The 57671-nt window shown below is 45.8% G+C and carries 58 protein-coding genes (2 of these 58 cut by a window edge); 36 read left to right on the top strand and 22 right to left on the bottom strand.

The genetic code is table 11. From position 1 onward, the window contains the following. Positions 1 to 1602: the 3' portion of a TonB-dependent receptor gene (locus H6629_00715; protein ID MCB9066317.1), read on the top strand. 189 nt of this gene lie to the left of the window's left edge; only the last 1602 of its 1791 coding nucleotides appear in the window; the start codon falls outside the window, past its left edge; the stop codon is at positions 1600 to 1602. Between the two features lie 8 nt (positions 1603 to 1610). Here the strand turns inward: H6629_00715 and H6629_00710 are convergent, their stop codons facing one another. Beyond that, on the bottom strand, positions 1611 to 2162 hold the full coding sequence (locus tag H6629_00710; protein MCB9066316.1) for an NUDIX hydrolase: 552 nt from the start codon (positions 2160 to 2162) through the stop codon (positions 1611 to 1613). A gap of 33 nt (positions 2163 to 2195) precedes the next feature. Then, entirely contained in the window at positions 2196 to 3086 is an 891-nt protein-coding gene (locus H6629_00705; GenBank protein MCB9066315.1) for a cation transporter, read from the bottom strand. A 441-nt stretch (positions 3087 to 3527) separates the two neighbouring features. Between H6629_00705 and H6629_00700 the strand changes: the two genes are divergently transcribed. The 3 genes from H6629_00700 to H6629_00690 all read left to right on the top strand — a co-directional run bounded on the left by H6629_00700 (position 3528) and on the right by H6629_00690 (position 7540). After that, positions 3528 to 4724, top strand: coding sequence for a carbohydrate porin (locus tag H6629_00700; protein ID MCB9066314.1), 1197 nt, complete (start codon positions 3528 to 3530; stop codon positions 4722 to 4724). 28 nt (positions 4725 to 4752) lie between these two features. Beyond that, on the top strand, positions 4753 to 6654 hold the full coding sequence (locus H6629_00695) for a methyl-accepting chemotaxis protein (GenBank protein MCB9066313.1): 1902 nt from the start codon (positions 4753 to 4755) through the stop codon (positions 6652 to 6654). A 283-nt stretch (positions 6655 to 6937) separates the two neighbouring features. Further along, positions 6938 to 7540: a DUF1566 domain-containing protein gene (locus H6629_00690; protein ID MCB9066312.1), complete on the top strand. Its 603-nt coding sequence runs from the start codon at positions 6938 to 6940 to the stop codon at positions 7538 to 7540. A 33-nt stretch (positions 7541 to 7573) separates the two neighbouring features. Here the strand turns inward: H6629_00690 and H6629_00685 are convergent, their stop codons facing one another. Further along, positions 7574 to 7858, bottom strand: coding sequence for a helix-turn-helix transcriptional regulator (locus tag H6629_00685; GenBank protein MCB9066311.1), 285 nt, complete (start codon positions 7856 to 7858; stop codon positions 7574 to 7576). Between the two features lie 83 nt (positions 7859 to 7941). Then, positions 7942 to 9054: a 1-acyl-sn-glycerol-3-phosphate acyltransferase gene (locus H6629_00680; GenBank protein ID MCB9066310.1), complete on the bottom strand. Its 1113-nt coding sequence runs from the start codon at positions 9052 to 9054 to the stop codon at positions 7942 to 7944. Between the two features lie 253 nt (positions 9055 to 9307). Between H6629_00680 and H6629_00675 the strand changes: the two genes are divergently transcribed. After that, positions 9308 to 10477 (top strand): ArsA family ATPase, encoded by a 1170-nt coding sequence (locus tag H6629_00675; GenBank protein ID MCB9066309.1) that lies wholly within the window; start codon positions 9308 to 9310, stop codon positions 10475 to 10477. A gap of 72 nt (positions 10478 to 10549) precedes the next feature. Here H6629_00675 and H6629_00670 read toward each other — a convergent pair whose 3' ends face one another. Continuing rightward, the gene (locus H6629_00670) at positions 10550 to 10768 is read right to left on the bottom strand and encodes a DUF2892 domain-containing protein (protein ID MCB9066308.1); all 219 of its coding nucleotides are present in this window, start codon (positions 10766 to 10768) and stop codon (positions 10550 to 10552) included. Between the two features lie 229 nt (positions 10769 to 10997). Here H6629_00670 and H6629_00665 point away from each other — a divergent pair, with 229 nt between their 5' ends. The 3 genes from H6629_00665 (at position 10998) to H6629_00655 (ending at position 14028) form a co-directional block, all read left to right on the top strand. Then, complete coding sequence (locus H6629_00665) at positions 10998 to 11756, top strand: hypothetical protein (GenBank protein MCB9066307.1); 759 nt, start codon at positions 10998 to 11000, stop codon at positions 11754 to 11756. 24 nt (positions 11757 to 11780) lie between these two features. Then, entirely contained in the window at positions 11781 to 12947 is a 1167-nt protein-coding gene (locus H6629_00660) for a C40 family peptidase (GenBank protein MCB9066306.1), read from the top strand. Positions 12948 to 13011: 64 nt separating this feature from the next. Further along, positions 13012 to 14028 (top strand): dipeptide epimerase, encoded by a 1017-nt coding sequence (locus tag H6629_00655; GenBank protein MCB9066305.1) that lies wholly within the window; start codon positions 13012 to 13014, stop codon positions 14026 to 14028. A 52-nt stretch (positions 14029 to 14080) separates the two neighbouring features. On the opposite strand, the gene H6629_00650 is transcribed toward H6629_00655, so the two are convergent. Further along, positions 14081 to 14869: a DUF3667 domain-containing protein gene (locus H6629_00650; protein ID MCB9066304.1), complete on the bottom strand. Its 789-nt coding sequence runs from the start codon at positions 14867 to 14869 to the stop codon at positions 14081 to 14083. A gap of 311 nt (positions 14870 to 15180) precedes the next feature. Between H6629_00650 and H6629_00645 the strand changes: the two genes are divergently transcribed. Further along, entirely contained in the window at positions 15181 to 16008 is an 828-nt protein-coding gene (locus tag H6629_00645; GenBank protein MCB9066303.1) for a T9SS type A sorting domain-containing protein, read from the top strand. 417 nt (positions 16009 to 16425) lie between these two features. On the opposite strand, the gene H6629_00640 is transcribed toward H6629_00645, so the two are convergent. The 3 genes from H6629_00640 to H6629_00630 all read right to left on the bottom strand — a co-directional run bounded on the left by H6629_00640 (position 16426) and on the right by H6629_00630 (position 18390). Then, positions 16426 to 17304 (bottom strand): aldo/keto reductase, encoded by an 879-nt coding sequence (locus H6629_00640; protein MCB9066302.1) that lies wholly within the window; start codon positions 17302 to 17304, stop codon positions 16426 to 16428. 93 nt (positions 17305 to 17397) lie between these two features. Beyond that, positions 17398 to 17769, bottom strand: a complete 372-nt coding sequence (locus H6629_00635) for an RNA-binding protein (GenBank protein ID MCB9066301.1) — start codon at positions 17767 to 17769, stop codon at positions 17398 to 17400. 192 nt (positions 17770 to 17961) lie between these two features. After that, positions 17962 to 18390, bottom strand: coding sequence for a peptidylprolyl isomerase (locus H6629_00630; GenBank protein MCB9066300.1), 429 nt, complete (start codon positions 18388 to 18390; stop codon positions 17962 to 17964). 423 nt (positions 18391 to 18813) lie between these two features. On the opposite strand from H6629_00630, the gene H6629_00625 reads away from it, so the two are divergent. The 15 genes from H6629_00625 to H6629_00555 all read left to right on the top strand — a co-directional run bounded on the left by H6629_00625 (position 18814) and on the right by H6629_00555 (position 36975). After that, positions 18814 to 20274 (top strand): MFS transporter, encoded by a 1461-nt coding sequence (locus tag H6629_00625; protein MCB9066299.1) that lies wholly within the window; start codon positions 18814 to 18816, stop codon positions 20272 to 20274. Positions 20275 to 20352: 78 nt separating this feature from the next. Continuing rightward, positions 20353 to 20700 (top strand): carboxymuconolactone decarboxylase family protein, encoded by a 348-nt coding sequence (locus tag H6629_00620; protein MCB9066298.1) that lies wholly within the window; start codon positions 20353 to 20355, stop codon positions 20698 to 20700. A gap of 190 nt (positions 20701 to 20890) precedes the next feature. Next, a complete protein-coding gene (locus H6629_00615; protein ID MCB9066297.1) occupies positions 20891 to 23911 on the top strand; it encodes a PAS domain-containing protein in 3021 nt (1006 codons plus the stop codon). A gap of 42 nt (positions 23912 to 23953) precedes the next feature. Continuing rightward, the gene (locus H6629_00610) at positions 23954 to 24733 is read left to right on the top strand and encodes a hypothetical protein (protein ID MCB9066296.1); all 780 of its coding nucleotides are present in this window, start codon (positions 23954 to 23956) and stop codon (positions 24731 to 24733) included. Between the two features lie 210 nt (positions 24734 to 24943). Then, positions 24944 to 25714, top strand: coding sequence for a glycosyltransferase family 2 protein (locus tag H6629_00605; GenBank protein ID MCB9066295.1), 771 nt, complete (start codon positions 24944 to 24946; stop codon positions 25712 to 25714). Positions 25715 to 25895: 181 nt separating this feature from the next. After that, a complete protein-coding gene (locus H6629_00600; GenBank protein MCB9066294.1) occupies positions 25896 to 26477 on the top strand; it encodes a thioredoxin family protein in 582 nt (193 codons plus the stop codon). Positions 26478 to 26625: 148 nt separating this feature from the next. After that, complete coding sequence (locus H6629_00595; protein MCB9066293.1) at positions 26626 to 27144, top strand: TRAP transporter small permease subunit; 519 nt, start codon at positions 26626 to 26628, stop codon at positions 27142 to 27144. Continuing rightward, on the top strand, positions 27144 to 28469 hold the full coding sequence (locus H6629_00590) for a TRAP transporter large permease subunit (GenBank protein ID MCB9066292.1): 1326 nt from the start codon (positions 27144 to 27146) through the stop codon (positions 28467 to 28469). Before H6629_00595 ends, H6629_00590 begins: the two co-directional genes overlap by 1 nt. Positions 28470 to 28537: 68 nt before the next feature. After that, the gene (locus tag H6629_00585; protein MCB9066291.1) at positions 28538 to 29428 is read left to right on the top strand and encodes a hypothetical protein; all 891 of its coding nucleotides are present in this window, start codon (positions 28538 to 28540) and stop codon (positions 29426 to 29428) included. A 13-nt stretch (positions 29429 to 29441) separates the two neighbouring features. Next, complete coding sequence (trpD, locus tag H6629_00580; protein MCB9066290.1) at positions 29442 to 30458, top strand: anthranilate phosphoribosyltransferase; 1017 nt, start codon at positions 29442 to 29444, stop codon at positions 30456 to 30458. Positions 30459 to 30508: 50 nt separating this feature from the next. After that, positions 30509 to 31651, top strand: a complete 1143-nt coding sequence (mltG, locus tag H6629_00575) for an endolytic transglycosylase MltG (protein MCB9066289.1) — start codon at positions 30509 to 30511, stop codon at positions 31649 to 31651. A 94-nt stretch (positions 31652 to 31745) separates the two neighbouring features. Further along, complete coding sequence (locus tag H6629_00570) at positions 31746 to 33140, top strand: isochorismate synthase (protein ID MCB9066288.1); 1395 nt, start codon at positions 31746 to 31748, stop codon at positions 33138 to 33140. A 125-nt stretch (positions 33141 to 33265) separates the two neighbouring features. After that, positions 33266 to 34027 carry an NTP transferase domain-containing protein gene (locus H6629_00565; GenBank protein MCB9066287.1) on the top strand — a complete coding sequence of 254 codons (762 nt, stop codon included), beginning with the start codon at positions 33266 to 33268 and terminating at the stop codon, positions 34025 to 34027. 90 nt (positions 34028 to 34117) lie between these two features. Continuing rightward, a complete protein-coding gene (locus tag H6629_00560; GenBank protein ID MCB9066286.1) occupies positions 34118 to 36160 on the top strand; it encodes a hypothetical protein in 2043 nt (680 codons plus the stop codon). 161 nt (positions 36161 to 36321) lie between these two features. Continuing rightward, positions 36322 to 36975 carry a hypothetical protein gene (locus H6629_00555; protein MCB9066285.1) on the top strand — a complete coding sequence of 218 codons (654 nt, stop codon included), beginning with the start codon at positions 36322 to 36324 and terminating at the stop codon, positions 36973 to 36975. 5 nt (positions 36976 to 36980) lie between these two features. Here H6629_00555 and H6629_00550 read toward each other — a convergent pair whose 3' ends face one another. Together H6629_00550 and H6629_00545 are read right to left on the bottom strand one after the other, a co-directional pair. Continuing rightward, a complete protein-coding gene (locus H6629_00550; GenBank protein ID MCB9066284.1) occupies positions 36981 to 37685 on the bottom strand; it encodes an SDR family oxidoreductase in 705 nt (234 codons plus the stop codon). After that, positions 37682 to 38176, bottom strand: coding sequence for a 6-carboxytetrahydropterin synthase (locus H6629_00545; protein ID MCB9066283.1), 495 nt, complete (start codon positions 38174 to 38176; stop codon positions 37682 to 37684). Before H6629_00545 ends, H6629_00550 begins: the two co-directional genes overlap by 4 nt. A 156-nt stretch (positions 38177 to 38332) precedes the next feature. Between H6629_00545 and H6629_00540 the strand changes: the two genes are divergently transcribed. The 3 genes from H6629_00540 (at position 38333) to H6629_00530 (ending at position 40909) form a co-directional block, all read left to right on the top strand. Next, a complete protein-coding gene (locus H6629_00540) occupies positions 38333 to 39016 on the top strand; it encodes a queuosine precursor transporter (GenBank protein MCB9066282.1) in 684 nt (227 codons plus the stop codon). A 110-nt stretch (positions 39017 to 39126) separates the two neighbouring features. Then, a complete protein-coding gene (locus H6629_00535; GenBank protein MCB9066281.1) occupies positions 39127 to 39726 on the top strand; it encodes a thioredoxin family protein in 600 nt (199 codons plus the stop codon). A 199-nt stretch (positions 39727 to 39925) separates the two neighbouring features. Next, positions 39926 to 40909 (top strand): hypothetical protein, encoded by a 984-nt coding sequence (locus H6629_00530; GenBank protein ID MCB9066280.1) that lies wholly within the window; start codon positions 39926 to 39928, stop codon positions 40907 to 40909. Here the strand turns inward: H6629_00530 and H6629_00525 are convergent. After that, positions 40851 to 41819 carry an alpha/beta hydrolase gene (locus H6629_00525; protein ID MCB9066279.1) on the bottom strand — a complete coding sequence of 323 codons (969 nt, stop codon included), beginning with the start codon at positions 41817 to 41819 and terminating at the stop codon, positions 40851 to 40853. The genes H6629_00530 and H6629_00525 overlap by 59 nt on opposite strands. A 38-nt stretch (positions 41820 to 41857) precedes the next feature. Continuing rightward, complete coding sequence (locus H6629_00520; GenBank protein ID MCB9066278.1) at positions 41858 to 42316, bottom strand: GTP pyrophosphokinase; 459 nt, start codon at positions 42314 to 42316, stop codon at positions 41858 to 41860. A 296-nt stretch (positions 42317 to 42612) separates the two neighbouring features. Here H6629_00520 and H6629_00515 point away from each other — a divergent pair, with 296 nt between their 5' ends. The 8 genes from H6629_00515 (at position 42613) to H6629_00480 (ending at position 49992) form a co-directional block, all read left to right on the top strand. Next, on the top strand, positions 42613 to 43758 hold the full coding sequence (locus H6629_00515; protein ID MCB9066277.1) for a hypothetical protein: 1146 nt from the start codon (positions 42613 to 42615) through the stop codon (positions 43756 to 43758). A 21-nt stretch (positions 43759 to 43779) separates the two neighbouring features. Then, the gene (locus H6629_00510) at positions 43780 to 44421 is read left to right on the top strand and encodes a dephospho-CoA kinase (GenBank protein MCB9066276.1); all 642 of its coding nucleotides are present in this window, start codon (positions 43780 to 43782) and stop codon (positions 44419 to 44421) included. A 424-nt stretch (positions 44422 to 44845) separates the two neighbouring features. After that, positions 44846 to 45916, top strand: coding sequence for a glycine cleavage system aminomethyltransferase GcvT (gcvT, locus tag H6629_00505; protein ID MCB9066275.1), 1071 nt, complete (start codon positions 44846 to 44848; stop codon positions 45914 to 45916). 11 nt (positions 45917 to 45927) lie between these two features. Further along, a complete protein-coding gene (locus H6629_00500) occupies positions 45928 to 46191 on the top strand; it encodes a hypothetical protein (protein ID MCB9066274.1) in 264 nt (87 codons plus the stop codon). A gap of 49 nt (positions 46192 to 46240) precedes the next feature. Further along, positions 46241 to 47254 carry a hypothetical protein gene (locus H6629_00495; protein MCB9066273.1) on the top strand — a complete coding sequence of 338 codons (1014 nt, stop codon included), beginning with the start codon at positions 46241 to 46243 and terminating at the stop codon, positions 47252 to 47254. A 34-nt stretch (positions 47255 to 47288) separates the two neighbouring features. Beyond that, on the top strand, positions 47289 to 48221 hold the full coding sequence (locus H6629_00490) for a methyltransferase domain-containing protein (protein MCB9066272.1): 933 nt from the start codon (positions 47289 to 47291) through the stop codon (positions 48219 to 48221). A gap of 29 nt (positions 48222 to 48250) precedes the next feature. After that, positions 48251 to 49099, top strand: a complete 849-nt coding sequence (locus tag H6629_00485) for a class I SAM-dependent methyltransferase (GenBank protein ID MCB9066271.1) — start codon at positions 48251 to 48253, stop codon at positions 49097 to 49099. After that, on the top strand, positions 49060 to 49992 hold the full coding sequence (locus tag H6629_00480) for a homogentisate phytyltransferase (protein ID MCB9066270.1): 933 nt from the start codon (positions 49060 to 49062) through the stop codon (positions 49990 to 49992). Before H6629_00485 ends, H6629_00480 begins: the two co-directional genes overlap by 40 nt. An 8-nt stretch (positions 49993 to 50000) precedes the next feature. Here the strand turns inward: H6629_00480 and H6629_00475 are convergent, their stop codons facing one another. The 4 genes from H6629_00475 to tgt form a co-directional block, all read right to left on the bottom strand. Beyond that, complete coding sequence (locus H6629_00475; GenBank protein ID MCB9066269.1) at positions 50001 to 50918, bottom strand: methionyl-tRNA formyltransferase; 918 nt, start codon at positions 50916 to 50918, stop codon at positions 50001 to 50003. A gap of 20 nt (positions 50919 to 50938) precedes the next feature. After that, positions 50939 to 51460: a peptide deformylase gene (gene def, locus H6629_00470; GenBank protein ID MCB9066268.1), complete on the bottom strand. Its 522-nt coding sequence runs from the start codon at positions 51458 to 51460 to the stop codon at positions 50939 to 50941. A gap of 42 nt (positions 51461 to 51502) precedes the next feature. Further along, complete coding sequence (yajC, locus tag H6629_00465; GenBank protein MCB9066267.1) at positions 51503 to 51778, bottom strand: preprotein translocase subunit YajC; 276 nt, start codon at positions 51776 to 51778, stop codon at positions 51503 to 51505. An 83-nt stretch (positions 51779 to 51861) separates the two neighbouring features. Continuing rightward, positions 51862 to 53001 carry a tRNA guanosine(34) transglycosylase Tgt gene (gene tgt / locus H6629_00460; protein ID MCB9066266.1) on the bottom strand — a complete coding sequence of 380 codons (1140 nt, stop codon included), beginning with the start codon at positions 52999 to 53001 and terminating at the stop codon, positions 51862 to 51864. Between the two features lie 372 nt (positions 53002 to 53373). Here tgt and H6629_00455 point away from each other — a divergent pair, with 372 nt between their 5' ends. Further along, the gene (locus H6629_00455) at positions 53374 to 53973 is read left to right on the top strand and encodes a hypothetical protein (GenBank protein MCB9066265.1); all 600 of its coding nucleotides are present in this window, start codon (positions 53374 to 53376) and stop codon (positions 53971 to 53973) included. 82 nt (positions 53974 to 54055) lie between these two features. On the opposite strand, the gene H6629_00450 is transcribed toward H6629_00455, so the two are convergent. The 5 genes from H6629_00450 to H6629_00430 all read right to left on the bottom strand — a co-directional run. Further along, on the bottom strand, positions 54056 to 54730 hold the full coding sequence (locus H6629_00450; GenBank protein MCB9066264.1) for an MBL fold metallo-hydrolase: 675 nt from the start codon (positions 54728 to 54730) through the stop codon (positions 54056 to 54058). 267 nt (positions 54731 to 54997) lie between these two features. Then, on the bottom strand, positions 54998 to 55567 hold the full coding sequence (locus tag H6629_00445) for a GNAT family N-acetyltransferase (GenBank protein ID MCB9066263.1): 570 nt from the start codon (positions 55565 to 55567) through the stop codon (positions 54998 to 55000). A 1-nt stretch (position 55568) separates the two neighbouring features. After that, a complete protein-coding gene (locus tag H6629_00440) occupies positions 55569 to 56918 on the bottom strand; it encodes an AMP-binding protein (GenBank protein MCB9066262.1) in 1350 nt (449 codons plus the stop codon). A 19-nt stretch (positions 56919 to 56937) separates the two neighbouring features. Continuing rightward, positions 56938 to 57153: an acyl carrier protein gene (locus H6629_00435; GenBank protein ID MCB9066261.1), complete on the bottom strand. Its 216-nt coding sequence runs from the start codon at positions 57151 to 57153 to the stop codon at positions 56938 to 56940. Between the two features lie 40 nt (positions 57154 to 57193). Continuing rightward, positions 57194 to 57671, bottom strand: partial view of an HAD-IIIC family phosphatase gene (locus H6629_00430; protein MCB9066260.1) — the 3' end only. 1358 nt of this gene lie beyond the right edge of the window; the window shows 478 of its 1836 coding nt (coding positions 1359-1836); its start codon lies off the right edge, out of view — the gene reads right to left on this strand; it ends in the stop codon at positions 57194 to 57196.

The following is a 57671-nucleotide window of genomic DNA, read 5'->3' as shown; positions in this document are numbered from 1 at the left end:
CTGGAAGTGTATTGGCAACTGCCGCTTTCCGGGCGATTTTCAACGCGATCGATTATCGAATCGCGCATTTTTTCGGATGACAACTCCGGTCGAAAATTCAACAAACATTTGCTGGCGCAGGAATTGAGCTGGCAGGTGAACCCGAATATCGCGCTGAAACCGGCTGCCGGCATGGCGCTGGAGGAATCTTTTGATACGGCTGATCAGGGTTGGTATGGCAAAATGGGGCTGGAAGTTTTTCGTTTAAATATGGGTGAATATTTAAATTACACCGACGCCAGTAGCGTGATCCGGGCGTTTCCGGGACGGAAAAATCAGGAGCACACTTTTTTTACGGGATGGACGCGCCAGTTTTCCGATCGCGCCAGCGACTCGTTGCGATTGGGTTACCAATATTCGGAAAACCGCTATTTTATCCAATCGCCCGCCGGCAGCGAACCGCCGCAGGAAACGGTGTATATGAACACCCGATTTTTGTTCAATCAGTTGCAGTATAATTTATCTGACCACTCGTTTTTTGCATTTTTGACCAATTTTAAAAATCGTGATATCGACCAGTCCATATCGCCCGTTAGTCCCACGGCGCAAACCCGCCGCCGGGAGGAACTGGCATTGGAAAATCAGTTGCAGCACCTGATGTTTTGGGGCGGCTGGCAACTGCAAAACAGCATTTTTTTCTCGCAGTCGCAAAATGATAATCCCAATGTGGATACGGATATCAACACGCTGCAAACCGCATTTACCACTGCGTTGCGCCACCGCTCAACCCGCGGAAATATGCTGTGGGGCAAATTTTCGTTCACCAAATTGGAATACAACACGCCAACGCCGGACGACAACACCGCCAGCGCGGAACTACGCAACCGGCAGGATCGCGATGAGCAGCGGTTTATCATCGATGCCGGTTACCGGAAACGGTTTAGTGAATATTTTTCCGCAGGATTGCAGGGCAATGTGTATCTGTTTCACCAGATTTATTTGCGATCCGGGCGCAGCCAGAACAACAATTGGAACCGTGTTTACCAGCTTGCTGCAACATTCGATCACAACATCAGTCCGGCTGTGCGGCACAATCAGCAAATCAAAATTTTAGCGAATTATACGGTGTTCGATTTTGAAGAATTGCTGCCAACGGTGCGTAGCTACGTTTTCCGCAAATTGGTGTACAGCGATTCGCTGAGCATTGATCTGACGGAAGATCTGGCGTTCACCAATATTTATCAACTGGAAAAAGAGGACAACGGCTCCTTTTTTAAGGATAATTTTGCCCAGCTAATTAACCGGGAACTGACCGCCCATTTTTTGAACACCGGACTGCGTCACAACGATGTTTTTGGATTGCAGGTAACCGCTGGTGTTACCCTGTTTTTGCGGGATGAGTGGGGATTTACGCCACAGCGTGAACGGCGTAAAGTGAGGAAATTCAAAAGCTTCTCGCCGCGATTGACGGTTGTTTATCCAGCGAGTAAACGGCTGCTGGTTTTCCTGAATTACGCACCGAATAAATCCGAAAATTTTACGCGCTCTGTTACGGATGAGCTGTTTCAGGAAAACATCCAGTATTTCACCAGCGGAAATGTGAATCTGCGATACACGTTTTAATTGACGCATCAGCGCAAATGCGGTTGTGCCAACGCCCAGGCGGCCAACGTCATGCCATCCCAAATTTCACCGGCGCGAATCAGCGCATCCAATTCTGCGGGCAAAAGCCACAGTCGCTCAAATTCTTCCGTTGCATCCGGTTTCGATTCCGTTTGGATCAAATTTGTTGCCAAATATACGTTGCACATTTCTGTGGTAACGCCGTTGTATGGATTGTATTCGCCGATCAATTGCATATTTCCGGCTTGTACACCGGCTTCTTCGGCAAGTTCCGCGTGCGCAGTTTCGAGATGATTGCTATTGGGTTTCACGCTTCCGCAGGGAAATTCGATACAATCGCGGTCGCATAAATAACGATATTGCTTCACCAGCCCAACTTTTCCGTCTTCCGTTACCGGAATAACCATGCTGGAGCCGTTGGTAGTAACAAAATAATATTCGCCGCGCATTTTACCGGGGATCTCAAATCGATCCATTTTATATGTCCAAAACGGATTTTTGTGTAAAATACGGCTGTCCAGCGTTTTCCAGCGTGCGAGTTCGGTGAGTTTCTCTTCCATAAGATTCCTGTCAGTTTATCCGTTTGAATTTTCTCAAGTTTCCCTCATTTGACAATCTTCGTCTTCGAACTCTATTTCTACAGTTATGTGTTCAATATTCATCGGTTTGATGATTTTTTTACTGCGCGATTTGATATCCATAATTTCAGTTTTCGAAGCATTGTTTTCAATTACCAAATGTGTGGACAGCACATGATGTTCGCCGTCCAGCGTCCAAACATGGGTGTGATGAACAGATTTGACCCGTTCAATTTGCAGAAATTGTTTTTCGATTTCATCAATATTAATATCGGGGGGAGAAGCTTGCAGAAATAGATCCAAGGTTTTCCGGAGATTCCCGATGACGTTATAAAGAACATAAAGTGTTATTAATACTGATAATATGGGATCGAGAATATGAATATCCTTGAATAACAGAGTTATCCCCACAATTAAAACGGCGACCCAACTCAACACATCTTCCACCAAATGCCACGCGACCACCTGTGCGTTCATGGAGTGATCATCCTTCATCCGAAACGCCGCAAAGCCGTTCACCAAAACCCCGATTATTGCGAATATAATCATGCCCTGCGCATTCGAATGTTCCGGCGAAATGATGCGCGGCACCGCTTCTGACAATATGAACAGCGACCCGAGAATGAGCACAACCGCGTTTATCAGCGCGCCCAATAACGAAAATCGCCAGTAACCGTAGGAAAATTTTTTGTTACTCTTTTTTTTGGAAAAATTATCCAGATACCACGCCAAACCCAGCGAGAGGCTATCGCCCAAATCGTGAAGCGCATCCGACAAAATGGCTACGCTGTTGGTCAATAACCCACCGACAATCTCCAAAATTGTAAATCCCAAATTGATAAAAAATGCCAGTCGGATGTTGTTTGACTTTGGGTGATTATGTGTATGATGTTGATGACTTGACAATTTGATTTCCCCGCTCAATTGTTTTTTTCAAGCTATCATTGCAATAAAAAATAGCAATTGCAGATTTGCACATCAACTAAATTTCGTTAAATAACCGCGATTATCCGTAATAAAGTTGATACAACCCATTATTTGTTGAACTGGTACAACAATTTTTTGTCAAGTTTTGTTAACCTGATCTCGAAGATTATGTTTATCAAAACGGATTTTAAACATTTTCCAAAAAGGAGTTTGGTAATGAAAATTATATCGAACAGTGCAAAAATTTATCTCTTGTCGATATTTTTATGTCTTTTACTGGCAACAAATAATTCATTTTCTCAACAAAATAATAGCTCACAGAATCAACAAGAACAAAAAGATGCGAAGAAAAAAGAGTCAAATAAACCTATTGCAGAAAAAACGGAGAAAGACAACTCAGAATCTGAAGAATCTATCGAAGTGCCATTGCTGATTCAATCAGACGAGAATGCCGGTTGGACATCAGCAACAAATGGCTGGATTGGTTTGCGCAGTAAACTCGCAGAAAAAGGAATTGAATTGGAAACCGCAATAACCGGTGACATGATTTCCAACGTTTCCGGTGGCATTTCTTCCGGTAACGCGTTTTTGAACAACGTTGATGTTGCGATATCGTTTGACGGCGAAACGCTGATGGGATGGCAAGGTGCAACATTATTAACCTATATTTTGGGAAATTATGGTGGCAGCCCCGGCGATTATGTCGGCGATTTTCAAGGGGTAAGTAATATTGATGCGTTCAATACATGGAAAGTTTACGAACTATGGCTGGAGCAAAATTTTGCGCAAGATTCCTGGTCTTTTAAAGCAGGCTTAATTGATTTAAATTCAGAGTTTTACGTAACCGAAACAGCAGGATTTTTTATCAACAGTTCCTTTGGGATTGGTGCGGAGTTTGCCCAAACCGGGCAAAATGGTCCATCCATTTTCCCGGCAACGTCGTTGGCATTACGGGTGCGATATTCGCCAATGGAATCGGTTTATGGTCAGTTTGCGGCGTTCGATGCGGTTTCCGGCAATCCGGATAATCCGCGCGGTACCCAAATTCATCGCTTCAACAGCACCGACGGGCTGTTGCTCACCGGTGAGATCGGCAGTATTAATAGTGGTGAAGCTTTTGGTGAATCGTATCAAAAAATAGCTATCGGTGGTTGGCGTTATACGGCAGATTTTGCTTCAATCGACGAAACATCGTCCAGCAATAACAATATGGGTGTTTACCTGCTTGGTGAGCGGCAATTGTTCCGGGAATATTCTGATCCGGCACAGGGCTTGTCCTGCTTTGCAAATGTGGGATTTGCAAACAGCACATACAATCAAATCGGTTTGTTTTACAGCGCCGGCGCTGTTTACAGCGGTGTTTTTCCGGGGCGTGATGCGGATGCTGTGGGCATTGCCGTTGCTACGGTGCGGAGCGGTACGCCGTTCCGGCAATGGATGATTCAAACCGGTCAACCGGTTGAAAATGCGGAAACCGCAATCGAACTCAGCTATCGCGCTCAACTGTTTCCGTGGTTTGCATTTCAGCCGGATTTGCAATATATCGTTAATCCTGGAATGGATTCACAACTTCAAAACTCAATCGCTGTAGGGGCGAGATTTGAAATTAGCCTATAAGTAAGATTTATTATCGGAGGGATAAAAGATGTTACAAAACGCAAGCATTCGACAAAAGCTGTATATCGGATTTGGTGCGCTTATTTTATTGCTGATCGGAAGCGGAATTATGGGAATTACCGAGTTACGATCGTTATTCAATAGCGCCAACATGCTTGTTGATGAAGACCTGCCATTATTGTCCACGGTGAAAGAAATAAAATACCTCACCACAAAAGGCCATTTATGGTTTGAGGAAATTCTCTCCGGTGATGAAGGTGAATCTGTTCAAAAAGTGTTCGGTTATTGGAAACAATCTGCGGATTATTGCGACAAAATGATTAAGGGCGGAACAATCGAAGGCTTGATAATTCATCCTGTTGCGGATGCCCAAATGATTCAGGATTTGCAACAACTAAAAATTACACTTAACGACCTACTGAAGGTCGGTGAAAAGCGATACAATTCCAATAAAGAAGGGATAAACGTGGTGGGCAGCGATTCGGATGTGCTTTTTGATGCTGCCTACGAAAAGGTGATGAGTCAATCTCAGGTTGTCGAAAAATCCATTCTGAAAGAGGTTGCTCTAAACCATGAAGGGATGGAAGTATCCTATAATTTTGGGAATCTATCCATTATTGCGCTTTCGTTGCTGGGTATCGTTTTTACAATTGTATTTGTGGTGCAGTTGAGTAACCATATTATTACACCCGTCAAAGATTTGGCAACGGCAGCAGAACAGCTCGCCAAAGGCGAAAATGGTGTGCGGGTTCGTATCGAAAACAACGACGAAATCGGACTTCTCGGAACAAGCTTCAATAATATGGCAGATAATCTCAATAAATTAATGAGTGATTTGAAAACCGAAAAATCCAGTGTTGAGCAAAAAGTTCAGCAGGCGGTATCGGAAGCGGAATCACAACGGGAATATTTATCGCACAACGTTAACACGCTATTAGCGGGAATGGAGCGATTTGCAAAAGGCGATCTGTCTGTTCACCTGAATACAGATGACCAAAATGAAATTGGCCGGTTGTTCGACGGTTTCAATCGTTCGGTCGAAAAAATTGAAGAAATGATTTTGGAGGTGCAGCAGGCGGTCGAAAAAACAGCCGAAACGTCGGCACAAATTAGCGATTCATCCGAAGAATTATCCATTGGCATCAAATCTCAGGCGATGCAATCTGCGGATGCCGCAGCGGCTGTTGAAGAAATGACCCGAACCATTGTTCACACCGCCCAAAACACCACTTTTGCTGCTGGGCAAGCTACCGAAAGTGGTAAAACCGCCCGCGAAGGCGGCGAAATTGTTCGCCAAACGGTTGAAAAAATTAACCAGATTGCCGAAACCGTTATCAACTCCACCGCAACGGTGGAAAAGCTTGGCGATGCCAGCGCACAAATCGGTGAGATAATTATGGTGATTGACGATATTGCCGATCAAACCAATTTGCTCGCGTTAAATGCGGCAATCGAAGCTGCACGCGCCGGTGATCAAGGTAGGGGATTTGCCGTTGTCGCCGATGAAGTGCGGCGATTGGCGGAGCGAACCACGGAAGCAACCAAAAAAATTGCCCAAATGATCCGCAATATTCAAATTGAAACCGAAAATGCAGTGAATGCCATGAAAAAAGGCAGCTCCGAAGTAACCGCAGGCATCGAACTGGCGGATAAAGCCGGTAATGCATTGGGAAAAATTGTCAGTAGTGCAGATAAAGTGGTGGAAATGGTACAACAAATTGCTGCCGCAAACGAACAGCAATCCACCACCAGCGAGGATATTTCGGTCAAAATTGAAACAATTTCTAAAGTTTCATCTGAATCAGAAACCGGGGTTGCCCAAATATCGGAAGCTGTGGTCGGAATGCGTCAGATGACATTGGACCTCAAAGTATTGATGAAGCAATTCCAACTCAGGAAATCTGCTGCGTTCACATTTGCTGATAATTAGTTGCTATGAATTAATTTTAGTGTTTGGCAAAACCGTTATAACCGGTTTTGCCAAATACAAAAACCGGCTGATTCTGATAAGCCTGCCATCCAGTTTTTTTTGCCATCCGAAAGCAATTCCATAAAAAAATTATAACGATATTTTGCATAAATGCATCAAATATTGTAATTTACAAACGCATCGGAGTTTTAACGACATATTCGTAATCATTTTCTGTATATGAAATAGTTGGCTTAATCACCCGGTTTTAATCATCCTTTTACGCTTTCGCTGAGGTGAATTTATGGAAAACAAAGTAACTCGTGCAGTTGCAATTGTACAACCGCCCAATAGTGTGGTTAACACCCATCACGTGCTTTATCGTTTCCGAAACAAACCCGTTCACAATCTGGATGATCAACAGGCATCCGAACTTCTCACAAAATATCATTTTTATTGCACCGACCAATATCATTTTCCATGGGCAAATCCCTCCGGCGAAAGTATTTTGCATGATTTTCAATTGCAGCACAACGGGGCGGTGGTTTCAGACTTGAACACCGGTTTGATGTGGCAACGGGGCGGCTCCGGAATTGATATGGATTATAACCGGGCAAAACGGTATCTGCGCCGCTTAAATCACGGAAATTTTTTTGGATTTGGCAGATTGTTGAACTTCACCGACTGGCGGTTGCCAACGTTGGAAGAAGCATTATCTTTGATGAGTTCTGATTTGAGTGAAAGTGGCTATATTGATCCGATATTTGATAAAAGCCAGGATTACATTTTTACGGCAGATGAAGATATATCGAATGGTCGTGTGTGGATTGTAAGCTATCGAGGCGGTTTTTGCTATCCGAAAAGCCCGCGATATTTTGTTAAAGTGCGGGCTGTTCGCAATATTTAATATCAATCCAGTAAATATAAAATAAACATTAACTTAAGTTGTGCACTTGTCGATGCACTCGATGATCTGGCTCAACCGGTCGTGTTTCAAATAGTAAAAACGGTTTTTGCCATCTTTCTCGCTGTTTAGCACACCTCTGTCCCGCAAAATTCGTAAATGGTGAGATGCAACAGCCTGTTCGATGCTGAGCGACTCAAAAATTTCCGTAACAGTCAGGCGATTGCTATTTTCCAGCAAATTAATAATAGCGATGCGCGTGGGGTGCGCAATTGCTTTCAGCATTTCTGCTGCGGCATCCAGTTTGTCTGTTGTAAGCATATTTTTTACATTCCAAAATTATGACTAATATAAACATCTATATGTTAAGAATATATCGTAAGAATTTCCGGGAAACAATAGATTTATTTTCGAGATAATTGTTTTCGCTCCCGGTAACCGCGGATAAGAATAGGAATCCAGCCTAGCAATGGAATGTAGAACGCAAAAGTGATTGGGTTTTTTAAATGAGCTTTTAAACCCTTGTATAAATTGATTTTAAGCGGCTGAACCCGCCCTTTGCGGGCGAGCCTGTCGAATTCTGCGAATAATGACGGCCACAGTAATGGCATAAAATATGGGAGATCCCGCAAGTTTTTTCGCCAAAGTTTGAACAATTCCCGAAAGCGATAGGGTTGTTTCCCATATTTTTTTACAGCTTCGTTTAATTCCGTCTGCATTTGTTCCTTTATTCGATCCGCGATCTCCTGAAATTCATCGTCTGTAATTTCTTCATATGGTTTGTCTATCATTTCATATGGTTTTATGCGTTTGCCCATCACAAATGTTAATTTGCAGGGAAAACCGAAATAAAACAGCCACGGCTGCAATGGCACAAACAGGGTCATCAAACCAACCGGAATAAACGGGATGCCAACTTTTTGGGAAAGCATGTTCACGAAATCCGATTTCACATTTAACGGATTGATAAACTCGCCATTAACGGTGGAGTAGGGAATGAGATCGGTTCGGTATTTGATGGCATGCCGCACAAATGAGGTTGCAAATCGCTGCAATTGATAGCGTTTGTTGAACCCTTTGCCGATCCCCGGAACTCCTTCGGGAAAAACCAGCAGATTGGATTCCTGATATTGCATCATCGTACTGAAGTTGAGGAATGACGCATCCACGCCGCCACCGCGTTTCCAGAAATTTTCGACCAAAAACGGATTCATCAATGTGGACATTGAGAGCATTGGCGCTGTTAACGCCCGAACAGATTTTTTAAAATCGTAGCCATTGCGAAGCGCCAGCATGGATACAAACACGATGGCATCCCACGGAAACGCCATGCCGGAGTGATTGCTGCAAAATATCAGCGGGCGTTCCGGATCGTTGCGTTCGGGGGGCGGATCGAAACCGATGAATTCCGAACGAAAATAGAGTCTGTCGATGTGCTGCATCAGGTGTTCGACCAAATCTATTGCAAAATCCGGGTCAAAATGTTCGTCGAAAATGCCTTTGTTGGCTTCGATCATTTCCGGGGTGATCGGCTTGCGCTGTTGCATGGAGCTCCTGTTGTATTGTGGTGTCAATGTTCTTTCCGAAAGACCATCCCAATCTAATTTTAAGTTATCGAAAATAATGCACTTTTGCCAGCGCAAATATCGCCGCAGATCCGGTTGGGTTTGTTTGATCGCGCCAAATTCGGTATATTTTTGTGATTGCGAATCAGGAAATTCCGTAATTTTGTGAAACCGAATACGACTTAATAATCGAACAGATCAACTTATGAGCAAACGAATTATTTTATTAACCGGCAAAGGCGGTGTCGGTAAAACCACTTGCGCAGCCGCAACCGCGCTGAAAACGGCGGCAAAAGGGTATAAAACGCTGGTCATTTCTTCCGATCCGGCGCACAGCCTGGCCGATGCGCTGGATCATCCGCTGGGGCCGGAGCCGGTGCAAATTTCCGAAAACCTGTTTGCCCAGGAAATCGACATGTATTATTCGATGAAAAAATACTGGGGAAACATGCGCGAGCTGATGCTGATGGTGTTCAAATGGCAGGGCATCGACGAAATTGCGGCGGAGGAACTGGCGGCGATTCCCGGAATGGGTGAAGCCTCTGCGCTGCTGTGGGTCGAGCAATTTTACAATTCTGATGAATTTGATGTGATCATCATCGATAGCGCGCCAACCGGCGAAACGCTGACATTCCTCACGCTGCCGCAAGCCACCGAGTGGTGGCTCACCAAAGCGTTTCCGTTTCAAAAACTGGCGTTCCAAACAGTGGGATTGGCAGTTCGCAAAACCACCGGAATACCGCTGGATAAGGGATATGAGGAGTTAAAAACGTTGTTCGAAAAATTACAAAATGTTCACGATGTGCTCTGCAATCCGGAAATTACGGCGATCCGGTTGGTGCTCAATCCGGAAAAAATGGTGATTCAGGAAGCGCGGCGGGCATACACCTATTTGCAACTGTATGGCTACAATGTGGATGCCGTGATTGTCAATCGCGTGCTGCCGGATTCCGCAAAAAAAGATCCGGGTTGGCAACACTACCTCGATGCGCAGTCCAAATATCTCACCGAAATCAACAACAGTTTTGCGCCGCTGCCGGTGCTTTCCGTTCCGCATCAGCAACGGGAGGTGTTTGGGCTGGAATTATTGGAAGAAATTGCGAAAGCGTTGTATGGGGAAAATGATCCGGCAGAAATTCTTCACAAAGAGTCAACCTACCGTATCACGTCAAATAATGACAAATATATTCTCAAAATTCACCTGCCATTTGTGAAAACAGATGATTACAAAATTGAGCAATTTGGCGATCAGTTGGTCATTCAGGTGCAGAACCAACGGCACCATTTTGCATTACCCAATTTTTTGAGTTATTACAAAATGTCTGCGGATAATCTGGTTGGCGACTGGTTGGAAATTACGTTTTTTCACGAATAAATCAAACCCAAAACGGCAGGCCAAAACTGCAACCTGCCGTTAAGAGATGGGTTTATTTGGGAAATTCTGTTGTTAGCAGGTGCATTTAACGCCAAATTTTTTCAGAATCGTGTCCATCGGGCACCATTTGGTAATTCCGGATTGAAACAAATTCGCACCTACAAAAAGGGTAAACCACAGCCAGTTCGGCGATGCAAATATGCTCTCACCTGTGTTCTGCGCGTTGAACATAACTACCGATAGCATGATAAAACCACCTGCAATGATCCGAATAAATCTTTCGACCGTCATACAAATACCTCACTCTTACATGTTTATATTAAGATGTATATATGTGTTGGTGCGTTACAATATTTTTAGATTTATTTTATTTTTTGTTTCAAAGGCATCGAGTGCAAAATTCGTATATAAATCAGGGGAATAAGAGTGGAATTTGTATCTGTAATGCGTACATTTTTAACTGTGATGCTTTAAATCGAATGTATTTAAACTTCTCGAATACCATTTTTTGGAAAAGAACATGAAATATTTCATTTATGGATTGATAACAACTGTGCTGTTTTGCGCAGAATCAGTGGCGCAAAAGGGGGAAAACTGGCATTTGCCGGATGATTCCGGACAGCTAGTTGTGGTTATTGCCGATAGCCCGGAGCAATTTTCTGGGAAATTGTGGCGATTCGAAAAAGCGGGTGCGGAATGGAAATCCGTTGCTGCGCCGATCGATATTGTTATCGGAAAAAAAGGATTGGGATGGGGAAAGGGTTTACATCCCGCGCAATCCGGTGAGATGTCGCAAAAACGTGAAGGCGATGGCAAAAGTCCCGCCGGTGTTTTTGCACTGAGCAGCGTTTTCGGTTTTGCCGAACTCGATTCGATTATGCCGATCAATATGCCATACGTTCATGTTACCGAGCTGCTGGAATGTGTGGACGACGCAGCATCGCAATATTACAATACCCTTGTCGATAACGACACGGTTTCCGCGCACGACTGGCATTCCTCCGAAAAAATGATGCGGGTAGGCGAGCCTTATCATCTGGGCGTTTTTGTGGATCACAATGTAAATCCCATTCAACCCGGTGCTGGTTCGTGCATTTTTTTGCACATTTGGGGCGGCGCAGACGATCCAACGATTGGTTGCACGGCAATGCCTGCGGAACAAATGGACGCGGTTGTCAGCTGGTTAAAAAAATCGGAAAAACCGCTGCTGGTGCAGTTGCCGAAACAACTTTATTCGAAATATCAGGGGCAATGGCATCTGCCGAAAATCGCTCAATAAATATTTGTAAATTCAGGAGAAATAATGATTTATAAGTCCAAAATGCTGAAATTCAAATCGCACGCTTTTCGCAATTTGTTGATGTTGCTGGGTGCTGTTTTTCTGTTTCAATGTTCCACAGACACCAAAATTCAGGAACAATTTTCGCAACGTGTTAAACAAATCGGCAGTCAGAAAATCGCGGATCGCGCTTTGGATGTTTTTGAGGCCGGATTGAAAAAAGAGGGCAGTAAATGGCAACTAACCGGCGAGACCACTGTGCCCGGCGCTTACGAAGCGGTGGTTGCTTTGGCGGATTCGCTGCTCGGCAACAATAAATATGACAATCAATTGATGCAATTACCGGACGCTGCACTCGGTGATAGCGCATTTGCGATCGTGAAAGTGAGCGTAACACAACTCCGCGATGAACCGCGACATGCGGCACAAATTATTGATCAGACAATCATGGGTAGAAACCTGAATTTGTTGCGATATGAGCGCGGATGGTATTTAGTGCAAACCGATTACGATTACGTCGGATGGGTCGATTTTACAGCGCTCCATCGCACCGACGCAGCCGGCGTTCGCAGTTGGAACGATGCCGCAGATTTGATAGTAAGTGGTTTATATCCAATGGTTTATAGCAAGCCAGATGACACCAGCGAACCAGTAGCAGACGTTGTGTTGAATGCACGGCTTCGCCCGGTCGGGCGCAGCGGAAAATGGCTGAAAGTTGCCACGCCGGATGGCCGGGAAGGTTACATTTTAGCAGAAAATGTGAAAAATATTGCCGAAATTCCAACAGGTTTGCCATCGGAAAAATTGCGCCCGCAATTAATTTCAACTGCCCGACGGATGATGGGCGTGCCATATTTGTGGGGTGGAAATTCCAGCAAAGGCAACGATTGCTCCGGTTTTACCCAAACCGTATTCAAAACCAACGGCATGCAACTCCCCCGCGATTCGCGGCAGCAGGCGTTGGAAGGTATTGAAATTAAACCGGACGAAAATTGGAGCAATGTGCTGCCTGGCGATCTGCTCTTTTTTGGCAACGGAAAACGGGTGACGCATGTGGGCATCAGCCTCGGCGGGAAAGAATTTATTCATCAGGGCGGCAGAGTGGCTGTTAATTCGCTGGATCCGGCATCGCCGGTTTTTAGCCCGTATCGCTCGAAATCGATTATGTTTATCCGGCGAGTGGTCGAATAATTTTCGCCGAAATTTTATCGAGAAATTGAGACCGGTTCAAAAAAATAAACAGGATTTTTCAACAATGAATATCAAAACAGGCATTATGGATTTGCAACTGAAAGAACGGTGGCAAATTTCCCGTGGCGGACTGGACACCAAACAATGTGTGTTGGTAACGCTGGAAAAAGACGGTATTACAGGGTATGGCGAAGCCTCGCCAAATACGCGTTATGGCGAAAGTGTAGAGCTGACCCTCGAACGGATTCACTCAGTTGCGGATATTTACCGGACGCACCTCCCGTTTCACTACCGGGAAATCAAAGCGGAACTGGACGAAGCGATCACTGATCAAAGTTGTGCCAAAGCCGCGCTGGATATGGCGTTGCTGGACTGGTTCGGCAAAAAATGGGATTTGCCGGTGTATCGCATTTGGGGATTGAATCCGGTGGCTGCGCCGTTGAGCACGTTTACCATCGGCATCGCATCGCCGGAGGAGATCCGTCGAAAAGTTCGCGAAGCAGCGGATTTTCCATTGCTCAAAATAAAAGTGGGCGTTGATAACGACGACGAAATTATCGGCGCCGTTCGTGCTGAAACCGACAAACCCTTGCGGGTTGATGCCAACGAAGGCTGGACCGACCGCCAGCTTGCGTTGGAAAAAATCCAGTGGCTGGCGACCCAAAATGTGGAATTTGTGGAACAGCCAATGCCCGCCGGATCGTATGATGATGTTGCGTGGTTGCGCGAACGCAGTCCGCTGCCGTTGGTTGCGGATGAGGATGTGAAAACCGCCAAAGATATTCCCCGGTTGAAAGGCGTTTACGATGGCATTAATATCAAACTCATGAAATCCGGTGGTTTACTGGAAGGATTGCAAATGGTTCACGTTGCCCGCGCGATGGGGTTGAAAATTATGCTCGGCTGCATGATCGAATCTGCGCTCGCGATTTCGGCTGCGGCGCAACTCGCTCCGCTGGTGGATTGGGCAGATCTGGACAGCAATCTGCTGCTCTCTCACGACCCGTTTAACGGCATTCGCGCCAACGAGGGGAAGCTACGGCTGACTAACCAACCTGGGCTGGGCAGCAACCCGCGATAACCTCAACAAATCATTTCGTAACTTTCGAAGGCGGTTCAAATACCGCCTTTTTTTATTCAAAAAACATGATGACTGCAAAGGCAACGATGATCATCGTGACCGATAAAATTACCCAATAACTCACTGTAAGCGCAAAAAGTTTGAGTAGCGTCCGCTTTTTGGATTGTTGATAAACCCGCCGCATCGCAACAAATAAATAAATAGGCACCGACACACACAAAAGTGTAACCGCCTGCTGACCGGTCAGCCAATAAAACAGAAGCGTCATCAGAAAAATGATGAACGCAAATGAATGAAAATGAAAAGCGAAAACCAGGTGATTTACATAAAATTGATTCCGGCGTAAATAAAGCAATTTCAATAGAAAGGCAAAAAATGGCACCATCAGGAACATCATCTGCGGCAGTCGGTGAACGATGGCAGTGTTTATCATCGATGAATGTTGTGTTGCCTTTTTCAAATTGCTGAAAAATTGCTCTTTAATTGTTTTCGCGGATGAATCGGGTTTAGCTGCAACGCTGTCTTGGGGTGTTGATGTTGAATCGAGATTAATAATGATGGAACTGGAATTACCGGATGATGTGACTGAATCTTTTTGCGATGAATTTGAGACTTTGAAAATTTGAATATCGGTTAGTGTCAAAACAAAAAAGAACACCAGACTGATAAATAAATACAATTTTAACGGCGGCACAAAGCGGACACGCTGTCCGGCTATGAAACGTTCGGTTAATTCGCCTGGTTTGGATATGAGCAATGTGAAGGTTCGCAAAATCCGCGAATCGACGGTGAACACACTGTCCAAAAAATCCGACAGTAAATGTTGGAGGGGGATATCCAAATCTTGTTGTTTTTGACCGCAGTTTGCGCAAAAATTGCCGGTAATTTTTTCTTCGCAATTTGGGCAACGATCCGGTTTTTTCTTTTTTGGGACATCGGTATCTTCACTGTTGCATGGTTGCTAAGTGTAAGCTTTTTCTATGTCTTTCCCAAATTTTTTCTCAAACACACCAACTTTTCAGCGCAGTAATCGGTTGATCCTCCCCGCCATTTGCAAGGATAAATCCGGTTGCATCTCAAAAATGTTCGTGTTAATTTGAAGCACAAACACCATGGCACAATCCAAAATTTGGTAAAGCGAAGGATAATATTATGTTCGCCACCTGTTTTCGCAAAGCAACCTCCTTTGTTTTCGGGACGGTAATATTGGCCGTTTTCCCGGCTCTTTCACAAATTCAGGTTTCTCAGTTGGTTGTCGGAAAAGAATCCTGCGATACACTTTTTGCATATACTATTGCGTCAGATCTGGTGTGTGTGAATAACACACTCAGTTTTCTGGTCGATTCAACTTTTCTAAAAAAAGTTAGCGGGATGTCTTTTGTAATCGAAATTGATCACACCGAAGGTGTTGTTTTAACCAATCAATCCAGCGATACGGTTCATGCGGGTGATGTTTTTGTGGTGCCGATTTCCGATTACGACAATCGGCAATTTCTGGATTTGATTGCCACCGGAACCAACAGCCGGTTTGATTTTAGTTATCTGTATAAAGGCACGCCACAAGTTGTCGGAGAGCCGTATAACTGTTTAATTGATGTTGGTATGACGGTGTTATTATGTGATAATCATGTTGATACCGGGGGATATGTTGATACGACACAATGTGTCGTGCAACCGGCAACCGGGATTCGCGGAGAACCGGAAGTGGGGCCGCAAAATGTGATATTGCAACAAAATTATCCCAACCCATTTAACCCTGCAACGCAGATCGAATTTTCAATCGAAACGGCTGAAACTGTTTCATTGCGTATCTTTGATTTGTCCGGGCGGGAAGTTGCCACATTATTGAATAGCAATCTGCCTGCCGGAGAACATTCGGTTTCGTTTGATGCAACCAATTTCACCAGCGGTGTTTATTTTTATGTTTTGCGCACCGGATCGGGCATATTTCGAACGGGAAAAATGCAGTTGGTCAAATGATATTTTGGCTCATCCTGTCGAACACATCAGGTTTTATCTAAATTCGCAGCGGAGCACAAACAAAGCTCATATCCGGTGCGATTGCTGGCATACCATGCGCCAATGGCAATTGGGATAATGTAAAAAATGGAAAATGATATTTCGAATCCGGTGAGATAATTTATTGTACCCAATAAAATCACGATAATTAGAGATAATTTTGTAATTTGGTTTATGGTTTTCTGTTCAAAAAAATGTATCGATGAATGACAGCATATCTCAAACCTCCCTATTTTTCCTAATGCAAATGGCAAATTGTCGCAATAGCATTGAATTTTAAAAGAAATTTACATGTATAATCCGGAAAAACAAAAAGGCGTGTTGTCGGCAAGTTACGCATGATTAATGAAATTAAAACTTTCAGAAAAATGATAAATTTTAAATTTGTCCGATCCACTGCTGATCGTGTTGGCGAAATGCATTTCGGCACGAGAAAACAATTTCCTCCGGTAACTTGCCTTTTTCTACAATCGCGATATTTTCTTTTAAATGATCGATATTCATTGTGCCAACAATACAACTGTCATTTCCGAACGTAAACGCGGAAAAACGCAATGCCAATTCCTGCCAACCGATATCAAATTGGAGCCCCATTTTTTTCCATCGAAGCCAATATGCTTCGCAATAATGTCCGTTTGGCTGTTGGGTAAACCGCCACGGCGCATTTGCAACGGGTCTTTTTGCGATAAAACCCATTCCCTGATTTTTGGCTGCCGGCAACGGATGATCGATAACGCGTTGGTCGCAAATATTCAACGAAGCCATAACACTTTGAAAGCGTTGGGTTTGGACCGCGTATTTTAGTGCATCATTTTCGCCCGAATATGCGAGGATGCGTACTTTGCCATCCGAGCGTACTTTTTCCAGCGCATCAATCACTTCGCCTTTTTGCAGAATTTCAATCGGGCAGGAGTGGAGGTGAACAATATCGATATAATCGGTTTGCAACCGCTGTAATGCAGCTTCGATTCCCTTAATAATGCAATCGTAAGTCCAGTCAGGAATTCCATCGATGCCGTAACCAACTTTGGTCGATAAAACAAATTCGTTGCGTCGTTGGGAGATGTATTTGCCGATGCGTTCTTCGGAAATACCGTATCCGCGCGCGGTATCGATGAGATTGATGCCCGCGTCCAAAACCGTGTTGAGCATTGTTTCGGCAACCTTTTCCGGGATTTGATGATCACCGATAGTCCCCGCGCCATAGCCAATGGCAGATACGTTAAATCCTGTTGTGCCAAAATTTCGAAATATCATATTTGCGTTTCGATGGAAAATTATTGAGATAACAAAAAAAGCCCCGGTTTTTCAACAGGGGCTTTACATTTAAGTCAGGTTTTTTGTCATTTTTTAGAACCGACGGTTGCCGCCGCGACCACCACCGTCTCTGTCACGGTCTCTACCGCCGCCGCTGCCGCCGCGTCCACCGCGGAATCCGCCACCGCCGCTACGTCCACCACCGCCACCACGGCTGTTTTCAGTGCGGGGGCGCGCTTCGTTAACAACCAGTTTGCGGCCTTTGAATTCTTTGCCGTCCATCTCGCGAATTGCCGTTTCCCCTTCGAGAGAAACTTGCATTTCAACGAAACCAAACCCACGCGATTCGCCTGTCATCCGGTCTTTGATGATCTTTACAGATTCAACAGCACCGAAAGCTTCAAATGTGTCACGAAGTTCATCTTCAGACACATTAAACGCCAGGTTACCTACGTAAATATTCATAAAAAAACTCCTTGAAAATGAGAGTATGAGTGAATAATTCTGCTTATCCCTAGAACCTTGTGGAACGACATCGCCAGGATAAGAGAGTAAAGAACCTTATACATACGCAGTAACTCTACTTCCTGAGGCAATACGACAAGTCGGAGATCAGCAAATACATTTAGAGAGATGTTCAAAATTAAAATTGCTGTATCAGAGAATCTCCACCAATTCAAGATCAAAAACCAGATCTTCCCCGGCGAGGGGATGGTTGGCATCTATGGTTATTTTGTCAGCTTCTACTTGGGAAACAATCACGTTAATAACATTTCCATTTTCCTGAACAGCTTCCAGGCGTTGCCCGATAGCTGGCTCCATGTCTTCCGGTAAATCTGAGCGATCGACGATTTGAACCAATTCGTCGTAACGTGGCCCATAGGCTTCGTCGGAGGGAATGTTGATGGTTTTGGTTTGACCAATTGACATGCCATTAACAGCATTGTCAAATCCGGCAATTAAACGTCCGTCACCGATTGTAAATTCCATTGGTTCGCTGTTTACTGATGAGTCGAAAATTGATCCGTCAATTAATTTACCGGTATAATGAACGCGGACGGTATCTCCGGTTTTTGCTGTAGCCATTTACAATGTCCTTGATTAAATATTCATTTGAGATGTTTTGGTGTCACAGCTCATCGGTTCGGGAAGCGAACGAAAAAGAAATAAATGGTCGGATGCTTTTTCGAAACTTCGGTAAGAAACGATACGGGTCGTGATATTTACTGAAGAAAGCCTTCAGATCGTTTAAATCTCCTTTTATCAATTGCTTAAAATTAATGTGACGAATTCCAAAAAAAAAGTTAATTTTTGAATTTTTTATAATAAAATATTTTTTCATGCAAAAAAAGCAACAATTTGCGTCAATAAAATGGATTCTCGGTCGATTAAATTCTCTCTGAAAAATACTGGATAATTCATCTCCGGAAGAAATTCTCTATATTTGCATTCAGTAGCCGGAATTCCTAAATTCGCGCGCACACAAGCCAGAATGGGCGGTTGAACGCAATGAGTAGCCAAAATTTATCGATTCCTAAAACGATTTCAGCATTGCGTTTATCCATTGCAGATGGATTATTTGCGCAAATGTACGTCAACCTGACTGGCAGTGTATTTTTGCCCGCATTCGCTCTTGCTTTAAATGCCACACCGGTGCAAGTTGGTATGCTTGCAGCCATTCCTTTTTTTGCAAATACATCACAATTTTTGGGCTCTTATCTGGTTGAACGTTTTCAACGGCGTAAATTGTTGACAACCGGGTTTTCGTTCGTATCGCGATGCATGTGGATTCCCGTTGTTTTACTCAGCTTCTGGAAGGGAGATTCTTCTCCACAATTTGCATTATATGGATTGCTGGTTTTAGTGCTCACTTCTGCAATTCTCGCATCGTTTTCCGGCATTGCGTGGCTGTCTTGGATGGCCGGATTGGTGCCGGCAGATATTCGCGGTAGATTTTTTGGATTGCGAAACAGCCTGTTAGGCGTTGTTACAGTTTCGGTTACATTGGCCGGCAGCCGTTTTTTGGACGTGTTGCCGAACTGGTTTCCGGGAATTTCTCAATTACGCGCGTTCGAGATCCTATTTAGTTTTGCTGTTGTTGCCGGTATGATTAGCAGTTATCTGCTCACCAAAAAACCGGAATTACCAACAAATTTTTCTGTAAATACGCAATTCAAAAAAATTTATCGCGCACCGTTGAAAAACCCTGATTTCAGACGGTTAATTGAATTTTCAATGATACGCTCTTTTGCCACGAATATCGCCGCACCGTTTTTTATCGTTTATATGCTGGAAGATTTGCAGCTAAGTTACAGCACCATCGGGATTTTTACCATATTAACCTCGCTGGCAGATTTGGTTGGCATGTGGATTTGGGGACATTTATCCGATCAAATCGGGAATAAACCTGTAATTGTACTGGTTACGATTGTGACGACATTTTTGCCCGTTTGCTGGCTGTTGACGGGTCCGAACGATTTGACGGTATTTTTACTGATTCCCATTTTCAACCTGACCGGAGGTTTTATGTGGGCAGGCTATAACTTATGTACAGTAAACCTGTTGTTCCGGATGGTACCGGAGGAAGGGAATTCAGCATATTTTGCATTTTGGTCTGTTTTAAACGGCTTTTGCGCCGGCATCGGCGCTTTGGTTGGCGGTGTGATGGCCAAAAATTTCGATCTACTGATGGCGTTAATTCCGTTCAGCGTCGATTTCGGATACAAACTGCTGTTCCTGATTTCAGCAATGGTGCGTATAATTCCGCTTTTTCTGGTGTTCAAAATTCGTGAAAATTATGGAATGCCATTCGTTAAGGCCATCAGCGTTTTGCGAAATGTAAAATCCTGGGGATCGCTCATGGGATTCAATGCGCCGCTGCACTTTTTTCTGCCTAACCGCTCGGATCAGGATCAGCCAAGCCCATATTGGCCGTTGTGGCGAAATCCTGCAGCACGTTCACGTCATTAAATTGAACAACATTTTCACAAAACATAAACCGAGGAGATCGTTATGTCTGGTTCGAAAAAAACAGATTTTCCTGTTCCCATGCGCGGCAATATCCGCAAGTTTTGGGAAGAGCGCGAGGCGCTAAATGATACAGTGTTGAACAACGCCGGATTAGTGACAAAACGGTTTTTTAATCTGGATCATCAGGCGTATCAAGATGGGGCGTTGCCCGTCAAAACCAAAGAATTATTGGGGCTGGTAGCATCGCTGGTGTTGCGTTGCGATGACTGTATCTCATATCATATTGTGCGTTGCAAAGAAAACGGAATTACGAAAGAAGAAGTTGAAGAGGCAATGTCTATCGGTCTGGTTGTCGGTGGTTCCATCACCATTCCGCATTTACGGCGGGCGTTCCGGGCGTGGGATGAGCTGCAATCGGACAAATAGGTGACATCAAAATTTCTACAAAAATCTCAAAGACCGGCGGTTTTTTTCCTTTTTTTAACCGGTAAGAATCGACCGGTTTTTTGCTAATGTTGCCACCCTAACTGTCCGATATAGTTATTATCAAAAAAGTAGTTTCATAGGAAAATGATTTTTGAAACATGGATGAGTTTAATACAAACGGGGTAGGCAAATGAATTCTCGCGCCCAATCTCAAAACACTGATGTTATTTTGAGTGCAAACGAACAAATTGACCTGAAGCAATATGCGCTAAATTACGTAATAGCGTTAAGTATTATTGGCGTTTTCGTAACCATCGCCTTTGCTGCGGTCAAGTTTATATTACCCAATTCGGATCCTTTTTACAATGCAACCTCGGTTGTCAGTAAACAGGAAGCGCTGGTTCAGCAGATTGCTTTTCAGGTTACTCGAATAACCCAAGCTAAAGAAAAACAACAGTTTGCAACTGAAACTGCCCAATTGAAAGAAAGCGTTACTTTGCTGCAGGATTACCATCAGGGATTACTGTACGGAAGCGATGTGCTCGGTTTGGAAAAGCTGGAATCGGATGTTGTGAAAGACGTGTACTTTCACCCCAGCACCAATCTCGATAAATTGATGACCGATTTTTTTGTCAATGCCAAACTGATTTATCAACTCCCCATGGAAAAAGTGGTAAACGGCAACGAACATTCCCAACGGGTTTATCGACTCGCATCGAATGAATTGCCTGCGTTGCTGCAAAATGTGAAAAAATCCTATGTCCAAGCCCGGGAAGCACAATCCGGAATCGAAAATGGAATGATGCTGGCATTGTGGCTGATTGTTATGAGCACCATATTTTTTGCCGGATTTTTTATTCTGCGTCCGTTGGGGAACAAGTTGTTCAATGTTGTTGAAAAAATGAAAAAATCGCGATATCAAATGTTGGCGTTGAAAAAGAAAGTGGATGCCGAAAAATCGATGTTGGAAAAATCGGCTATCAGAAATCAATCCACAATCGAAGTGACCAACGATGCAATGATGATTTTTAGCAGCGATACCAATGAAATCAAAATCAACAAAAAATTTGAGGAAATCTGGGATCTGCCCGCATTGCTGGCAATGAAGCCGGAAGCCGATAAACTGGTTGAAGCTATCAAAGCTAAAATTCGTAATATCAACGATTTATCGGAAAACATTTTCTCATTCAACAGCCAGATTTCTAAATTGCAAACTGCAAATATTATTCTGCAAGATGGTAAATATCTGGAATGTTACATTCGCCCACTGATGGTTGGCGAACAGGTGATTGGCAAAGCCTGGTCATTTTTGGATGTCACCCGTCATATTTTGCTGGCTAAAAAATACGCCGAGCAATCCCGCCGCTATTTGGATATCATTAATAGTATGGCGGACGGCGTGGTTGCCACAGATGCCAACGGAAAGTTGCTCCATTACAACCCCGCCGCGGAAGAATTATTGGGAATTTCCTCAGAAGCCGGTGCAAACGAAAGCTGGTATCGCCATGTGAGCATGATCGATCCGCAATCGCAGCAGCCGGTTGATGACGCAGAATTGCCATTTTTGCGGGCAACCTTTGGCGAAAATGTGGACGAAATGGATTTGATGGTAAACGCGAAAGATCACGAAGAAGGCAAGTTTATCAACGCATCCGGGCGACCGATAAAAGATCAGAGTGGTCACGTAACCGGCGGCGTAGTCATCATCCGCCAAAAACCGAAAGCTCTATCGCAACCGCTACCACAACCGGTTGAAACAGCCGATAGCACAGTTGACCAATTTTTGGAAAATGTGAACGAAGGTGTTTTCTTTATCGACCCGAATTTGCAAATCACCGGAAAACGCTCCAAAGCGTTGGAGCGCATGTTTGGCAGCCAGGCGTTGCAGCACCAAACCGCTATCGATTTCTTCAAAGATTTGATATCGCCGGAATTGGTTGGCGTGATTGATGATTATCTGAAGCTGATTTTCCACTCGGTTGTCACCGATCGGTATGTTGAAGAACTCAATCCCATTCGCGAAATTGATGTCAATTTTGATGATCCGGAGAATGGCACAATTACCCGGCACATGGAATTTGCGTTTTCGCGCATCATTAAAGATGAAAAAGTGGATTCGCTGATGGTTACGGTGCGTGATATCACCCAGCAGGTGGCATCTGTGAAAAAATTGCGCCGTTCGCAGGCTAAAATCCAGAAGCAAATTGATTTGCTGTTCCGGGTTATTCACGTTGATCCCAGCTTGCTGGAAAAATTTATCGATGAATGCGCCAGCGAAATTGCCGGCATCCATTTAATGTTGAAAAAAGAAAATTTCCACGAAAATCTCGGTGAAAATTTGCAGCGAATTTCCCGTGCGTTGATCGGGATAAAAGAAAATTCTGCGTTTTTGGACTTACGCATTTTCGAAGAAAAAGCAGGTAAATTTGAGAAACTGGTATTGTTGTTGCAGGGTAAGACAGAGTTGACAGAATCGGAAAATGCAGAATTGAATGCGCAATTGGATGAGTTGCACAATATTCTCGACGAGGTGAAACACATTGTCGATCACCTCATCAATAAATTGAAAGTGCGTTTCCGTGGAAAAAGGGAAGAAGAATGCCGCCGCTTTTTGGGCTCGATCGAAAGTTATGTGCAACGAATCAGCCGCGAAGCCGGTAAAAAAGTGCAAGTCGATTTCAGCCGTTTCAATGCGCTGGAAATTCCGTTTGAAGAACGCCAGAGCGTTCGCGATGTGCTGACTGAACTGCTCAAAAAAGTGGTGAACACCAGCATCGAGTCGCCCCGGGAGCGGAAAACAGCCGGAAAAACTCCCACAGCGCTGATCCAGCTATTATCGATAAAAAGCACTGAAAAGGCTTATGAATTTACACTGCGTGACGACGGTAAAGGGATGTCGATGTTAAATAAACCCGCTGAAGAAGCAATGCTTGCATTGCCGGAAAGTGAAAATTCCAACGGGAATATGCATAATTCTGCAAACGGACTGGTATTGAACCAGCAATTTTTTGGAATGCATAAAGACAACGAAAACAATAGCTTGAGCACAGATTTTGTAGCAGTTGAATCAAAGGTTAAAAAAATGGGTGGTAAAATTCATGCGTTTTCTCAACGCGGAGAATTCACAGAGTTTTACATTTCCTTACCCAACAAAAACAGCAAAACGGCTAAAGATAAACCGATCATCATTAATCGAAAAGAGCAAAAGTAGTCAGCCGTTCTGTTCATTGAGTGCGAGAAACTGGAGAGAGACATGCGAGTCGCTCGGAAATTTGTAAAAAAGCTGTCATTTTGGATGGTTGTGTTAATTTTTTTCAGCACAACAATGTTTTGGGGTGTTCGGATAATCCTGCAAATCGATTCAAAATATAGCGCAGCTGCAGCCGCAACCCGCGATATCGGTATTTATGCGCAACGTATTGCCAGCTATGCCAACCGGATCCAGGTTGCTAAAAATGCCCAGGTTTTGGAAGCCAATCAGCAGATGCTCCGCTCGTTGGTCCGCAAAATGGAAATCAAGCATCTCAGCCTAATGCGCGGCAACCCGAAAATGAGCTCTAACGACTTGTTTTCAAATGAGATAAAAGCTGTTTATTACGCGATGCCAACCAACCTGGTAAATCAGGCACGGGAATTTTTAGGGCATTCGAAAGATTTGTTGGCGGTTAATTTTAAAGAGCTAACCGTTGAAAACGAATCGATTATTCAATTAAAAAGTGCTGCAAATAACGGGATGATTTCCGCGGTAACGCACGTCATCCAAATTTATGAAACCGAAAGCGAAGCCCGGATTTCCAAATCCATTTTTGTGTTGGCAGCCGCTGTTCTGGCGATTTTGATCTTGTCTGTTGTCGCTTATCTCTTCATTTTCGATAACCCGGTAGAAGAAAAAATGACGTCATTTGCCCCATCCGAAAGCGGCAGTGTTTCCAATGTGCTGGGCGGATTGTCGGTTTTCCCCGGAAAATCCGAGGCAAAAATGGAATTCAAACAAAAAGACAATATGTCTCCAACGGATACCATTATCCGCTGAAAATATTTTCCTCACTAAATCAAAGCTTTATCACTATTCCCGGCCCGGAATTTGGTAAAGCTTTGTTTATTTATAGCTTACGCTGCACGATTCGCTACATTCCGAGTGAAAAAAAACACCAGCACTTTTTACCTGCTGTTTTCACTTTATTTATATCAGATGGTTTTGTAGATTCATCCGATCGATCAAAAGCCCGGAAAGATTTTGCAAATGACGCCAATTTCAGTGGTTGTTATTACTAAAAATGAAGCAGAAAACATCGCCCGTTGTATCCGCTCCGTTCAGGAAATTGCCGATGAAATTATTATTGTGGACGCCCACAGCACAGACGACACGGTTGCCATTTGCAAATCATTGGGAGCAACGGTTATATCGCGAAATTGGGAGGGATACGCCCAAAACAAAAACATTGGAAACGCGCAGGCAAAGCACGATTTCATTCTTTCAATGGATGCGGATGAGGCACTTTCTGACGAATTGATCAGCGAAATCCGGCAGGTGAAACAACAATTGCGGGGTGTTTATTCGTTCAATCGACTCACCAATTATTGCGGCACATGGATTCGCCACAGCGGTTGGTATCCGGACACCAAAACCCGGTTGTTCGACCGGCGAATTGCCCGATGGCAGGGCGATTTTGTTCACGAAACACTGACGTTTCCGGCAGAAACGCCGCAAACCCATTTGCGGGGCGATCTGCTCCATTATTCATATCATTCAATTTCCGATCACGTTCACCGGCAGGATCGCTATTCCGAACTTGCGGCACAGGAATTGCAAAATAAAAATTACAACGGATCGATCAAAAAATTGCTGTTCGGTCCGGTGGGACGGTTTTTCAAAAGTTATGTTGTAAAAAAGGGCTATCGCGATGGTTTTTATGGATTTATCATCTGTTCAATGGCGGCATTTTATGTGTTTTTGCGGGAAGCAAAAGCCCTGCATTTGGCAAAACAACGCAAAACTTCGATTGATAAATAATTGATTTTAAAATAGTTAATTACCAAAACAGTTGTAAAACGAACTTTTTGGAACAGAATACAGTTAAATGAATCGCAGCTTACAAAAAATGTCGAACAAGGTTCGTCAGTTTTTGTCAAATTTCGGGCAACCGTTGACAAAGTTGCAAAAATTCGCTAAGATAATTCGAGGAGGTTGTATCATGAAAAAATTGAATATCATTCTAATATTAATTTGGGTGAGCATTATGAGCTTTTTCAGTCTTCAGGCAATTGCACCGGGCGAAACGGCAGATAATTTCACATTGCCGGATTACAACGGAAAAAACCACAGTTTGACGGATTACCAAAATCAGTCCGCTATTGTGCTCATTTTTGTATCGACCCGCTGCCCTGTTTCCAACGCTTATAATGAGCGAATGGAAAAATTGTTCAAAGAATACAGCGGGAAAAAAGTTACTTTTTTGGGAATTAACGCCAATCGCCGGGAAGATGCCGCGATGATCAAAACGCATTGTGCGGAAAACGGCATCACTTTTTCGGTGCTGAAAGATGAAGACAACGCGATTGCCGATAAATTTGGTGCGAAAGTAACGCCGGAAGTTTTTGTGCTCTCGCCGAAATTGCAGTTGCTGTATCACGGGCACATCGACGATTCGCAGCGGGAATCGCAAGTGAAACAAACCGGGCTGAAAGATGCGCTGGATTCGATTCTTGCCGGAAAAGCCGTTGCGGACGCGGTTACCAAACCATTTGGCTGCAGCATCAAACGCGATCGCGATTAATCATTCGCCATCAACAATTTGATTGCAAAGGTTTAAAATCGCCAAATAGTTGTGCATAAATCACTTACTCTTGCGAAAATGATTTTTGGAAATGCCATTTTTTTATTAAAATGGCATTTCTATTATAAACGCTTCCGGATGGTTCACGATGCTGCACACTTACGTTCAAATTGTCGATGCCATGAGCGAGCGCCTCGGTCGCGCGGTTAGCTGGTTGGCTACTGTGCTGGTTGTGGTGGTTTGTTACGATGTGTTCACCCGCTATTTTTTGAAAAACAGCATCGTTGCGGTGCAGGAAATGCAGTGGCATTTGTTTGCGATTATTTTTTTGCTGGCTGCGCCGTATACGTTAAAACATGATCGCCACGTCCGGGTTGATGTGCTGTACACCCGTTTTTCGCCAAAAGCGAAAGCCTGGGTAAACCTGCTCGGCAGTTTTGTGCTGCTCCTTCCTTTTGCAATTATCACTATTTATTCATCGATCGATTTTGTGCAAAACTCCTTTGCCGTTGGTGAAACCTCGCCCGATCCCGGCGGACTTCCGGCGCGATATGTGTTGAAAGCGATGATTCCCATCTCGATGTTTCTGCTCAGTTTACAGGCTTTTTCTGAAGCTGCCAAATCGTGGCTGGAAATTTCCGGTGCACAGAAATCCGGGGAGCAATAATGGCTGAACTGCTGCCGCTGATTTTGTTTCTGGCAATTTTTCTGACGTTGCTCACCGGATATCCCGTTTCATTTACGCTCGGCGGGCTTTCGGTGTTGATGGGTTTGATGGTTTTCGGCACAGATTTGTTCAGCTTTTTGCCGCTGCGAATCTGGGGAATTATGAACAATTACGTGCTGATCGCCGTGCCGCTGTTCGTTTACATGGGCGTGATGCTGGAAAAATCCGGGCTGGCGGAAGATTTGCTCGAAACAATGGCAATGCTGTTCGGGCGACTGCGCGGCGGATTGGCGATTTCAGTTGTGGTTGTCGGCGCGCTACTGGCGGCTTCCACCGGCATCGTTGGCGCAACAGTTGTCACGATGGGATTGCTCAGCCTGCCGACCATGCTCAAACGGGGTTACAGCGTTGAACTGGCGACCGGAACGATCGCAGCATCGGGAACGCTCGGTCAAATTATTCCGCCGAGTATTGTTTTGGTGCTGCTCGGCAGTGTGATGAACGTTTCGGTTGGCGATATGTTTATGGGCGCAGTGCTACCCGGCTTTTTGCTGGTCGGTTTGTATCTGCTCTGGATTATAATTATCAGCATTTTTAAACCCAAATCTGCACCGGCAATGCCGGCCAGCGAGCGTGCGGCATTTCAGCGGGAAGGAATGGCGCGCCGGATCATCAATGCTTTTGTGCTGCCGTTTTTTTTGGTGATCGCCGTGCTGGGTTCCATTTTTGCAGGCATTGCATCACCCACGGAAGCAGCGGCGGTCGGTGCGTTTGGCGCAACCTTACTCACAATCGTTCAGGGGCGATTCAATCTGGAAACGCTGCGCGCCGTGATGCGCGAGACCACGTTTCTCACGTCAATGGTGTTCATTATTCTGGTTGGTGCAACAGCCTTTGGGCTGGTGTTTCGCGGGCTGGATGGCGATGTGCATCTCACCAATTTTATTATGCACCACCAATTTGCGCCGCACGAATTTCTGGCGTTGATGATGGTGATCATCTTTGTGCTCGGATTTTTTATCGATTTTATCGAAATCATTTTTATTATTGTGCCGGTCGTTGTGCCGATATTTAATCAAATGGATGTCAATTTACTCTGGCTGGGAATTTTGTTCGCGATGAATTTGCAAACCTCGTTTCTCACGCCGCCGTTTGGGTTTGCGCTGTTTTATCTGAAAGGCGTTGCGCCGCCGCAGGTTCGAACATCGGATATTTATCGCGGAATAATTCCGTTTATCGTTATTCAATTGATCGGACTGGTGCTGGTTATTTTATTTCCGGAGCTGGCAACCTGGCTGCCGGAAGTTGTGCTCGGCGGGAAATAAATTAGAGTTTCGGGCATTGCGCATCGTCGAAATGCCCTTTCAGAACAATCTCTGACGTCAGAAACCGAATGAAAAAATTGATCAACATATGTTTATTTGCTGCTGCGACGATGCTGTTTGCGTCGAGTTGTTCCGCGCAAAAACCGGACATCGCAGCGATTCACATCGTTTATACAACCAACCTGAACGGCGCGCTACGCGATTGCAACTGTGGTGGCGCTGTCGTTGGCGGAATGACCCGCATGCTGACGCTGATCGACAGTTTGCGACGCGAGCATCCCGATCTGCTGTTGCTCGATTCCGGCGATGCGCTGCTCAGCTATCCGCTGCCGGAAGCGAATCGCACAATGCTGCAATTGCTGTCCATCGCCAAATATGACGCGTTGAACATTGGCGATCAGGAATTTGTGGAATCTGCGGATTTTATTTTTCGCGAAACTGCTGCGCAGCAACTGGATTTACCGCACATCAGCGGAAATCTGGATTGGAAAAGCGGTGAAAACGCACAACTGCCCGGCATCGTTTCAACAGATGTAAATCAATTAAAAATAAATATCTACGGTGTAATTAATCCCGCAGTTTTTGGATTTATCAGCGTACCGGAAATTCAGGTGAACGATCCGGCAGCGCATTCCGCAGATTGGCAATTGGACGAATCCGCGTTGCAAATTTTGTTGTATCACGGCAGTTTCGAAAATGCGGCTGCGTTTGTCGGGCAGCATCCGGGCATCGCCGCTGTAATTCTCGGGCACAATCAAACCCAACGCGAAACGATCGAAAAAGGCACAATCTTTTTGGAAACAGGATTCGAAGGTGAGTATCTTGGGCATCTGGTGATCTCCCGGAAAGCGGGGGAGTGGCAGTTCAACAACGAATTTATTCCGGTGCTGGCGGATGTGCCGCCGCATCCGGTTGCACACAAAATTGTCGATGACTATTTTCGTCAATTGTTAAAATAGGGCAGGGTAAAAAATGATAAAGCAAGCAATCGCAAAATTTATGGATGGAAAAGACCTTTCGCGCGCCGAAGCATATCAGGTGATGGACGAAATATTATCCGGGCAGGCAACCGAGGCGCAGGTTTCCGCGTTTCTGGTGGCGTTGCAACTGAAAGGCAGCACGGTGGAAGAAGTCGCCGGTTCGGTGGATGCCTATCGCGAACGGCTGACACCGCTATCGATTACCGACGAAAACGCGGTGGATTGCAGCGGAACGGGCGGCGATAATTTGAATACGTTCAACATTTCGACGGCCTCCGCATTTGTGGCGGCAGGTGCAGGCGCGGTTGTGGTGAAACACGGTTATCACTCCATTTCCAGCCAGTGCGGCAGCGCGGATGTGCTGCGGGAATTGGGATTGAAAATCGAGTTGTTTCCCGATGAATTTTACAAAAATATCCGCGAAGTTGGGTTGGCGTTCATTTTTGCGCCGCGATACAAACCCACGTTCAAACAATTTGCCGGCGTCCGGCGGAGTATCGGCGCGCGAACGATGATCAATATTCTCGATCCGCTGACCAAGCCTGCGCTGACCAAAAACCATCTCATCGGCGTTTACGATTCGCGGCAAAGTCGCCTGATTGCGGAAGTTATGCGCGAGTTTGGCGTGTTTCGGGTGATGCTGGTTTCCGGCGAAAACGGATTGGATGAACTGAACATCTGCGGAAAAACCCACGTAATGGAAATGACCGAGGGTGAAATCAGCGAATATGATTTGATGCCGGAAGATGTCGGGTTGAAAACCTGGCCGGTTGAAACGCTTCGCGGCGCGGATGCCGAAACCAATAAAAAAATTCTGCTCGATATCCTCGACGGCAAGCCGGGCGGACCGCGCGATGTGACCATTTTTAACGCTGCCGGTGCGCTCAAAGTTGCCGGTGTTGTGAACGATATCGCCGAAGGCGTTGTCAAAGCCCGCGAGTCGATCGACTCCGGAAAAGCCAAAGAAAAATTGCAGGAAATGATTCGGTTGAGCAACGAAATGCATTAAATTGTGCCCGCAAATAATGGATTGAAAAATGAACGGCGCGGGTATCGCAGTTGAAATTTGATAAAAACTTTTGCGGCAAACGCGTAACATTGATATTCAGTAAACTGGTTTTTGGTGGTTATTTGATCTGGAAACGCGTGAAATTTAGTTTAAAAACAATCATTTTGTCCGGTGTTTTGCTGATCATTCTGGGGTTGGCTGCTACCGGCATCTGGATATATCTGGAATCGCGTCCGGTGGATGAACGGCAGCATCACCAAAATGTGACGTTGCGGGTGCCATCCGGCGCAACTTTCCGGCAAGTTACCGATTCGCTGTTTGCCGAAGATTTGTTGCGGAATAAAATGGTGTTTCGGGCGCTCGGTCGCGTAACCGGAAAAGACCGGTCCATCCGGTCGGGAATTTTTGAAATTCCACCCGGTTTAAATGCATATGATTTATTGACTTATCTCGAAAATGCAACACCCAAACAATTTAAAGTGACGTTGCCGGAAGGCATCACTTCAAACAAAATGGCGGAAATTTTAGCCGCAAAAGTGGGCATCGATTCAACAACATTTGTAGATCTGGTTTACGATAGCACTTTCACTGCAAAGCTGGTGGGAAATTCGCCAAATCTGGAAGGCTTTTTGCTCCCGGAAACCTATCATTTTGAGTGGAAAACGCCGGAAGAGCAGATCATCACCCGAATGGTGGAAAACACGCTGCGCATTTTTCAGCCGGACAGCGTGATTGCGCAGCTCAAAAAATACGAATGGACGTTCCGCGATGCGCTGACGATGGCATCGATTGTTGAAGGTGAAGCGCTGGTGGATTCGGAGCGCGTGATTATTTCATCTGTTTATCACAACCGGCTGCGATTGGGAATGCGGCTGCAGGCAGACCCGACTATCCAGTTTGTGTTGCCGGGACCACCGCGCCGGTTGCTGTTCCGCGATCTCGAAATTGATTCGCCATACAATACATATAAATATGCCGGATTGCCCCCCGGGCCGATCAGCAATCCCGGAAAAGCGTCCATTTTAGCCGCTATTTTCCCGGAAAATACGCCGTTTGTGTACATGGTTGCCATTGGCGATGGTCGCCATAAATTTTCCAAAACACTGCGGGAGCATAATTTTTGGCATGCCAAATTTAACGAAGTTCGCCGCCGGGTGAAGCGGGAACAGCGCCAAAATAACGGATCTCAGTAACAATCCCGATTTCGATATTTGTTGACTAAGTAAAAAAAAATGGTACATTAGAAAACTTGTAAAAGAATGCACAAAGACAGGTGAAGTCGGGATTATGCAAATTATCATTACACAGGATTCTGTAAAAGAACTACTGCACAAAAAGATTACCCGTTTCTTTCAGAATATCGAAGTTCATGCAGATATTACCGATAAACGGTTGATTCGAATTGAAGTTAAAATCAATAAAATCAATCTTGTACAGTGGTTGTTGAAACAGCAGCACGCCGTAAAAACATACTGGCGGGATCGCCAGCACAAATTTGAAATGGCGGGCGTGGGCGAAGCCGATACGGTTGCCGGAAATGTGGAAACCGGCAATTACGGCAATATATTTTCCCGGTTGAAACAATACCTCACCCGGAAATACCCGCGTTTGCGCTATTACGGCGGCATCCAGTTTCAGCACAGCGACAAAAAAGAAGAACACTGGCTGAAATTTGGATCGTATAGGTTTGTGGTGCCGCTGTTCGAGGTGTATTCCGATCGCAAAGCAACGTATTTTGCCTGCAATTTTATGTTCAATCCCAGCGAAAATCACCAAACGCAGTTGGACCGGATTATCCGGCAGTTGCATGCCATTGAATGGGACGATCAGGCGTTTGAAGATGAGCAACCGGAGCTGCTTTCCCGCAAAGATTTCCCGGATAAAACCGGCTGGGCGAAAAATATCACCACTGCTTTACGCAGTTTTGAGAAAACCAATTTGGGCAAAATAGTGCTTGCGCGGAAATCCGAGTTCGAATTTGCCGAACCGCTGGATGGCATGCAAACGCTCCGCAGATTGCAGGAAGTCGATCCGACGGCATTTTATTTTTGCTTCCAAACCTTTAAAAATCAAGCATTTATTGGTGCTACACCCGAACGATTGTATCGCCGGGAATTTCGTGATTTGATGAGCGAAGCAGTTGCCGGAACCCGCCCGCGCAGCCGTAATGCCGAAGCCGATGAACGGCTGGAACTGGAATTACTGAACAGCGACAAAGATTTGCGAGAACACCAATTTGTGGTGGACAGCTTGCGCGAATCCTTTGCCGATTTATGTGCGAATATCGTGGACCCGCACAAAATTTTTGTGCTGAAGTTGTCGCGATTGCAGCATTTGTACGCCAAAATTCGCGGCACGCTGCATCCGTTTATCAGCGATAGCGAAATCCTGCACATGCTCCACCCGACTCCCGCCGTTGGCGGATATCCCAAAGATCTGGCGCTGCCAAAAATCAGTGAACTGGAACCGTTCGACCGTGGCTGGTACGCCGGTCCGATCGGCTGGTTCAGCAAAAACGCTGCCGAATTCGCCGTTGCCATACGCTCCGGAATGGTTTACCACAACAAATTGTTGTTGTACGCCGGCGCCGGAATTGTGCCCGGTTCCGAGCCGGAAAAAGAATGGGACGAATTGGAAAACAAAATTTCCAATTTCATGCGCGCGTTGAATATTGAGGAATAATTCCGGTAAATTATTGATTACACCCTCAGCAACTCCATAGTTGTGTTTCGAATGGTGGTTGCCGGAAAATTTATCCTTTATCATTTATCCTTTATTTTTTGTCGGCATTGCCGAAAAAGTAACACATGATAAATAGCAATAAACAAACAAAATTACGCATCGCGATGATAATGGCCGCCGGTTTTGGCACGCGGATGGGTAATCTCACCAAAGATATTCCCAAACCGCTGCTGTGTTTGGGCGATTACCGGATCATCGAATTGGTGTTGATCAAACTTGCCAATCAGGGTATTGAGCGGGTGGTGATCAATCTGCACCATTTTGCCGATAAATTTCAATCCACTTTGGGCGACGGCAGCCGTTACGGGCTGGAAATTATTTTTAGTCACGAACCGGAAATCCTCGGTTCCGGCGGCGGCATTGCCAATGCGGAACGCCATTTTGACGGTGAGTCAATTTTGGTGGTGAACGCTGACGTGCTTTGCGATATCAATCTCGGTGAATTTTACAAATACCACTGCGAAACCGGTGCATTAGCTACGATGAATGTGCTGCCATCGCGAAATACTGCGGATTACACGTTGGTGAAATATCACCAGGATTTCCGGTTGGAAACATTTCTGGACAAAAATGTGACGTTGGCGGAAAGCGACCTGACCGGCATTTTTACCGGACATCAGGTGTTATCGCCAGAGGCGCGCGGCTATCTGAAACCGGAATTCCAGTCTGTGATCAACCGTTTCTACAAAACAGCGATTGCGGAAGGCAAAAACGTCATGATTCATCCTTTTGCCGGAACCTGGATTGACGTGGGCACTGCCGAATTTTATCACGAATTTAACCGCCAAATCCGCAGTGGCGAAGTCGATTTGCGCAAATTTATGTAACTTTGCCCCGCTGTTTTCCCACGTAAAAAAGTTGCATAAACGCCTAAGATTGTTTAACTTCTCCCCTTAATCAAAACCGATTGCCGAAAAATGACCCGGGAAGAACTCCTCAACATCATCAAACATGCGCAGCACAATAATGTGCTGAACCTGTCTGCCAGCCAACTGACGGAGTTGCCGCCGGAAATTGGCACGTTGACCCACCTCACCCGGTTGAATTTAAAGCACAATAAATTGAAACGATTGCCCCGGGAAATCTTCCGGCTGAGCAATTTGCAGGAACTTTGGCTGGACGACAACGAACTGGTCGAGTTGCCCCGTGAGATCGGCGAGTTGCGCAAATTGAAATGGCTTTCCGCTTCTGAAAATCAGCTCAAAACGCTACCGGCTGAACTCTCCGAACTACCCGAATTGGAAGTGCTGGAGCTGAGTGGCAATCCGATGTTGCCAATGCCCGGCGAAAATTTTTCCCGGCGACCGGCAGATTTGATCGATTTTATGTTGATGCAGCAGGAAAAACGCTTCATCAACGAAACCAAAGTTATGGTTTTGGGCAACCCCGGAACCGGCAAAACAGCCGTCATTCGCCGGATGATTGAACGAACTTTTGATCCTGCCGAAAAATCTACCAAAGGTATTAACATTCAGCGATGGCCGTTTCAGGTTGGGCACAAACGGATGCAACTGAACATTTGGGATTTTGGGCGGACAGAAACCGAACTGAATTTGCACCGGTTTTTTATGACGCCAAACACGGTGTATCTGTTGGTTTGGGATGCCGGCGAAGAAAATAATCGCGCTGAATTGCAAAACTGGCTGAAGCTGATCCAGTTTTTTGGCGAACGATCGCCGGTAATTTTGCTGCTGAATCGGGTGGATCGCGGTGTAAAGGAACTCAATCGCCAGCATTTGCAGCGCCAATTTCCCCAAATTCAGGAATTTATCAACATCTCAGCCAGCGACGGCACCGGCATTCACGAACTGCGCGATGCGCTGAAAAAAGTGTTGCCACAAATGCCTAACATGCAAACTGTTTGGCAGCCCGGCTGGTTGAACGTAAAAACCCGGTTGGAAATCAGCCGCAAAGATTTCATCGAACGGATGGAATTTGACCAGTTGTGCGATCGTGAAGGGCTGGATGCATTCAGCCGCGAAACGTTGTTGGGCTGGCTAAACGACCTTGGCGTGATCACCGGATTTCAGGATGATATGCGACTGTCGCATCTGCTGGTGCAGCGTCCCGGTTGGCTAACGGAAGCTGTCGGGCGGGTGCTTTCCATCAAAACACCCTTTCCGAATCCCGGAATTCTGAAGGCGAAAGACATTCAGCAAATGATCCAGCCGTTGGGCTACAGCCGTTCGCACCTGCCGTTTTTTATCGATTTGATGAAACGTTTCGAACTTTGTTTTGATGTGGAGGACGAAACCGATCGTGTGTACATGGTGCCGCACTGGTTGTCGGATCAATCGCAAAACGCCACTTGGGATTTTGCTCACAGCCTCATTTTTCAGTATCGATACAATTTTCTGCCCAAAAATCTGGTCGCGAAAGTTGTCGCGCGGTTGTATCCGTTTATTCAGCCGGACACGCTGTGGCAGAACGGATTTATCGTCCGGGATGGCAACAATGCCGCATTGGTGGAAATGAATGCGTACGACAATTCAATCACATTTTGGGTGAACGGTCGCCGGACGACCCGGCGCGATTTTCTATCTCGCGTAACTGCGCATTTTGAGTATTTGCACGCGTTGTTCCCGATGATTGAGGTGCTTGCCCGTGTGCCGCTACCGGATCATCCCGATATCCGGTTGGATTACCAGCATTTGCTGCGAATGGAAGAAAACGGCGAAACCACCATTCACCCCGAAGGTGTTGATGAGCCGATTCGCATCGATCATTTGTTGAACGGGTTTGATGGTTCACGACATTTTCTGCGCCAACGCGCCGGAGAATTGCAGCAGCAATTTGAAGATCTCACCCGGCGGGTCGAAAGTTTTTGGCTGGCATACGCCAAAGAACGCGATGCCCAAAAATTAGCGGAAATCGAGACAGAAATAGCCGGTGCCGAAGCCAATCGCGATGCCATTTTGGGCGAGCTTCAGGAAACGGAAAACGAGCTGTTGAGCATCTGATTTTTCCAAAAAAACGCATCAAAAAACCGCACAGCCATCCAATCAATTAAATTTTCGCTTTTCAAAACGATTTAGTATCCTGCAACTGCAACAAGTAGCCAGAAAATCCGTTAATCCTGCAATAATTTGTTTTAAAGTAAAAATCAATTGGAGGCACCAAAATGTTGAAAAAAAGCGGTATTCGTCTGATTTTATCCCTTTTATTTGTCATGGCAGGCGCCATCAGCGCATGTGATGGTGATATGTCCGTTAACAAAAATCTCCGGGTGGATGACGGTGACATTCACATCGGCGATTTGAGCACTGTAAACGGCAATATTTCTGTCGGGAAAGATTGCAGCGTAAAAGGCAGTTGCCAATCTGTAAACGGTCAAGTTGAAATCGATGATGCATCGAAAGTTGGTGATGTCAGCACGGTTAACGGCAAAATTACTATCGGAAACAAAGTGCAGATCGGCGGCGATCTCGAATCTGTAAACGGCGGTATTTCAGTACATTCCGGTAGCGAAATTCGCGGCGGGATATCTGTTATCAATGGAAGGATCGATATTGCCGGCTCGCTGGTGGAGCGCGATATCGAAACGATCAACGGGAATATCACGTTGCGGGAAAAATCGTTGGTGCGTGGCAATATCGTCATTGGCGAATCAACCGGCAGCAATAACCGTCGCGAAGTGACCATCCGGCTGGAAGACGGCAGCGTGGTGGAAGGTGATATTATCAATGAAGATGAACGCACGAAAGTGACAGTTTACATTCCCGAAGGTTGCGAAGTTCGCGGCAAAATCCGCGATTGCGAAGTGATAAAAGGGTAAGCGTTTTACCGCTCGATCTGCCCCAAATTGGCATGAATGACAGCGCCGTTTAACACCGGTTGGTGTGCCGCAACCCGAATCATTTCGGCGATTTCCGATGGCGTTACCAGCCGGTTAAACCCGTTCATCGATTTGATGGCTGCCAAAATTTCTTCATCGTGATTGAGGTGGGTGTTGAGCATCTCCGTATCGGTAAATCCCGGGCAAATGCCCACGGTGTGAATCCCTTTTCCGTGCAAATCCTGACAGGTTGCCTTCATCATCCCCATTTGGGCATGTTTGCTGGCAACGTATGAAAACGTGCCGGGAACTGCCTTTTCGGCAAGTGTTGAGCCGATGTAAATAATTGATGATCCCGGTTTCATGAAGGGTAGCACAAAGCGGTTGAGCACCTGCGGGGCAACCAGATTGATCTGCAAAACATTGCGAAATGCGGATTCTTCCAATGTGTGCAGGCTATCTTTATTCAACAATGCTGCGTTGTGAACGAGGCAGATTTTTGGCGCGTTTGCCAACAATCCGCGCATTTCCCCGGCAAATTCGGTCAGAAAATCAGGTTTGCTCAAATCCGCCTGAAAACTGCGAACGCCGGCAACCGGGCATTCCCTTCGCGATAAATTGATCACCTGCCAGTTTTCCTGCACAAACAGTTCTGCTGTTGCTTTGCCGATTCCGGCGCTTCCACCAGTGATAAATAAAATGGGTTTCATGGGCTGCGTTTCCAAATTGCAGAAGCAGATTGACCGGGACCGGAAAAGGCTTTCACCTCAATTTCCCGAACGCCAAATGCCTCAAATTCCTGTTGATCTTCCAGATATTGTTCCAAAAACCATCGCGAAAGTTCCTCTAACGTTACATTCGCGATGGGCAGAATTATCACATCACGCGGCAAAAACGGTATCTTTTCCGTATCGAAATGGGCGAAAACCAAATCTTCGCGCTGTTCGATCCGCAAATATGGCGATTCGCCCGGCAGCAGGAAATGTTCGTTCAATTCGCTGCACAGCCGTTCCGTTTTGCGTTTCAACTTTCCGTAATCGAATGTCATGCCGTGTTCCAGCACTTCGGATGTAAACCGCACCATCACCTGAAAATTATGTCCGTGCAAATTTTCCCGGTGTTTCGCCGAAAAAATCGTAAAATGTCCGCACGAAAACTTGAAATTTTCTTTGAACAACTCGATCGATGTGTAACGTTTCATCTGTTTTCTTTCGTTAAATGGCAGATAAAAATACGTATTTCGCAGTACCGAAGCAAACTCTGCAAAAATTACACCGTTTTGCGAAAACAGCATTTGGTGTGTATATTCCCGGCCTAAATTTCAAAAATAAATTTAATCGATATAAGGTGGATCGCGGTGGATTTTCGTGAACGGTTGTTTCTGGTTTTGGCAGCGATTTTCATTTCTTCGCTGATAATGGCAAATATTATTGGTATCACAAAAATCGTAACGATTTTTGGCGTTGGCGTTCCGGTGGGTATCATTCCGTATCCGGTGACGTTTTTGGCAACCGATCTGGTTTGTGAACTTTACGGAAAAAAACGCGCCAGCTATTTGGTTTGGGTCGGTTTCGCGATGAATATTTTTATGCTGATTGTCACCACAATCGGTTATTATTTACCGCCGGAATCGGTTTGGTTTTCAGCTGTGCAGCAGGGAACACCTGGCAAAGAACTGACCTACAATTATGTTTACGATTATATCGTTCGCGGTACAGCGGCATCCATGATCGCCTATCTGGTAGCCCAATTGGTGGACGTGCATGTCTTCCATTTCTGGAAAAAACTCACCAATGGCAAACATTTGTGGCTGCGCAATAACGGCTCAACAATGGTTTCACAAATAGTTGATACTGTTGCAGTTATGCTGATTACTTTTTGGGGCGTTCTACCGACGGACAAAATTCTGGAACTCATTTATTACAGTTATATGTTCAAAGCATCTGTGGCATTGCTCGATACGCCGTTTTTCTATATGAGTGTAAAATTTTTCAAAGGAAAACTTGCACAAGAGGAGCTGTTGCCGCCACAAACTGTGTAACATTGATTTCATTTCCACATCCAAGATTAATACTGCTGGACGATAATAAAAAGGGGCTGTTCAGCAACTATTAATTTGAGAGGATGGAAGAGATGGAAACAGCAAAGTTAATGGCAACAATTTTAAATGAGGGGAGCACCTATTCGGATTATTTCAGCGAATTTCAGCGATATGCCGAAGAAACCGATCCCGAATCGCTGGATGAAACCGCACGAAATCAGTGGGATTTCATTCGGTTGAATTTGCAACGGAGCATCCGGGTTAGCAAAACATACACACCTTCCGATGAATTACGGGAAGCTGTTTTGCAAATCGACGAGCCGCAAATTTGGATGGTGCTATCTGAAAACTGGTGCGGTGATTCCGCACAAATTTTACCGCAAATAGCTAAAATAGCTGAGCTTAGCGAACATATCGACCTACGAATATTGGCTCGCGATAGTCATTCGGATATTATGGATGAATATCTCACCAAAGGCAAACGGAGTATTCCAAAATTGGTCGCTTTCACCGAGAACGGTAAAGAATTATTCCAATGGGGTCCGCGTCCGGCAGAAGCGGTTGATATATTTGCCGCGGGGCTGGCTGCCGGTGAGCCCAAAAACGCCATTTTGGCAAAACTTCACGGCTGGTATGCCCGCAATCGCGGCAAAGCAATCGATGGGGAATTTACCGAGGCACTCCAAAAATTAGCTGCTTTATCTGTTTAACCTGTTTGTTCAATCGAACATAATTTCATCCGGCTGTTGTGTTTTGCGCAATAGCCGGATTCCTTTCGTATCCAAAAAGCAAAATATTGCGATTAATCATTGAACCCGCATTTGTCCGACCTTATATTATTTGTATGTAAATTGTTTTGAAATCAAGTGTTTATCCTGATAAAATTGCGTCAATGGCATCGGAGGTTTTATGAACCAGAAAGAAACGCCGCAACAACGACCCAACGGTGGCAAAAAAAATATGGGAAACAAAACATTAGCCATCATTTGGGGATTGTTTTTAGCCTACATTGCGTTGATTTTTTATTTTTTCGCGCAGTATAAATCCAACGATGCCAATCGGTTAGCGGAACAAGCACCGGTAAACGAGACGATCCTCGAAACCAACCCGCAGGATAGCTTGCTCGCCGAATTTATTAATGCTTTTGAAAAAGGTGATTTTGAAAAAGCGCGGGAAATTTCCCGGATATTGAATGAACGCTATCCGAATTCGCCCCATGCGCTTCGTGCGGCAGAGCTGATGGCAACCATCGATGGTAAAGAAGAAAATAATCGTGGACTTGCGATTGAGGAATCTGCACCTAAAACCCAAACACAGCCAGCTCCCAAACCGCGAGCTGTACCGGTTGCCCGGAAATCCAAACCGCCGGTAAAAATTACACCACCGCCGTTTGATGATAGCGTTTTGGAAGCAGCGCTATCAAAGTTGCGAAAAGAAGAAGACCGACAGCGCGGCATAACCTGGTATTACAATAAAAATGTGTCGCATTACGTTTATAAAAACAGTTTTGAAGCCTATATCGGAAAAAATGAAAACGGTGATGTTTGGCTGCGGATGCGAATTTACTATTCCGGCGATTCTCGCTTAAATATTGATTCTTATGAAATTAACGTTGGTGACAAAGATTATCCGATAACCACATTGTATGGCAAAATGGAACGTGGAAAAGGTTCCGGCGGTGAATGGGAATGGTATGACGCACAAGTTGCCCAAAAAGATTTGCGGATGTTGGAAGCTGTGATGCAGCCCGGCCCGACGGCGATTCGCTACATCGGGAAAAATGGCAATTTCAACAGAATGATGACAGAGCCGGAGAAAGTGCGCTTAAAAAATATTATGGAAGCGTATCAGGCTTTGGCTCAGAAACAGAGCTATCTTTCTTCTTTGCGGTAACCGGTTTTTCGCCGGTTTTGGGCACAAAATTATCAGACAGAAAATCCATCAACACGCGGTTAAACTCCGCCGGTTTTTCGCGGGGCAGTAAATGCCCGGCATTCCGGGCAATATACAATCGAGCGTTCTTTAATTGCTGTAGTGCCGGTTTGACCAATTTGTGCGGAATCAGTTCGTCATTTTCGCTGAGAATGAACAATGTCGGTTTTGCCAACCCTTCCAAATCATCCAAAAACGTCGTCCGAAACCCCTGCAACGTAATTTCCTGATGCTGAAATATGCGCCATGCGGGATGCAGCCGTTGCAGCCGGAGTGCCTGGAAGGCATCGTCCACCAACTCATCGGTAATGTTTTCCGGATCGCAAATTGACCAGCGCAAACCGCGCCGAACGATATATCGGTTATGGCGAATCAGCCATCGTAAACTCAGCCAAAGAGGATCAACCCGCGTAATTAAATAGGTTAACAATCCCCCAAAAACAGGTTTTTCCAAACCATAGCTGTTAACCAGAACCAGTTTCTTGATGCGCTCCGGATGAGCGAGTGCAAATCCCAGCGCAATCCCGCCGCCCATTGAAAATCCGCAAATATGCGCTTTGGCTATGTTCAATTCATCCAAAAATTCGCAGATAAAATTGCTGTGAAAAGAGAGAATCGACTGGTCGGGCAAAAGATTTGGCAGCTCGCTGCTGCCGTATCCCGGTAAATCCAGCGCAATCACCCGGAAACGAGTCGCCAGCGCCGGCAAAGTGTGTTTCCAGATAAACCCGGAGTAATCACTTCCGCCACCGTGAATGAGCAATAAAATATCGCCTTTTTTTCCGGCTGTGCGGTAAAATGTGTTGAGTCCGTTAATTTTTACCCAATGAGTACGGATGGGACCGTTTGGGTAATCCGGGGATTCTGTCAATGAATCAACTGCTGTTTTCGTTTTTTCCAAACCGATGATCACTCTGTATTTCGTGTTAAAAAGCGATAAGCTTTGTGATATTTTTGCAATCGTTGGAAATCCTTTTCGTGCAGCGTTGCTAATCGAAGTGCATTGATATTGTCTTCCAGATCTGATTTTTTTACGGCGATTGCCATAGCATTTTGGTCGATACGTTGCAGGTTAGCTTCATAGGGTTCGTTTTCGCGGTGGGTGAGGGCATCTATGGCAGCAATTATTGGTTCGGGAAATCCTTCGCTGCGCAGGTTGTCAAGTGTCCAATCGCTGTCTTCCACAACATCATGTAAAACTGCTACAATCATGTTTTCGATGGTAGGTTGTTTCATCATTAACCGCAGCGGATGGGTAATGTAGGGCATGCCACCTCTATCCGTTTGCCCGGCATGGGCGCTCGTGGCGATTTGAATTGCCCTGTCCAGCAGAGCTGATATGTTGCGATTTGTGCTGTAATAGATCATTAATATTACCGTTTCGATAATGGTTCAGTGAACCAATTGGCACAATCCGGCAATCGTTTGAGCAGAAGTAGGATAAAAGAAGGTAGCAGTGCCATAACCCACGGCAAATTTAACCAAACAATATTTATTCGCAAGCAAAAAATACGGCTTCAACAACTGCTTGATTCTGAAAACCCTATTGCTTAGTTTGTTAGGTTTTCATTAACTTTTACAGGAATCAATGACAAAAAGGGAATCCGTTTTCGGCAGGAATGGCTTATGATTCCGGACTGATAAAATTGTTAGCGGGTGTCAAAATGAAACAAATATTCTTGCTGAAGTGGTTGATTGTTGGCTTATGTTGTATTTCCATACCGGCAATACCGGGTGAAACCCGGGTGGGATCGATGGGAAGCACCGGTATTTTTACATACGATGTGTCAAATTTACGAACCTTTCCGGCAAGTGTTTACCGATATCCGAATCTGGTGATTTCGGAACTTCGGTTCAAAAATCAATCCAACACATTCTCAGCGGGTGTCCATTTGCCGTTGGGCGATAAAGCGCTCGGGGCCTTGTATCTCAACCGGCAATTTAGTTTGCCCTTTCCGAACACAATATCACCGACATTCGGAAATCTGGAAGGTGCAGATTTTACACTCGGTTCGATGATCGGGGAAAATCAGGTCGGATTCCGGATCGGATTGGCAACCGAGCAAATCGAACGAACGGATTCCGATTCGCTCCAACTGGATTTTGACGAAACAGCAACCTATGTTGAATTTGCCGGCGGCGTTTCCAGCGAAACATACGATTTTGGTGCATACTTTGGATTACCGTATTTTAAACGCGTTGCTGCAGGCGTTGAAGAAAAGTGGAGCGGTTCCGGTTTCGGTGTCAGCGGTCGCTTTTTTCTGGGCGCACAGGATGGTATTCAATACGTGCCGGTGGTGCTGATCAACCAATTTAGTACAACGGTGGAAATGGCCAACCGGGATATCGATACGGATTTTCTGGAATTCCGGATGAACCTGGGCTTTCATTACCGCATCAATCCGCAAAATCTGGTGATTTTAGGTGTCGAAATGTTCGGTTTTTCCCGAAGCGAAACCGATGATCCCGACAGCCAAAAAATTACCCGGCGTATCACAAACATGCCCGCATTTTTTCTCGGTGGTGAAACATATGCAAAAAAATGGCTGGTGTTGCGGTTGGGTGCTGTGCAAACATTCTCGGAAAATAAGCAAACCATTAGCAATCGAAGTAATGGAAAAAGCGTGACGTTAACCCGAACTAACGATATCGACGTAACTGTTGGTGTGGGCATCCACATCGGTAATTTTTTGATGGATCTGGATATCAACGATAATTATTTATTCGAAGGACCGGATTTTATCAGCGGTCAGGGTGCCAACGAAGTGAACGATTTTGTGCACCGGCTGACCATTACATATACATTTTGAACGAACGGAAAATAAATTTTCATGGCAGATTCTTTAAACGATGCACTGATTGTCGCCGTGACAGGCGGGATGGGCTGCGGACAATCTACCGTAGCCGGTTTTTTTAAAAAATTTGGCGCAAAAGTAATCAGTGCAGACGATGTTGCGCGTGACCTGGTTGATCATGATCGAGAAATTCGCAAACTCATTCAGGAAGATCTGGGTAAGCAATATTTCTTTCGAAACGGGCGTGTGAATCGCCGCTTGCTCGGCGAAGCCGTTTTTGCAGATGAGCGAAAATTGCATATTCTCAACCGAATTGTGCACCCGCGATTGGTTGAAAAGCTGATCGATGAAATAGAAAGTGCCCGCGATACCGGCAAATTTCGGGTTATTGTCATCGATGCCGCATTAGTTTACGAAATCCGGATGGAAAATATGTTCGATTCCATTGTGGTTGTTTCAGCAAATTATCGCAACCGCGCCGAAAGAATAAAAGCCCGCGATAAACTATCAGATGCGGAAATAAAAAACCGGATTAACCGGCAAATCCCGGTTCCGGAAAAAAGCCGCTGGGCAGATTTTACCATCCAGAATAATCAATCACTCGAAGAATTGGAAAAGCGGAGTTACTCCGTTTTTCGCAAACTGTTGAATAATGCAAAAAAACTAAAAAATATCTAAAGTTTGGCCATGGCTTGCCGAAAATGTTAAGTGCAAGCACTTGTGAGAGTTTTCCTCCCACATAGGCCTCCTCCAATGACATGACCCTTTGAACTGGCGGTGAGTTCAAAGGGTCAAGTTTTTTAGGGCAATTATTTTTTCTCATTGCGTTTTGTGCCACTCCTGCTTATTTATCCTTCCGATACAGGTTTCGAACATTAAATATTCAACAATATTGAATCTGGTTAAGCAAACCAGTACATTCCCTACGTGCGATAACATACTGCGTGTAACGAGAAAATATTTATCGCCAAAGTAAGTGAAATCAACTGTTTAAGTGCGGAAAAAGATTTCCGTTACATAATAATGGCAGCGATTGAATTTTTTCAATGCACAACAGCTGTAAAAAAATGCAAAAAAATAAAAACAGGAGCTAACCGTGGAACTGAAAAAAACCGGACTTTTTGATATTCACACCCGTTTGGGTGCCAAAATGGTGCCGTTTGCCGGATATTCCATGCCGATTCAATACAGCAGTATTTTGGCAGAGCATAAATGTGTGCGTAACTCTGTTGGCGTTTTCGATGTCTCGCACATGGGCGAAATTGTGTTCAGCGGGAAAAATGCGCTGGAAATGGTCAATAAAATAACCATTAATGATGCATCAAAAATTGTGGAAAATCAGGCTCAATATTCCGCAATGTGTTACGAAAACGGCGGGATAGTGGATGATTTGATCGTTTACAATCGCGGTAACGATTATTTATTAGTGGTGAATGCCTCAAATTTGCAGAAAGATTACGACTGGATGTTGGCCAATAAAATGGACGGCGTGACCATCGAAAATATCAGCGACGATATCACCCAACTGGCGGTGCAGGGACCGAAAGCGGAAGAAACATTGCAGAAATTGACCAAAGTAAATTTGGCTGAAATCCCGTTTTACTGTTTCCTGAATGGCGATTTGGCAGGCGTTGAAATGATCATTTCGCGAACGGGTTACACCGGAGAACCGGGCTTTGAGCTGTATTTTGATAAAAAATATTCCGAAAAAGTGTGGGATGCCGTTTTCGACAGCGGTAAACCGTTCGACATCGCGCCGATCGGGCTGGGTGCCCGCGATTCGTTGCGGCTGGAGAAAAAATATTGCCTCTACGGCAACGATATCGACGAAACAACCCTGCCGCTGGAAGCCGGTCTCGGCTGGATTACCAAATTAGACAAACCCGATTTTATCGGCAAAGCCGCCATCGAAAAAGCAAAAGCCGAAGGTATTTCCCGCCGGTTGATTGGTTTCATTTTGGAAGACCGGATGATTCCCCGCAAAGATTACGATGTGCAAAAAGATGGCGAAACCGTCGGCAAAGTGACCAGCGGTTGCTATTCGCCGATTCTCGAAAAAAATATCGGGTTGGCGTATGTTGCCAAAGCGCATGCCGCAACCGGAAACACCATCGATATCGTTGCACGTGGGCGCAGCGCGAGCGCAACTATCGTAAAAACGCCGTTTGTCTAAAAGGAAAATGAATGCATCAGATACATTTTGTATTGATGAATGTGTTGATAATTGCGCTGAAACCGGATGATCCGAATTTCTGGAGCCGCTTTATCGGCATGGCGATTGTCAGTTTGCTGTTGGGATTTGTCATTGGCAGCGGATTGGGATTTGTCGTTTATATGTTTGTTTCAGGAATACGTCCGAACGCGTTTTCAATAAAATCGGCGATGGGAACCGGCGGTGTCATTGGTGCCATTGCCGGACCGCTAATTTTGGCATATTTCGTATTCTAAAAATCTGACCGCCTGTGTTACCAATCGAAAAGGTGAAATCGCCCGACAGATGCGCAATTATTTCAGAAATACGCTAAATCCGGATAGCTTCCACGGTCATGGAAAACACCCTGTTTTTTTCGAAGGGTGGTATTTTAAATTGGTGGATGCGCAGGCTAAACAAAGCATTGCTGTGATTCCGGGAATTTTTTTGGCACGAACACCAGAACGAACACAGGCATTTATTCAGGTATTCGACGGTGCAAACGGTGCCGTAATTTTCGTGCCATTTCCGGAAAACGAGTTTCGCGCAAAGCCGGATAAATTTGATATCCACATCGGCGAAAATTATTTTTCGGCATCGCAAATTTCCCTCAAAATTAATCATCCCGACATACAATTGAATGGCTCGCTGACATTTCGAAATATCGAAACGTGGCCAATTACGTTGCTTTCTCCCGGAATTATGGGCTGGTACGCATGGGCACCTTTTATGCAATGTTATCATGGCGTCGTTAGTCTCGATCACGAAATTGCCGGTGAACTGACACTCAACGCGGAAACCATCGATTTTAGCGGCGGGCGCGGGTATATCGAAAAAGATTGGGGCAAATCGTTTCCGGAGTCATGGGTTTGGCTGCAGTGCAACCATTTTGGCGAAAGCGGCATTAGCGTAACCGCGTCGATCGCCATAATACCGTGGATTCGCGGCGCGTTTCCGGGGTTTATCATGGGATTTTTGCATCGCGGGAAACTGTATCGGTTTGCAACTTACACCGGCGCGAGAATTGAAAAATTTGAGGTTTTCGAACATAGCACAACAATTATTGTGCGCGATAATCACAATCGATTATCGATGGAAATTTTACATTCCGGTGATGCCGGAATGCTGTTTGCACCAACCGAATCCGGCATGATCCGCCGGATTCCCGAATCGCTGAATGCAGCCGTCGATGTGTGTCTCGAATCTATTCGTGGCTCCGAAATCAACACAATCTTTGAGGCTCGCGGTCGTCCAGCCGGATTTGAATTTGTTGGCGATATTCCAAAACTGATTAGCATGTGGCAAGCAAATCGCAATTAATTTTTTGTAACGTTTATCAAAACAAGGGTTTATGATGCGTAACGTTCAGCATAAAAAAGAGGCTTTCTGGTTTTACCGTTTCCTTTCGATTTTTTATGATAAATATGTAAACCCGTTTTTTTGGACCGAACGGATGCGCGAAGAATCGTTGGATTTGGCAGATTTGCAACCCGAAACACTCCGGACGGTGGATGTCGGCTCCGGCACCGGGTTTACCACGCAAGGCATTGTTCGCAAAATTTCGGCGAAAAACGTAACCTGCATCGACCAAAGCCCGCACCAGATGAGTTATGCCAAAAAGAAACCGGATTTGCAACAGTGCACTTTCCGGCTGGGTGATGCGGAAGATTTGGGATTTCCGACCGATACGTTTGATCGCTATGTTTCTGCCGGCAGTATTGAATATTGGCCGGAACCGCAGCGCGGCATTGCGGAGGCTTTCCGGGTGTTGAAACCGGGCGGAAAGGCGTTGATGATCGGTCCGCTGCGCCCGGAAAACCGCATCGGACGCTGGTTGGCGGACATCTGGATGCTGTTTCCCGAAGAAAACGAATATTTCCGGTGGTTCGAAAATGCCGGATTTCTGGATATAAAATACCGCTACGTACAGCCACATTGGGTGCTGAAAGAAAAATACGGCATCGCCATTGTTGGCACCAAAATGGAAGAGGGCGAACCGGCGATTGTATTCGATGCGCCAAAAGCGGAAAATGTGCAGGAAAAAATGACGATCGGTCGAAGAATCCGGTTTTTTCTGCGGTTGATGGTTGGAAATACAGCCGGATTTTTTTTCATCCCGATGGCAATTTTCGCTATCGCAATCAAACCGCTGCGTAAAATATGGCTTCGTGAAATCAACGATGCTGCCAAAGGCTCACCCGATCCGATGACAATTCACCAGAAAATTTCACTGTTAATTACCGGCTTTTTGTTGATCGGATTGGCAGGCTGGTGTTTGCTGGATTAGTTCGTAAATCATTAAAAAACAGGAAGCTAATGTCCGAAAAAAAACAACTGAACGAAAATATCAAACAGTTTTATGATAACTCTTCTGCGTTGTGGGAAAAAACCTGGGGTGAGCACATGCACCACGGTTATTATGGCGCAGACGGCACGGAAGAAAAAAATCATCTGCAGGCACAAATTGATTTGATGGAAGAATTATTACGTTGGGGAAATGTGCAATCGCCAAAGCAAATTCTGGATATCGGTTGCGGCATCGGTGGCAGTTCGCTGTATCTCGCAGAAAAATTTGGGGCGAGGGTTACCGGAATCACGCTCAGCCCGTATCAGGTGAATCGCGCAACCGAGCGTGCGGCAGCCGCCGGAATGTCCGAAAAAGTCCGGTTTCAGGTTGCGGATGCGCTCAATCCGCCATTCGAAAACGGGCAATTTGATTTGCTTTGGTCGCTCGAAAGCGGCGAACACATGCCCGAAAAAGAAAAATTTATCCAAAAATGTTACGATTTGCTCAAACCCGGCGGAACGTTTTTGATGGCAACCTGGTGCCACCGCAACTTGCCTCCTGCGCTTTCCGACGATGAGCAGGAATTACTGAATCGCATTTACAACGTTTATCATCTACCCTACATTTTATCGATAAATGAGTATGCCCAAATCGCTGAAAACATTGGATTTACCAACATCGAAACCACAGACTGGAGCGATGCCGTAGCGCCGTTTTGGAATGCGGTTGTGAAATCTGTTTTTCGCTGGGACAGCATTACCGGACTGGTACAATCCGGCTGGTCCACCATTCGCGGGGCAATGGCGATGACCCAAATGATTCGCGGGTATCGCGAAGGATTGATCAAATTCGGGCTGCTTCAGGGGAGAAAACCGTGAGGTATTTCCGCGCGTTTCTGAAATTTAGCCGTCCGCACACCATCATCGGCACAACGCTCAGCGTCTCGGGATTGTATTTGATGGCGTTTGCTCATACTAACGCTGCGGATCCGCAACTGGCGGCGTTGTTGCTGGCGTTGGCGAGTTGCCTCGGCGCAAATATTTACATCGTCGGGCTGAACCAAATTACCGATATCGATATTGATCGGATCAACAAACCGGATTTGCCGTTGGCATCCGGCATTTTTTCGATGCGCACCGGTTGGGCGCTTGTGCTGATTTCGATTGGGATTTCGCTGGTGCTGGCAGTTTTCGGCGGAAAATATCTGCTGCTCACGGTGTTTGCCAGCTTGCTGATCGGCACGGCATATTCGCTGCCGCCGTTGCGATTGAAACGGTTCCATTTTTGGGCGGCAGCCTGTATTTTTACGGTTCGCGGCGTTTTGGTGAACCTGTTTCTGTTTTTACATTTCAACGAAATATTCGGCGGAATTGATAAAATTCCGGATCACATTTGGGCGCTCACGGCATTTGTTTTTGGTTTAAGTTTAGTTATCGCGTGGTTTAAAGATATCCCCGATATGGCAGGCGATGAGCAATTCGCTATCAAAACGCTATCCCTAAAATTGGGCGCACGACGAGTGTTCAACATCGGAATGGCATTGCTGACCCTTTGTTACTCAGGGTTGATTTACGCCGGATTTAGCGGTTTATCCGGTGTGCAGCCAATGGTTTTGGCCATTAGTCACGCGATTTTATTAGCGATTGTGTGGCTGCTTGCCCGCCGGGTCGATCCGGCTAAAAAGCCGGACATCGTGCGATTTTATTTGATTATCTGGGGTATGTTTTTTCTGGAATATATCGTTTTTGCGATGGCGTGTTTATTGGCGTGAGTTGCAAATTACTGCAAAATTTTACCCACTGGCAGCGGGTTTCCCCGCAAAAATTCATCGACAGATAAACGGCGTTTTCCGGGCAGCTGCATTTCTTCAATCGCCACGATCCCCGGCGCACAGGCGATCCAAAGCGCATCTTTTTCCGCGCGGACGATGGTTCCGGGAGCTTCGGGTTGCTGTTGTTCATCGATGACACTGGCGCGAAAGCACTTCAGTTGCTGATCGTCCAGCATCGCAAATGCGCCCGGATACGGCGATAATCCGTGAATCCACTGACGAACCGCTTTTGCCGGTTGTCCAAAATTGAGGTGGCAAATTTCTTTGGTGAGTTTTGGTGCGGGTGTCACCAAACTGTCGTCCTGTTTGGTGGGAGTAACTGTTCCCGCAGCGATTTGATCGAGCGTTTCCAGCATCATTTCCGCACCTTTATCGGCGAGGCGATCGTGCAGGCTTCCGGCTGTATCTTCAGCAAAAACAGGCATTTTGCGCTGCAAAATAATGTTGCCGGCGTCAATTTCTTTTTGGATAAAAATGGTTGTGATCGCCGTTTCACTGTCGCCGTTGATGATTGTCCAATTGATCGGCGCAGCGCCACGGTAGCGCGGCAGCAGCGATGGGTGCAGATTGATCGTTCCAAATTTCGGCATCGCAAAAACGGTTTCCGGCAAAATCCGGAACGCCACAACCACAAAAACATCCGCGTTCAGCGATTGCAGCGCGTCGATGAATGCGGGATCTTTCATTTTTTCCGGCTGAAGAATAGGGGAGAGGTGGTTATCCAGTGCAAATTGTTTCACCGCTGTGGGCAGCACTTTTTTTCCGCGGGCACGCGGACGATCCGGTTGGCTGACAACACCGACAATTTTGTGCCGGGAGTTGTGAATTGCAGCCATTGTGGGAACCGCAAATTCCGGTGTTCCCATAAAAACGATGCGTAAATCTCTCAAGTTAGCGAACTTTCCCCCTGAATTTTTCGCAATTTTGGTTCCAACAATTTACGTTGGATAAACGAGAGATGGTCGATAAACAGCACGCCGTTGAGATGATCCAGCTCATGCTGAAACACGCGAGCGAGCAAATCATCCATTTCTTCCTCAATTTCATCGCCGTCGATGGTGAGGTAGCGAACCGTCATCCGGGTTGACCGTTGAACATCCGAACGGATATCGGGGATGCTCAAACAGCCTTCCTCCATCGATTCCGAACCTTCTTTGTTGATAATTTCCGGATTGATGAACACCTCCGCATCGGATTCTTCGTCGAGCAATCCCATATCAATCACGAAAAATCGTTTGGAAATGTTGACCTGTGGTGCAGCCAAACCGATGCCGTCGTACGCCCGCATCGTATCGATCATATTGGCAACGACGTCCCGCAGATCATCATTAATTTCCGCATCTGTCAGCGGTTCGGCAACCTTCCGAAGTGTCGGATGACCGTATTTAATTACCGGTAAAACAGCCATTGAAAATCCATTACTAAGTTACAAATTATCAGTTACTTACAATTAGGCATCGCCGCCTTTGCTTTTCACAACCTGGGTAATTGCGGTACGGTCGATATCCAGATTTGTGTTGGTATCCACCTTCAGCACAACCACTTTATCTTCATTCTTGAAGCCCAAAACCTTGCCGTAAATACCGCCAAGGGTAACGACGTTATCGCCTTTTTGCAACGCGGCTAACATTAGGTCGCGCTCTTTTTTCTGCTTTTGCTGCGGACGAATGATGAAAAAGTAAAAAATACCAATAATCAATAATAAATAGGCGAAACCGCCAAACATTTGTGTATCCACGAAAGACTCTCCTCTGTTAAATTTCCGGCGAAAAATATACGGATATTTTCCGGCTTTTGAAATAGCTAAGGCTAATTCGATTCGTTTTGAAAATAGTTATCCAAAAATTTGGATTTGAAATCCATAAAAAGATCGTTTTTGATCGCGCCGCGTGCCGCGATTGTCAGGTGATGATAAAAATGCACATTGTGAATAGTCGCAAGGCGTAAGCCGTAGATTTCATTGACTTTAAGCATGTGGTGAATATACCCGATCGAATGATTTTTGCAGGCGAAACAGGCGCAATCCGGGTCGATGGGTCCGGTCGCAAGTTTGTGATGCGTGTTGCGCAGATTCACTTTGCCGTTCCATGTGAACACCGTTCCGTTGCGGGCGTTTCGGGTGGGGATCACACAGTCGAACATATCGACGCCCAGTTCAATGCCATCCAAAATATCCTCCGGTTTGCCAACGCCCATCAGATACCGGGGCAAATCTGCCGGCAGGCGATCGGTGCAAAAATCGGTGACTTCGCGGCGGGTTTGGGCATCTTCCCCAACTGCCAGCCCGCCGATGGCGTAGCCATCAAAGCCGATATCCACCAATCCGGCGATGCTTTCGGCACGTAAATCGTTGTAAATACCACCCTGAACAATACCGAACTGGAATTGCCGGAAGCTATACAACGGCTCCGTTGCCAGAAAATGACTGCGGGCACGTTTTGCCCAGCGGAGTGTAACTTCGTGTGCATTTTTAGAAATATCGTGATCTGCAGGATTTCCGGTCAGATAATCCAGCACCATCATAATATCCGAACCGATAATGCGCTGCGTATCTACCACATTTTCCGGCGTGAACATGTGCTTCGTTCCGTCCCAATGCGATTTAAATTCCACGCCTTCTTCGGATACGGTTTTCATTGAATCGAGGCTGTAAATCTGGAAGCCGCCACTGTCGGTCAAAATCGGGCGATCCCACCCGTTGTATTTGTGCAGACCGCCAAAATGGCGCAGCACATCCAGCCCCGGTTTCAGAAAAAGGTGGTAGGTATTGGATAACATCATTTGCGATGCGCAGGCTTTCAAATCTTGCGGCGACAATGTTTTGACTGTCCCGATCGTGCCGACCGGCATAAAAACGGGTGTTTCCACTGCGCCATGATCGCTCACAAATTGACCGGTGCGTGCTTTGCAGCCTGCATCCCGGTGATTAATTTTTAAAGTTAAAGCCATATTTTTCAAACTCTTTTCGTTTCAGAATTTCCTTTGAGAAAAAGCATGGAAAAGATACTTTTTCGCCTCTGTCGATCAAAGCAGAATTGAGAATTTATTTTGCAACTTTTCCAAATAACGAGTGCTTTGCCGGTTGAAACATTCGATATTATATCAGAAAAAATGGATTTTTGATCAATGCCACTTTATTTGTGGAATTTTTTTATAATTTTTTAGGCGAAACTTATAAAATATGCAATTTAGCCGATTTTTTTGCTATAGCTTGTGGATCGTTCAATAAAAGGATCATGAATGTTACCCAATACAAACCGTTCAAACAGAAAAGCCGTGGACCGGAATAGCCTTTGGTTGCCAAACAGCCGGAGGAACTTTTTGGGGTTGTTTAAACGGCGCGGTGCGGCGACAAATATCATCCGTCCAGGTGCAATGTCTGCGGCGGTTCTGAAACACAAGATCGAAGCGATCGGTGTTGGCGGTATTGCAGAAATTATGCGTATCGGCTTTGATGGCGAAATTGATGATATGCCCATTACACTGCAAATAACTTCCATTTCTAAAGAAGAATTTTCCGGAAGAGTGATCAGCGTTGAGCGGCAAATTATTGAAGGCAACACTGCCAGGAAGATTTATGCCAAACATGGTGGCGGAATTATCGATTTCCGGTTTGATGACGGCGATGTGAAAACGGTAAAAGAAAGCGTGGATTATCAGGAACTCTCGGAATTGCGTGACGTCGGAAATTTGGTGGAAGTGCTCAGCGCGCTCGATGTCCGGGACCGGATTCTCGTTGCCTATTTCGATAAAAAACGCCATGGAACGGTTAATTTCGAGGGTGTATTGCTGTCACAATTGCGGGAAAATCGCCAGTTCGATATGATGATCGACAAAATAAACGGCGTATCGTTGGATAAACAAATTAACAAACAGTTTGATATTCAGCGGGAATTGGTGATCGATATTGCGATAGTATAAAAAAAAGCGAACGTTTCAATTTCTGAAAACATCCGCTTTTTATACGATATTAACCAACAATAAAATCAATAGTTTACAACAATTAACTTATTTCCAATTCCAACTCTTTTGCAGTTGTTTTTTCCCACCATTGTTTTGCCTGTTTCAACTGCCAGCTTGCGCCCCTTCCCGGGAAAATAACCGTATTGTTTTCGCAATTTTCAAATAATTTTTTGATCGAAGCATCCAGTTTTTCGGGACATGCGCCCGGACAATCTGTATCGGTCATGGTTTTGTGATTCAGTGTATCGCCGGTAAAAACGAAACCGTTGAAGCGATAACAAACGCTGCCGGCGGTGTGCCCGGGGGTGTGGGTAACAAAAAATTGCTCGCCGGCGAAATAAAATTCCGGTTCGCCTTCGAAAGCGCGGTATCCCATTGGTGCCTCAATTACGCGACCAACTTCTTCCAGTGCCGTTTGCGGCATGCAACGGAGCAGGCGCAGATCTCCTTTTTGAACGGCACAGGGAACGCTGTATTCATCGCTGATTCGCGCAGCAGCGCCAGCATTTTGATGATGGGCGTGTGTCAATAAAATATAACGCAGCTCACCTAGATTTTCGTTGAGTGCACGGCTGATTTTCCGCGGTTCATCACCCGGATCTATGAGTAGCATTTCGTTGGTAGGCTCGTGATATACAATATAACAGTTGGTGCCTTCTGAACCTGTCACAATCCTTGTGATCTCGTACTCGCCGATTTTTAACATTTCTGCCACAGTACAATCCCTCGTCTGTTTAATTTTACATCCTGTAAAGCGCTGATTCCTTTCTGAAAGCCGGCCACATCATGCGACAGGCTAATCGCGCAACTTCTTCCATAAAATAAAAACTGAGTTCCTTGCGGAAATTTTCAGTAATTGAAAGATCAGAGCATTTAATTTAATTATCGACCGTGGCGTGAAAAACTTCAGTGGTTGTGTAAAATTTTTGCACAGAAAATTTTGGCGAATAGCCACCGTTTTATGAGAAAAATGAAGCGATTATCAGCCCATTTTTCCGAGTAGACGAATCAAATCGACCAGCTTTTTGCGGGTAGTTTGAACGTATTCATTTTTTAGCAGCGATACCGCAACCGCGTTTTTGAAGGTACCATCGAAATTGTAGTGATCGCGCAGCAGCCCGTCCCGGTGATAACCGAGAAAATCCCGTGTCTTGATCATTGCAATGTTATCTTCCGCAATTTCACCGTATAGCTTGTGGAAATCGAGGTCGAGAAACAGGTGATCCAGCAGCAACAGTTCCGCTTCGAACGCAACCGGTGCATTGCCAACCTTCTCCGGTTCGCCGATGAGCAACCGCCCGAGCACCGCGTTTTTGTGAAGATGGTTCATTTCCTGCAGTGCGATCATGCCCACTGGTTCATCTCGAAATTCCATGATAAAATTCAGATCGCGGGACTGAACTGCGGTTGCGATCCACTGTTCCTGCGCTTCCACCGTTTTCGCTCCGCGCTGAAGAAATTTTGCCCGCTGGCTTTGCCGCCAGCGAAATGTTAGCGCAGCATCGGTGATCGCCAAAGGCCGCAAAACGGTTATGTCGCCAGTCAAAACCATGTTATTCCTGCCGGATTTTTTTGAAACGATCGCTGTGCAAATCATCTGTTGCAGCAATGCGAAAGCGCAATGGCACTTTGTATTTTGCCAGCCGCTGGAAACAATGTTTGCGCAGCCGTTCAGTGAGCATCACCGGATCTTCCGGTTGGATGAGCGACACTTTTGCGTAAACCACCTGCCCCATAATCGGGTGCGGCTGGGCAAAAACGCTGGCTTCGCCGATGTTCTCCGCTTCCAGCAGTACATTTTCGATTTCCAGTGGAAATACTTTTTGTCCGCCAACGTTGATCATGTCCGATTTTCGCCCGAGGATGCGCATGAATTCGCCGCGCACCTGCACTTTGTCGCCGGTGCACATCCAGCCATCCGCGTCGATGGCGTTTGGCGCGTTGAGATAGCCGATCATATTCGCCTGCGAGCGCACCCACAGCGTGCTGTCGATGATTTTTACCTCGAATCCGTCGCCGCCGATTTTCACCCACGGTGAATCGTCGCTCTCCGACTTGGAGCGCAAAACGCCCAACTCGGATAATCCGTAAGTTTGCTTCAATTTGGCATTCGGGAAAATTTCCCGGGTTTTTTTCAGCGTTGCATCCGGCATTACTTCTGTGCCGTAAGTAATTAGTTTAATTGAAGATAAATCGTGAGATCGATACACGCCGGAGGCGATCAGCAGGTTTAGAAATGTCGGCGTTGTGGGCAATAAATCCGCCCCCGATGCAGCGATTGCTGCACAAACATCATCCGGCGAACGGCTCGGCAAACATACCGCAGCGCCGCCATACGTGAACGCGGAAAGCAGTGTATTGAACCCACCGAAATGATCCATCATCAAAAATAACACCGTGCGCCAGCCGTTGCGTTCCGCGACAAATTTTTGCATCACGCGCTCGCAATCGTGCAAAATGCCTTTGGGTTTGCCGGTGGAGCCGGAGGTAAAAACGATCAGTCCCGGCGATTGCCGGCTGCGAAACGTTTCCACCAGCGCATTTTGTCCGGCGTCCGGCAGCGATTCTTGCTGCCAGTTGTCATCGCGATCGAAGCGAAACAGGTGTTGCACGCCGGCAATTGGCAGCAGCTCCGGCATGTCTTTTTCGATTTCCGGCGTGAACGGAACGATAATCGCTTTGCGCGTCATCAACGCGAAAAACAGTGCACAGGTTTGCGGCGAATAATCGCTGAGCACGGCGCAAACACTGCCCGCACCGACGCCGGTTTCCGGCAACCGCGCTACCCATTCTTCGATCATTTCGCAAAAATTCCGGTAACTTAAAGCGTTGTTTTCCCAGAAAATAGCAGGCTGATCGCCTTTCTCGCGCATTCTTCCCAAAATGGTGTTGATGGCTTGCATTTTTGCTTCCCGTTTTCGTTTAGCCAACTGTAATTGCTGCGGATTCAAACTGCACATCGTGCTCCTGCAGCACCGCTTTGATCAGTGGATAATTGAGCATTTCCACGGTCTGTTCTTCGCTGAACGTCACGTCGAATTCGGCTTCCAGCGCCAGAATCAGGTTGAGGTGTTTCAGCGAATCCCACGTTTCCACCGTGTCCACGGACGTGTCCTCGTTAATCAGTTCGCTGCCAATTTCGAAAGTGTTTGCCAACACCTGTTTTAGTTTATCTTCGCTAAATTGCATGTTCGCGCTCCTGCGTTATTTTGTTAATTTTTATGAATGCTGATTTCGGCTGTTGATCGTCCGGTGTGAGCTCCCAAATTGTTTCGCCGTTGGCTGATTCGATGGCGGTGAACCCGTTGTCCGGATAAAAATTGGCAACCTGGCTATTTTTCGCAGTTGCGATGTATCGTCCGCGAACGCGGATTGCCCCTTTTTGCCAGGCATTTTCGACGATATGCGCCAGCAGCGCACGCTCCGCTCCGCGTCCGATTGCCCGACAACTCAGTAAAAAAGTATCGATATCGGCGGTGAGATTGTCATAAGTGACAATCGCCGCACCGATGATGCCCAGATCTGATATGCGGTCGCACAGACGCAGGAAAAATACGTCACTGTCCGCACTTTCTGCGAACCGGCGGATGTCGCCTTCGGCGTAACGCCGGGTGGTCAGGTTGAACTGGTTGGTCTTTTGGGTGAGTTGGGCAATT

Source organism: Calditrichia bacterium (genome assembly GCA_020634975.1).
GTDB lineage: Bacteria > Calditrichota > Calditrichia > RBG-13-44-9 > J075 > JACKAQ01.
Note: the sequence above shows the minus strand (reverse complement) of the source record. Positions and strands in the feature narration are given on the sequence as shown.

Coding starts and splice junctions, on each gene's coding strand:
- H6629_00710 (MCB9066316.1), bottom strand. CDS start 2,162: ATGGAAGAGAAACTCACCGAACTCGCACGCTGGAAAACGCTGGACAGC.
- H6629_00695 (MCB9066313.1), top strand. CDS start 4,753: ATGTTACAAAACGCAAGCATTCGACAAAAGCTGTATATCGGATTTGGT.
- H6629_00690 (MCB9066312.1), top strand. CDS start 6,938: ATGGAAAACAAAGTAACTCGTGCAGTTGCAATTGTACAACCGCCCAAT.
- H6629_00685 (MCB9066311.1), bottom strand. CDS start 7,858: ATGCTTACAACAGACAAACTGGATGCCGCAGCAGAAATGCTGAAAGCA.
- H6629_00680 (MCB9066310.1), bottom strand. CDS start 9,054: ATGATCGAAGCCAACAAAGGCATTTTCGACGAACATTTTGACCCGGAT.
- H6629_00675 (MCB9066309.1), top strand. CDS start 9,308: ATGAGCAAACGAATTATTTTATTAACCGGCAAAGGCGGTGTCGGTAAA.
- H6629_00670 (MCB9066308.1), bottom strand. CDS start 10,768: ATGACGGTCGAAAGATTTATTCGGATCATTGCAGGTGGTTTTATCATG.
- H6629_00665 (MCB9066307.1), top strand. CDS start 10,998: ATGAAATATTTCATTTATGGATTGATAACAACTGTGCTGTTTTGCGCA.
- H6629_00660 (MCB9066306.1), top strand. CDS start 11,781: ATGATTTATAAGTCCAAAATGCTGAAATTCAAATCGCACGCTTTTCGC.
- H6629_00655 (MCB9066305.1), top strand. CDS start 13,012: ATGAATATCAAAACAGGCATTATGGATTTGCAACTGAAAGAACGGTGG.
- H6629_00645 (MCB9066303.1), top strand. CDS start 15,181: ATGTTCGCCACCTGTTTTCGCAAAGCAACCTCCTTTGTTTTCGGGACG.
- H6629_00640 (MCB9066302.1), bottom strand. CDS start 17,304: ATGATATTTCGAAATTTTGGCACAACAGGATTTAACGTATCTGCCATT.
- H6629_00635 (MCB9066301.1), bottom strand. CDS start 17,769: ATGAATATTTACGTAGGTAACCTGGCGTTTAATGTGTCTGAAGATGAA.
- H6629_00630 (MCB9066300.1), bottom strand. CDS start 18,390: ATGGCTACAGCAAAAACCGGAGATACCGTCCGCGTTCATTATACCGGT.
- H6629_00625 (MCB9066299.1), top strand. CDS start 18,814: ATGAGTAGCCAAAATTTATCGATTCCTAAAACGATTTCAGCATTGCGT.
- H6629_00620 (MCB9066298.1), top strand. CDS start 20,353: ATGCGCGGCAATATCCGCAAGTTTTGGGAAGAGCGCGAGGCGCTAAAT.
- H6629_00615 (MCB9066297.1), top strand. CDS start 20,891: ATGAATTCTCGCGCCCAATCTCAAAACACTGATGTTATTTTGAGTGCA.
- H6629_00610 (MCB9066296.1), top strand. CDS start 23,954: ATGCGAGTCGCTCGGAAATTTGTAAAAAAGCTGTCATTTTGGATGGTT.
- H6629_00605 (MCB9066295.1), top strand. CDS start 24,944: ATGACGCCAATTTCAGTGGTTGTTATTACTAAAAATGAAGCAGAAAAC.
- H6629_00600 (MCB9066294.1), top strand. CDS start 25,896: ATGAAAAAATTGAATATCATTCTAATATTAATTTGGGTGAGCATTATG.
- H6629_00595 (MCB9066293.1), top strand. CDS start 26,626: ATGCTGCACACTTACGTTCAAATTGTCGATGCCATGAGCGAGCGCCTC.
- H6629_00590 (MCB9066292.1), top strand. CDS start 27,144: ATGGCTGAACTGCTGCCGCTGATTTTGTTTCTGGCAATTTTTCTGACG.
- H6629_00585 (MCB9066291.1), top strand. CDS start 28,538: ATGAAAAAATTGATCAACATATGTTTATTTGCTGCTGCGACGATGCTG.
- trpD (MCB9066290.1), top strand. CDS start 29,442: ATGATAAAGCAAGCAATCGCAAAATTTATGGATGGAAAAGACCTTTCG.
- H6629_00570 (MCB9066288.1), top strand. CDS start 31,746: ATGCAAATTATCATTACACAGGATTCTGTAAAAGAACTACTGCACAAA.
- H6629_00565 (MCB9066287.1), top strand. CDS start 33,266: ATGATAAATAGCAATAAACAAACAAAATTACGCATCGCGATGATAATG.
- H6629_00560 (MCB9066286.1), top strand. CDS start 34,118: ATGACCCGGGAAGAACTCCTCAACATCATCAAACATGCGCAGCACAAT.
- H6629_00555 (MCB9066285.1), top strand. CDS start 36,322: ATGTTGAAAAAAAGCGGTATTCGTCTGATTTTATCCCTTTTATTTGTC.
- H6629_00550 (MCB9066284.1), bottom strand. CDS start 37,685: ATGAAACCCATTTTATTTATCACTGGTGGAAGCGCCGGAATCGGCAAA.
- H6629_00545 (MCB9066283.1), bottom strand. CDS start 38,176: ATGAAACGTTACACATCGATCGAGTTGTTCAAAGAAAATTTCAAGTTT.
- H6629_00535 (MCB9066281.1), top strand. CDS start 39,127: ATGGCAACAATTTTAAATGAGGGGAGCACCTATTCGGATTATTTCAGC.
- H6629_00530 (MCB9066280.1), top strand. CDS start 39,926: ATGAACCAGAAAGAAACGCCGCAACAACGACCCAACGGTGGCAAAAAA.
- H6629_00520 (MCB9066278.1), bottom strand. CDS start 42,316: ATGATCTATTACAGCACAAATCGCAACATATCAGCTCTGCTGGACAGG.
- H6629_00515 (MCB9066277.1), top strand. CDS start 42,613: ATGAAACAAATATTCTTGCTGAAGTGGTTGATTGTTGGCTTATGTTGT.
- H6629_00510 (MCB9066276.1), top strand. CDS start 43,780: ATGGCAGATTCTTTAAACGATGCACTGATTGTCGCCGTGACAGGCGGG.
- H6629_00500 (MCB9066274.1), top strand. CDS start 45,928: ATGCATCAGATACATTTTGTATTGATGAATGTGTTGATAATTGCGCTG.
- H6629_00495 (MCB9066273.1), top strand. CDS start 46,241: ATGCGCAATTATTTCAGAAATACGCTAAATCCGGATAGCTTCCACGGT.
- H6629_00490 (MCB9066272.1), top strand. CDS start 47,289: ATGCGTAACGTTCAGCATAAAAAAGAGGCTTTCTGGTTTTACCGTTTC.
- H6629_00485 (MCB9066271.1), top strand. CDS start 48,251: ATGTCCGAAAAAAAACAACTGAACGAAAATATCAAACAGTTTTATGAT.
- H6629_00475 (MCB9066269.1), bottom strand. CDS start 50,918: ATGGGAACACCGGAATTTGCGGTTCCCACAATGGCTGCAATTCACAAC.
- def (MCB9066268.1), bottom strand. CDS start 51,460: ATGGCTGTTTTACCGGTAATTAAATACGGTCATCCGACACTTCGGAAG.
- yajC (MCB9066267.1), bottom strand. CDS start 51,778: ATGTTTGGCGGTTTCGCCTATTTATTATTGATTATTGGTATTTTTTAC.
- tgt (MCB9066266.1), bottom strand. CDS start 53,001: ATGGCTTTAACTTTAAAAATTAATCACCGGGATGCAGGCTGCAAAGCA.
- H6629_00445 (MCB9066263.1), bottom strand. CDS start 55,567: ATGGTTTTGACTGGCGACATAACCGTTTTGCGGCCTTTGGCGATCACC.
- H6629_00440 (MCB9066262.1), bottom strand. CDS start 56,918: ATGCAAGCCATCAACACCATTTTGGGAAGAATGCGCGAGAAAGGCGAT.